Here is a 57,671-nt window from a genome sequence, read left to right as displayed (position 1 = left end):
TCGTAGCCACTTTTGAATACTAATTTTACAGCCTCTTCTTTTCCAAAATTATCTCCTAATGCTACATATATATCTCTATTTAAATAGTTCTTTAGCAACTCTTTAGATATACCCCTACCATTTATATATATCTGTGAATTATATCCTAAGTCTATTACTTTATCTTGAGATGTTTTACTCCATGATGCATTATTATAGTAGTATGGATCTTTAATTATTATTTGATTCTTACTTGGATTATAGTGCGTTACAGTTCCTTTATATATATTAGTAATTTCTCTTTCTGGCTCTAGTACATGAACTTTCATAGGAATATTTCCTTGATATTGATCAAATTCTAGTCTTACTGTATCGCCTTCTTTTATGCTGTTTATTTCTATGTTTCTATTTCCCTTTACTATAGGTATAGATGGATCTATTAGAAACTCAGCTTGCTTTTCTCCATCTATAACAGTTAATTTTCCTTTTTCTCTATCTATATAAAGTACTTTTCCCATATCTATTCTCTCTCCTGGATGTATATATCCATCTTCTCCTTGGTCTAAGCTTCCTTCAATAGATACTACTTTTCCGTTTGATACTTTTACTTCTACTTCTTGATCATATAAGAGATTTTTTAGTTCTGTCCACTCTTTATTTATCTTTACATCTACATCTGCTATTATGTCATATTTATGAACTTGTCCATAATAGTCTCTAATTGTTATAGTTTTTTGTTCTGTATTTATATCTTCTATATTTCCTTTAATATTTATATCTTCATTTCTTATAGTTTCAACGTAAACTACTTTTCCCTGATTATTTATATAGTATTTTACATAGTCTCCTGGTCTTAGAGAGTTTGCTAGTCCTATTTGTCCATTTTTATATACTACAAATCCATTATTAGCTCCGTAGGATAGACCAATAGACGAATTGTCATAGTTCTTTATTTTTATCAAATTGTCCTGTGACTTTTGATTTTCTTTAGTTCGAGATAATGCTTCTATAGATTCTATAGTTCCTGTACCTATAATATATCCTTGATTCTTTAAAGTTTTTTCATGAGCATTATCTAATATTCTTGCTGCCTCACTTCTTTTTAACGATGACTTTGGTCTAAATGTACCATCTGTGTTCCCAGATATTATTCCTGCTTGTAAAGCTGCTTCTATCATAGGAACATATCTTCCATCCATATTTGACCAGTCTCTAAAATTATATACTGACTGCTGAGAGTTTCCTTGTACGCTTGCAAGTCCTGCTCCTTTAGCTACCCAAGCAGCTACTCTTTCTCTTTCAGCTGGTTTTTTCCAAGTAAGTGTTATCTTTACTTTTTCATTAAGTTGTGTTTTTATATTTTCTAACTGTTCTTGACTTAAATTTTTATTATTATATGTTCCTAGTTTTTGTTCGGCTTGTTTAGCTATATCTTCTATTTGATTTTCTGATAAGCTTTCTATTTCCTTCACTTCATCATCTGTTAGTATTCCTGATTTCTTTGCTACTTCTATATATCCTCTTAGCCAGTAGTCACTAGGTTCTAATATATTATATTGTCCTGTGTCTACATTTTGTGCCATTTCATTTCCTAATGCTTGTCCTTGTCCTTCCAGCCCTGCGAGGCGAATAACAAGGGTCAAAGCCTCTTGTCTTGTTAATGTTCCTTCAGGACTAAACAAGCTTTGACCCAATCCTCTTATTATTGATAATGCACTCATCTTATATACTGAATCTTTTGACCAATGATTTGATATATCTCTAAAGTTCACATTGTTATATAGTTGATTATAAGATTCTATACCATCATAAATTTTTAACTGATCTAGATTTTGTGCATTAATAGGGCTTTGGATAAGGGTAGTGAAGATCATTGCTATAGCTAGTGCTATTGATAGTTGTTTTTTAACCTTTCCAATTTTCAAACACCCCTACTTTTTATATATTATAGTGTACTTTCCTGCGGCATTTATATTGCCGTATATTGCATATATTCTTTTATTTGTCATATAGTCTACATATTGAGATACTGTTGCCGTGTTTCTTAATAAGTTGTTACTCTCTGGTGAGTATCTTCCCATATATACACTATTTGTATTTGGTATTGCTTTGTCTGTATAGACTGTAAGTGAAGCTGATCCTCTTACTGCAATAGGTGTTACTTCTCTTTCATTTTGCACTTCAAATTTTATTTCATATCCATCTTCAAGTACTGCTTCATTTCTTTCTATTCCTTTAGTTATTCGTCCTTTTTCTTGACTATCTAATTTTGATAAAGTAACTATTACATTTGCATCATCATTTTGCTTATAGTAAGCGATATCACTGAATATACCTAATGGTATATCAAATAATATATCTTGTGTTTTCACTTGGACATTACCATATAGCGATTTTGCGACATTTATCGGTATACTTATTCTCATATTTTTATAGTTACTATATTTAGCATCTGATAAATCTTGATAATATTGACCATAGTTATATCTATCTGCTAGATTTATTGATAATTCCCCATTTGTATAATTTATGACTGTATCTTTTCTACTCTCAGTGTCGTTATCATATTTATTTCTTCCATCATCATCTTTATTTCTGAAAGTTCTTGCATCATCATAATCATAACTTATAGATTCTCCATATTTATTTAGACTCCATAGTCTAAAGTAATATCTTGTGTCTGGTTCTAAGTCTTTTACTATATATTCTAAGTCTGTAGTCTCTCCTAAGAATTCATAATCGCTTCTTCTACCTGACTTTGAAGCAAATATCTTATATCTTCCTGCATCCTCTACTTTATCCCATGTCAATGTTATTGATCTCTCATGTCCAGCAGTTGCTCTAAATCCTGAAGGTGTATCTGGTATAGGATGTGTAATTTCAAGTCCATTCCTTGATGTGTATTTCCCTCCATCTGGATTTTCTATTGTCACATCTCTAAATACACTTTCTTCTCTTGAATTTATTTCTACTTTCGGAGAAATTGTCATTTCTATAGTTTGACTGTCTTTAAATTCTAATTCACTTATTGCTACGTCCCCTAAGTCTCCTATAGTTACTTTTATGCCTTCCATAAATCCTGATCCTTTTATAGTTACTTTATGTTCTCCATCATTTTTGACCCTATCTGGATCTATGCTTGTTATAATTGGAGATGAGATATATGTGTAACCATCTTTTACTACTATTTCACCTAGTGCTTTTGTATTTTTAATATGAACATCTACTTTTCCAACCATATCTCCTTGTGGTGTTATTACTACTAATCTATCGTATCTTGATTCACTTTGTACAACTGTTGCCAATCTTCCTCCAAATTTTACTTCTACTTGTTCTGGTCTAAAATCATTTCCAGTTATAACTACTCTTTCTCCACCTTTTATACTTCCTATGTTTGGATCTATCTTCGTTACTTTTGGAGAACTATCTGCATTTCTATATATATAGTATGCTTGCTTTCCCTGAGCTCCTATTTTTACTTTTTCTGCATCGTTTGATGCCACTACTCCACCATCTTCGTTTAATATTGTTATTATAAGTTTTTTGTCTATATCAGTTGTTCTTGCTCTTGGAGATCTTACTATTAGGTTATCATCATTTGGCCCCTTACTTAATATCTGAGCTTCTTGATCCCCTATTAAAACTTTTACTCCTGTTCTGAAGTCACTTCCGTATATAGTGAATGTAATATTTCCTTCTGCTGTTGATTCTACTGAATAAAAGTCTAAGGCATTACTCGCATCATAGTTTTCTATCTTAGGTTCTATGTTTGTTATCTTAGGATTACTTGCTGGATTTTTTACTGTTACTTTTCCTTTTGCTTCTCCACCATCTTTATTTGTTATTACTATATCCCTTTCTCCCACTCCATCCATTGGTGGTGTCGTGATCTCTAGAGTGTTTCCATCTATCCACTCTACTTTTGTTGCTAATCTCCTAGTAACCGTTAAGTTATTTCCTTCTATTGATACCTTTATTCCTTCAAGATATTCACTATCTTTTGTAGTTTTCATAGCTACTAATAATGGATTGTTTCTACTTATTCTTTCAGTAAATTCTTTTTCTTCAAAATCACTTTTAACTTTTATTGTAGGATTTTGGCTATCTCTTGCATCATATACTACATCTATAGTTCCTACTTTTAGTTCTGCAAATCCACCTATTATTTGTCTTGTACCTTTTTCATTTCCCAATATAGTTTGTAAATCTAATGTGTCTATGTCTATCTTGTTTTCATATTCGCCTTTTATAAATCCTGATCCTTTTATAGTTATTACTGTGCCACCATTTTTATCTATTACTGATGGCGTAATACTAGTTATTGTTGGTTTAGACGTTCCATAGGTGAATCCGCCTTTAGATATTGCTGTCCCTGCATCTGGATTCACTATAACTACGTCTACCCTTCCTGATTGATTATATGATGGTGTAGTCACTATTAATTGACTATTCCCAGCATACCTAACATTTATGGCTTCTTCTCCACCGAAGTATACCCTTGGTATTTCGTCTCCCTCTTCATATCTATCTTTCTTCTCGTTACCCTCAGCCTTTTTATATCTAAAATCTCCACCAGTTATAACGACTGTATCATTTCCCGCCATAGTTCCACTTGCTGGATCTATTTTATTTATAAATGGGAAGCTACCTGGTATTCGATATTCGAATCCATTATCAATTGTGTTCGCTCCTCCATCATAGTTCACTACTGTTAGATGTACCTTTATATTATCCATATTTGTAGAATCTATTGGGTATGATGGTGTTTCCACTATAATTTCTGTCCCATCCCCGTTTACTATAGGCTTTATACCTTTCTTCTCTCCAAAGTATACTTCCACATTATCTGTAAAGCCTTCTCCTTTTATCTTTACCATAGTCCCACCATTTATAGTTCCGTAGTTTGGTTCTATAGAATATATTTGAGGATTTGTTTGAGGCTCTAAGTAATTAAATCCATTTTTAACTGCATCTCTTGCAGTGTCTGGATTTTCTACTATTACATCTTTGAATCCTAGTGGTAATCCACTTGGAAGAGTTAATTCTATAGTCTTTGTATCTATTATTTCTATTTTTCCTTCTGTTTCTTCACCAAATCTATCTTTTCCATAAGATTCGCCATTTTTTATCTCATGGTTTCCAAACCATACCCTTGTACCGGAGTTAGGAATTGGATTATCGTCTTCATCTTTTTCAGGTATTACAAAGTCGCTTCCTTTTATAATAACTTTTGCTCCTGCTCCTCCATAGTTCGGTGCTATAACAGTTATCTTTGGAGCTGATGTTACTCTAGTATAATATAGCTTTCTATTTAATTTTCCTTCCGGTGTTTCTGTATTTGATATGTCTGATGTAGCTGTTCCACCATCTCTATTTATAACTTGAACTATTTTCAGTCCTGCTTTTCCTGGTGGAGTTACCACTGTGATTATTTGTCTATTTTCTTCATTAGTTATTACTCTGTCTATTTTTTCTATTTTAGAAACTTCTCCATCTATAGTTACTATTATGTCGCTTACAAGTGGATCTATATTTTTTCCTTCTATAGTTATCTTTTCTCCACCTTTTGCATTTACTTTCATTGGTTTTATTTCTATTATTTCTGGTTCGGTAGACGGTTTCTTATAAATAAAAGCATCTTTCATTCTTAAATATCCACCATCAGGATTTACTATTACTATATCCTTTGGACCTTCTTTTTCATGTGGATATGCTGGTAATTCTGCAACTATCTTTGTTGCTAATTTATTAAATACTCCATCTGCTTCTACTGTCTCTCCAGATGAATCTAATGAAACTTCCCTTACTTTTGCTCTGTATTTATCTACTCCTACATTTGATTTTATAACGCTATCTGATACATCACTTGGGACTACGAATACTTTAGGTCTTTCCACTTTACGTACTCCATCTGCTCCAACTTTACTTTCAACTAAGAACTTCTCCCCCTTTATTGATACTGTAGGAAAGTTTACTCCCTCATCTCTATTTACTTCTACTTCTGGAGTTTTCACATCGTCTACATCAGATGTAGATCCCAGTGTAGGAGTCACTTTTTCTACCTTTGGAATTTTTACAGTTTCATATATAAATTCTCTAAATTCTCTCTCTACTATTTCTAAATCTTTTAATTCATTATCCGAGTTTTCTGGCTTATCTTTATAGAATTTAGTTATTACTTCAACTGCTAGACTTACTACTGTATCCTCTTGTACTGCCATTGATGGTGTAACTATCTTTAACATCTGTTCTCCAGTCTTTGGATCCATTCTAGTTAAATCCTCTAGACTTTTAATTGGTTCTTCCAACTTATACGTTGCAGACTCCCCGCCTACAGTCACCTTGACTGCTCTTGTTCTATACTTAGCTTCTTCTGTAGGTCTCTTAAATCCTATTTTTTCTTTTGAAACATCTTTCTTAAACATTAATACCTCGTCTCCATCACTAATTTCAACGTCTCCGGTACCTTCGTCTGATATGAATTTTCTACCCTCTTCTTCTCCATCTCCTTTTGTAAGTTGAAAGTTAAATCCTCTTATTTCTACTATATCTCCACCTAATACATTACCTCTGTCAGGAGCTATTCCCGTTACTAAGAGACTATTTCCTGTTGCAATATATGTGAACGTACCTACTCCTTTTCCATTTATAGTAATTGTAACTGGACCAGTTATATCTGATTTTGGGGCTGAAACTACTAATCTTTTTTCTTCACTATTTCCCACTATATCCTCTAATTTTATTATTCTAGCTAGATTATCTCCAAATCTTACTGTGGCTGTATCCGTAAGACCCTTCCCTGTTATTCTTACTTCTGTCCCTCCTGTAGTTGGTCCAGCTGTAGGAGTTATATTACTTACATCTATTATTGTTGACTCTAAGTTTATTTCTACTGCTTCTATAAATGTTACTTTGGCGACAGGTAAGCCAGATTCTGAAACCTGTGCACTTTCTATTACTATATCATTTAGACCTGTTGTTACATTTTTATCCTTGTCTACTTTTCCCGTGATGTTGTTATCTGAGCTTGTAGTATACATAGCCTCAGAAATAGTATTTCCTTTTTTAAATTTTAGTTTAGCATCTTTAAGTCCTGTTCCTACTATACTTATCTCATCACCTATATTCAGCACAGTTTTATTAGGTTCATGTGTAATGTCAGGCTTTCTGTCTACACTAAAAAATTTAGATTCCTCAATCTCTGTTTTCGTTACATTATCTTCTTTATATTCATAAGTTATCTCAACCTTATAATTTAAATTTGACTCTATAGGTGAATCACCATCAAGTGTTACTCTTATCTTACCTCCTCCCACTACATTAAATGTACTTGTAAGTTCCTTCTGTGGTATTGGTGGTTTATCACTACTATATTGTTTTATCTTAACATTCTTTATAGTGACATCCCTAAACCCAAAACCTTCGATATCAACAAAATCTGTTTTTCTAAGGCTGGTTTGCCCATTCGAATTTTGCCTTCTTATTTCCGTATTTATCTGCATATTAGTTATGTCTATTTTTCCATCTGCACTTGCTATTGCTATATCCCCAAAGGGAATATAAGTAAGTAGCATAATGATTGCTAAAAACATTGATATTATTCTTTTCAAGACTTTTCCCCCTTTTCTTATTTTGAGTTAGATCTATGTAAAATGGAGCTTTTCTCCAATTAAATAATTTTTAATTATAGTACTCCATTTATATTATCGACTCACATTCATATAATTTGATTACTTCTATGTTACAATATAGTTACATTTTTATTTTTTTATTAACTTACTGATATAATTAAAGATATCTTGGTAAATAAGATATATACAATTTTCAATACAAAGGAGAGTTTTTATGAGTTTTAAAATTAAAAATTTAGTTTTATCTGGAGTCCTTTTAGGTTTGACTCTTTTGTTTTCATCTATATTTCATATGACTGGAATTGACGGCACTATTTTTTCTCCTATGCACTTACCGGTATTATTAGCGGGATTTATAGTTGGTCCTTTTTGGGGACTTTTAGTTGGAATTCTGGCTCCAGTATTAAATCTTATTGTGTCTGGAATGCCATCTGTTCCTATAGTCTTCGTTATGATGCTTGAGCTTGGAATATATGGTCTTTTAGCAGGAGTATTTTTTAATTTCTTAAAGATCACCATCCTACCTTCTCTTGTTTTTAGTATGATTATTGGCAGACTAGCTGGTGGTGCTTTTAGCTACTTATTAGGTCAATTATTTGGATTTGAGCTTGGATTTACTACTTTTCTAAAAGCTGCCTTTATATATGCTTGGCCTGCTATAATTATACAAATTATATTAGTACCTATATTAGTTAAAGCTTATTATAGAAACAGTAATATATCTGTTAGATACATATAGGTGTCATTAATCAACTCCTTAGTTAATATAATTTACTATATTGACTAAGGAGTTGATTTTTTTGGTTACGGATGCACAAAGACATGAAATGATTTTAAATGAATTAAAAGAATTAAATAGAGTTGAAGACTATGATTGTATTTTGAGTTGTCTAGGGCCTCCTCAAAACATTACTACCATAGCTAATCCAGGTCGATTTAAGGGGGTTAAGGTTGGAATAATTGGTGCTGGTGCTGCTGGTCTTGCCGCTGCTTTTGAGCTTAGAAAATTAGGATTTGATATTAAAATATTTGAGGCCACCAATCGTATAGGTGGTAGAATTCGTACTTACTACTTCGATAAGAGTGGAAAATATTATGGTGAGTTAGGACCTATGAGAATTCCTGTATCTCACGAAACTACTTGGCACTATATTAACATGTTTAAATTAACTACTACTCCTTTTATACAGTCTTCTCCAGAAGCTTTTAAATATGTAAGAGGAGTCAGAGTCAGAAATGATCCAAATGGTGAAGAAGTATCCAAATACATATATCCTCAATTCCCTATGGCTAATTGGGAAACTAAAGTACCTTGGACTGATCTCTTTGACTATGTGGGTGAAGGTCTATTATTAACTATTCCTCCTGAAATTCGTAAGGAGCTTCTACAAACTAAGCCTAAGTATGACTCAATAATAGAATTTTGGGACTATACTAGTACTAGAAAAGCCATGGAAATGCTCAAACTTAGTGATGGTGCTATAGATATGTTATCTAGTGTAGATCCCATGACTTTTGGTTTTTGGTATGACTCTCATATTGAAATTTTAAATGAATATATGGGTTTAGTCTTTTCAAATCTTTATAAAGTAGTGGGAGGATTTTCTAGATTACCTTTTGCTTTTTATAATTCACTAACTAGTCCTAATCCTACCGAATACGGCAATATATCTAATAGTGATTTAGGAAATGTTACTTTTAAGCTAAATCACCCTGTGGAAGGTATTTATCAAGGATCTGATAATAGTGTGATACTAAGATCTAGAAATACAGATTCTAAAAAGCTTAAAGATGAAAGTTTTGACTATGTAATTTGTGCTATACCTTTTAGTGCCCTTAGAACTGTTGATACTTTTCCTTTATTCTCACAAAAGAAATTTCAAGCTATAAGAGAAACATATTATGTTAATGCTCAAAAAACTCTACTTTTATGTAATAAAAGATTTTGGCAAGAGGATAACCCTTCCGGAAGGATTGTAGGTGGTGGGTCTTTTACTGACTTACCTATAGCATCTATATGGTATCCTGACTATGCACCTAATGATACTCCTGGTGTCTTACTTGCTTCTTACAACGTTAGTAAAGATGCAGATCGAATTGGTAATTTACCTATAGAAAGAAGAGTAGACTTAGTAATGAGACAAGTGGAAGAAGTGCATGGCCTTCGTCCTGGATATCTCGATTCTATAGTAGATGGATATGCTTCTATAAACTGGAGAAGTGAACCTTATGAGTTAGGGTGCTTCCTTTACTTCCAACCTGAGCAAAAAAGATTGTTCTCTTACTCTATGATTACACCAGAATATGATAATAGATTATTCTTTGCTGGTGAGCATACTTCTAACTCTCATGGTTGGCAAAACGGAGCTTATCAGACTGGAATGATAGCTGCAAATGATATAGCTACAGAATGTTTAAGGAGATAAACATTCTAGCTCATCCAAAAATCTAGTATTTCATTTGTATACTCTTGCCAATTGCATTTTGACGTATTTATTATTTTAGTATCTAGTACTGATAATTTGCTATGTTCTACAAGCTTTTCTTGCATATTTTTATACTTTTCGCTAGCGTACTCAATTCCTTCAAAAGACATTATATATCTATACCAGCTATTATTTCTTCTTTTAAAGGAATCTTCTAATCTTTTAGATATAATATTTTCATCTATAGTTAATATAACGAGCTTAAAGTTTAGCTCGTTTAATTTTTTGTCTATATCTTTAAATGGTAAAAAGTTTAATTCTTCTACTGAATGTGTTAGATGAAACCTTTCTAATAAGTAACATGGCTTGACTTCCGATTGTTGTATTCTCTTAAACCTTGAATTATAGAAGTTTGAATTTAGATTATCTATTATTTCTACATAATTCTGCAGTAGCTTTATCCTCTCTTCTATTTTAGGTCTAGGATACTCTATTACTCTTTCTGTCATAAATTCGTTCAATTGAATTTTAGTTTCCATTCTTATATATCTTTCATTATTAGATATATACTTTAATATTGTACTTTTTCCTGAAGTACAAACTCCTTCTAATATGAGTCCTGCCAAATAAATCCCTCTATTCTTCTAAATCTATTTTACATTATATCTACAGATAGTTTGTTGTTTACCTCAGACCCCATTATATTTAATTTATATTTTATCTCAATTTTTCCTGTCCCATTTTCGTTTACATCTACATCTATATGATTTGTTACTACATCCATGTCCATATTCCCATATGGAGTTGCATATTCACATGTATGTTTTTTTCCTCTTTCAAATATCATACTTGAATTACTTGTTCCAAATCTTTTCATAAGAACTTTTCTACCTTGGATTTTTAATGTGGTAGTTGCTCCCTCCATACCTGATATTTCACTTTCATCATATACTATAAAATAGCTTCCTAACTTCTCGTAAAACTTCCCTCTAGTAGTCAGTTCCATAGTATCTTCTTCTCCATCTGATGTGGTCTGAATTCCTATTATCTTAAGTGTAACTTCTTTCAACTTTTATCCTCCGATCTATTCTACAAGTTTTCAATCTCTACCATTTCTATATCTACAATATTCTTATTTAAAATATTTCCACCTATTCTTCTAAATTTCTCTGGATCATCACTTACATAAAATTCTTGCTTTGACTTATCCGCTTTATTTGAAAGCATATCCTTCGACTTCAATAATTGCTTTACTTCCTTAGCCGTTTCATATGCAGGATTTACTAAATTTACGTTATCTCCCATAACTTTAGATAACGTGTATCTAAGTATAGGATAATGTGTACATCCTAATACTAAAGTATCTATATTATGTTCTTTTAACTCTATTAGATATTTCTCAGCTGTCATCATAGCTATTTCTGTATCTTCCCATCCATCTTCAACTATCGGAACAAATAGAGGGCAAGCTATCCCTATTACTTCTGCTGATTTGTTTAGCTTTCTTATTCCTTTTTGGTAAGCTTCACTATTTATAGTTCCAGTAGTTCCTATTATTCCTATTTTATTATTCTTAGTTGTAGCTACCGCTGTTTTTACTCCTGGATCTATTACCCCTATTATTGGTACATCAAAGTGCTCTAGTGCAGTTTTTAGCGCTGCTGATGTAGCCGTATTGCATGCTATCACTATCGCCTTTATATTTTTACTTAGTAAAAATTTTATACATTGAAAGGAATATTTTATAACTGTTTCCGTTGATCTTGTTCCATATGGAACTCTTGCAGTATCTCCAAAATATATTATATCTTCATGTGGAAGTTGCTCTGATATTTCTTTTAAAACTGTTAATCCGCCTATGCCTGAGTCAAATATACCTATAGGTCTATTATCCATTTTAGACATCCCTCCCTTTAAATCGTCAATTGAATTTCAAACCATGAAAAACTTTACTATACTCTATCTTAAAACATCGCTCAGGAAATACTGTCTATGAAGCTCTGATAAAACTAAGTATAGATTATAGTAGAGATAAAGACTTCTTTTAACTTCATAAGGATCTACACTATTTATCTCTATAAGCATAATCATTAAGATGTTTCAGAAAAGCTTATCAAAGAAAGTAATTTTTAAATTTTTCATTAAATAATATTTTATTATAACAAGTTTTTTTTTACAACGAAAAAGACATTTTACTTTTAGATAAAGTAAAATGTCTTTAGTGACTACATGGTCACTAAATTTAGAATGTTAGTGTACCATTTTCATCTTTTATTACTCTTAATATTTGTTCTTCTTGTGCTGTATTTGCGTTTATATATACTATGAAATTATCCCCTTCATAGTTACCTTTGAATTCATAACATAATACTTCATCTTTAGTTCCTTTTGGAATTATAGCTAATCTAGTACTAGTTATATCAAAGTCATATCTCACTTTTGCTCTTGCCTGCTCTAGTGTTATAGTTGGTTTTTGAATATTTCTTTCGTGATGCTCTTTTAAATAGTGTAACGCATCAAAACCTACTATTTCGCCATTGTCTAGCGCTACTTTCACTTTTATAAGGTCTGGATATATTGTTACATTGTCTAATGTATATGCAAAGTTAAGTGTTGCTACATTATGATTATTTAGTGAGTAGTTAAGCTCCATATTTTTGAAACCTTTTTCTTCTAAGAATTGTTTTGCTCTCTTATGTGCATCTTCCATAGATATGCTTGCTTTACTTACGTTTCTAGGATTTGACATCCAAACTATGTCTCCTCCTGTTTTACTCACACTTATATATATTGCCTGTTCTTTTTCCTTGTTCTTTGGAGCTACACTAAATGTATATGACGGTATAGTCGCCTCATTATCTAAATCTTTACCTGATTCAAATTTAGTGATCTTTCCTACCTTTTTAGTTCCTATAAATGTTTCTGCTTTCTTTTTAGCTTCTTCTCTATTTACTTTTTTAGTTCCTAATCCTTTTGCTTTTATCTTTCTTGCTTGATCTGAGAAAGGTCCATCATATATTAACTCTGGATATTTTGTCATTTCCTCTTCTAGTTTTACTAAGCTAGTATTTAGCATATTTTCATTAGCTTTCTTTAATTCTCTTTTTTCATTGTGTCTTACTAGATCAAAGTCCAGATCACCCTTCATAAATTTATTATGAAGATTTGACATTTCACCAGATAAGTACGTTGAGTATTTCCCTAATTCTTTTAGAGAATCTCTCTGTTCTTTAGTTATGTCTTTTCCTTCTAAGTGGCCCTTTATTAATGAGTAACAATAATCTGATACTTGAGTTAAATATTTTGTAGTTTTATTTATATCAGTATGATTTACAGGCATTTGTGATAACTTTTCTTGTGCAGACTGTGATTGTTGCACTACTTGTGACAAATGTAATATATTTTGCTCTTTTGAGTCTGAAAGCACAGCTTTTGAAAGAGATACCTCTACATTATTTATGTGTGCTTTAGTATCATAGAAAAGCCTTTGGTAGTCATTGTTTAGTGCTGTTTTATATTCCCCTTTAACTCTTCTTTGATTTATACCAAACAATGCTGTTGCTATTAGTGCTACAGTCAGTAATCCTACTAATATATAGTTATTTCTTCTTCTATGATCGTTGTTATCATTATCCTCATTATTATCTAATTCATCATACATTCTATCGTTTCTTTTGTTATCATCCATCTTCTCACCTCCATTTTATACACCAAACCAGTGTTTACCTATTTTTAACATTACCTTTCTACTCCATATCCACTTACTAGTAGCAGTCTGAGGATTCCAATAGTATGTGCAACCATAAGTTGGATCCCATCCATTTAATGCATCTCTTGCTGCTTTCATAGATTCCTCATCTGGTGTTAAGTTTATTTGACCATCTGCTACTGCTGTAAATGCAAGCGGTTGATATATTACACCTGCTATGGTGTTTGGAAACTCACTAGCTTGAACTCTATTTAATATAACTGCTGCTACTGCTACCTTTCCTATATATGGTTCTCCTCTTGCCTCTCCATGAATTGCTCTTGCTAACAGGTATACATCATCTTCTCTATTTATATTATTACCAGCAGCAGCAGCCCCTCCTAGAGTTATTCCTATTTTTTGTGCTGTTTCTCCACCTACTATTCCATCTTCTGCTATCCCATGATGTCTTTGAAATCTTCTTACTCCTCGGTATGTATCTGCTCCGTACACACCATCAACATCTCCACTGAAAAATCCCCAGTTCAGTAATTTTTGTTGAACAGTTCTTACCTCTTCACCTGAAGATCCCCATGTAAGAACATTTCCATTTGCTGCTGAAGATACTTGCTGTTCTTCTATTTTAGGTTTATTATAGTCTAAGTATAGAGATCCGCCTATAAAAGTTATTAATATAGCTATACTCAGATATATTGATGTTCTTTTCAAGAATTCTTCCTCCTCCTTTTTATAAAAGTTTAAAGCTATGTAACTGTATTTTCTGTAATTTTTCAAAATTTATTCAATAAAATAGAAATTAATTATATTAAATTATAAAAATAAGCTATAACTTTTAAATATAAATAAAAAGAGGGTCACTAGACCCCCTTCTTTATATGTATTTCTCTATTAATTCTGCTATTTTAGACTTTAACTTTATAGTATTTTCTTCTTCTATGACTACTTTACCATCCATAATATTATCTTCAGTATTTTTTATGTCTTCAATATCTTTTATGTCTTCTATATCTTCTTTGTCTTTTTTATCTTTATTAGTAATTATCTTTTCATACTCTTCTTCAGTTAAGTACTTCTTCATATTTTCTTCCGTCTTTGTATCTGTTACTCCGTTTACTACATCTACAAAACATAGCGGTGGAAACATTACACACCACCAATTTTGTCCTTTTGCTTCTCCTATTAAAACTCTTACAGCTTCATATTCTCCTGCTGGCAGTGTAAACTTCCCATATGATTTTGTTGGAAAATTGCTTTTTTCTAGCTTTATATCTACATTATAGTCTTTCCCATTTTTATGTATCTCATTTAATGCTATATTTTTCATGTTTTCTATATTTTCGCTTATTATTTGTCTAGTTTCTTCTATAGATGATGACTTTTCAAACTCACTATTCATATTTTCTATTATACTATCTCTTACTTTTAGCTTTAATTCTTGATCCGCTGGTGAGTCACTATTAGCTAATACGTGAAATCTTATTAGCTTATCTTTATAGCTCTCATTATAGTTTTGATTATTAACTTCAACTCTATTTTGTTTTTGTATATACATTGTACTCATAAGTATTGAAACAGTAATAATTGCTATGGCAATAAAAATCCCCTTTTTGTTCATCATGAAACATCCTCCTATATAATCATCTTAATAAGAGTATTGACAAAAAAGAGGCTTCTATACTATTTTTTAAATATTCTTCTATAGAGTTTTAATAATCAAAGTAATTAATGAAGTTTTTACTTCACAGTCCCTATATCTGTAATAGATGAAGTTACCTTCACATTTATATCTACCGTTGGATATACTTCTCTCCAATCATGTTCTACTTGTTTCCATATCTTAGGTTCATATCTCTTTAGGTGATCTCCTATTCCTATTATATCTACTTCCATTTCTTTTTGAACTTTATTTATAATTCTTTCAGCTTCATCTTTTATTTGTTTCTCTATAATTTCTTCTAATTCTTTTAAAAAATCCACATCAGTAAGTCTAGGTTCCTTCCCTACAATATACTGTTGTATATCACCTTTAGTTGATATCATTATATCTATAACTATTTTTCCATCTTCTATCTTCGCACTTTTTTTAGTTCTTGCTCTCTCTACCATATAAGGTATATTAATTCCATTATAATCAACCTCTAGTATTGCTTTTTTAACGTTATTGGTTAAAAATGCCACTGCCCTTGTTTCTTCTTCTTCTAACCATGCAAAAAATTTCTTCTCTTTTATTACTGCACTACCTGCTACCTTTACTTCTGTATCACTTGCCTGAATCCTTGGTATAACTGCATCTCCTGCTAGCACATCATTTATAACTTCTTCTAATGTTTTTGGAATATACATAGGTGTCCCTCTATATGCTTGCCCCATTCCTTGTAGTTTATATTCTAATGGTTTCAATGTAGATTTTACACTCAGAATATCATTAGATTGCTCATTTGTTACAAATATATGTATTTTGCTACTTATATCAGTGTTTCTTTCTAACCCATCTAATACTTCCATAAAATATTGTTCATTTTCAACTACACCTATTCCAAATACAAATGCTTTCATATGTTGAAAAAACGGTCTACTATCCATTCTGGCTGTGAGTTCTCTAGTTCCTCTATAAGCACTTTTCGCCACTGTCTGGAGTACTATTGCACCTGATTGCTGTTCACTAGAAGGGGCTTCTTTTATTGCTGCAAATCTTGGTAGAACATAAGTTATCTTATATCTATTTTCTTCATTTTTAGGTGGCTTATGCCGTTCTCCACTCGTACTCTTTTCAGGATCATATAAATCTAACCCCATCATGACCACAAATGCTCTGTTATCTATTTCAATTCTATCCCAACATCCTGTTGTGAATAATAATACTGTCATAGCTATAGCTATAATCTTAGTAAATCTACCCATTTAAACTCTCCCTTTTTCTTTACCTTTAACCTTCGATATAACAATGTATAATTACTATAGCTAAAGTAATGAACAATTTCACTTATTATATATTACATAGTGTATTTTTAATAAACAGTGATCCTTAAAATCATAGATAAATCGCTAAATGTAATTCCAATCTACATATAGAACCATTTACAAGTTTAAATAAAACCTTGTAAATTAAAATAATTGGTGATTTTTTTATTCTACAGTACCTACATCTATAATACTTGAGGTTACTTTTACGTTTACATCTACTGTCGGATATACTTCTCTCCAATCACGCTCTACTTGTTTCCATATTTTCGGATTATATCTTTTTAGATGATCTCCTATTCCTATTATATCTACCTTCATTTCTTTTTGAAGTTTGTTTATAACTCTTTCAGCTTCATGCTTTATTTCTTCCTGCACTATTACTTCTAGTTCTTCTATAAAACCTACATCAGTAAGTCTAGGTTCCCTGTCTATAATATATTCTAGTACATCACCTTTAGTTGATATCATTATATCCATAACTATCTTTCCATCTTCTATCCTTGCAACTTTTCTAGTTTCCGCGTCCTGTACCATATATGGTATATTAATGCCCTTATAATCAGCCTGCATTATACCCTTCTTCACATTATTAGTTAAAAATGATACTAGCTTTGTTTCATCTTCTCCTAGCCATGCGAAAAATTTTTTATCTTTTATTATTGCACTACCTGCAACTTTTATTTCTGTACCACTTGCTTGAATTCTTGGTATAATGGCATCACCTTGCTCTACTTCAGTAATAACTTCTTCCAATGTTTTTGGAATATATACGGTTGTTCCTCTATATGCTTCTCCCATACCCTGTAATTTATATGCTAATGGCTTCAGTATAGACTTAACAGTCAAAACATCACTAGCCTGATCATTTGCAACAAACATCTGTATCTTTCCACTTATATCAACTTCTCTTTCTAATCCATCTAATGCCTCCATAAAGTATTTTTCGTTTTTAACTACATCCACTCCAAGTATAGATGCTTTCATATGTTGAAAGAATGGTCTACTATCCATTCTAGCTGTAAGCTCCCTAGTTCCTTTATAAGCACTTTTTGCCACTGTTTGAAACACTACGCTACTTGCACCACCGGAAATAGACTCTTTTATTGCTGCAAATCTTGGTAGTACATAAGTTATCTTATATCTATTTTCTTCATTTTTAGGTGGCTTATATCTTTCTCCACTCGTACTCTTTTCAGGATCATATAAATCTAATCCTGTCATGACTACAAATGCTCTGTCATTTATTTCAACCCTATCCCAACATCCTGTCGTTAATAGTAATATAATCATGGATATAGTTATAATTTTAGTAAATCTATTCATTTAAACTCTCCTTCTTTTATCTCTAACCTTTTATATTAGAAAGTATAGATAGTATAAGTATAATTAACTATATTAGAACTTATCCATTGTTTTCTGGTTCTATAAATAGCTTTGGTCAATTTTGAAGAAATAACTGACAACTACATAATATTTAATATAGATAAAGTTAAGAAGTATTTTTTATTTTCCACAAATAAAGAATACCTATATTAACTTTAAAACATTCTTTCATAAACCTTTATATCTTAAAGTACTTAGCAAAAACTCTATTTTACAGTGCCTATATCTGTAATACTTGAAGTCACTTTCACATTTATATCTACTGTTGGATATATATCTCTCCAATCATGATCTACTTCCTTCCATATTTCCGGATTATATCTTCTTAGATGATCTTCTATCCCTATTATATCTACCTTCATTTCTTTTTGAAGTTTGTTTATAACTCTTTCAGCTTCATGTTTTATTTTTTCCTGTATTGTTACTTCTATGTCTTCTAGAAAGTCTACATCTGTAAGCCTAGGTTCTCTACCTATAATGTACTCTTGTATATCTCCTCGAGTTGATATCATTATATCTATAACTATCTTTCCATCTTCAACCCTTGCACTCTTCCTAGTTTTTGTGTTCTCTATCATATATGGTATATTAATTCCCTTATGATCAGCCTCCATTATACCTTTCTTTATATTATTAGTTAAAAATGATACTATCTTTGTTTCCTCTTCTCCTAACCATGAGAAAAACTTTTTATCTTTTATTATTGCACTACCTGCAACCTTTACTTCTGTATCACTTGCTTGAATTCTTGGTATAATGGCATCTCCTTGCTTTACTTCAGTAATAACTTCTTCCAATGTTTTTGGAATATATATAGGTGTTCCTCTATATCCTTGTCCCATGCCTTGTAATTTATATGATAATGGCTTAAGTATGGACTTAACATTCAAGACATCACTAGCCTGATCACTTGCAATGAATATATGTATCTTTTTACTTATTTCATCTTGCCTTTCTAATCCATCTAGTGCCTCCATAAAATATTGTTCATTTTTAATTACATCTACTCCAAGTATAGATGCTTTCATATGTTGAAAGAATGGTCTACTATCCATTCTAGCTGTAAGCTCCCTAGTTCCTTTATAAGAGCTTTTTGCTACTGTCTGAAGCACTATTCTATTTTCTCCACTAGGAGATGTCTGCTTTATTGCCGCAAAACTTGGTAGTACATAAGTTATTTTATATCTGTTTTCTTCATTTTTAGGTGGCTTATGTCTTTCTTCACCCGCACTCTTTTCAGGATCATATAAATCCAATCCCGTCAGGACTACAAATGCCCTTTCGTTTATTTCAACCCTATCCCAACATCCTGTTGTTGATAACAGTATTATCATAACTATAGCTATAGTTTTAATAAACCTACCCATTTAGACTCTCCTTCTTTTTATCTTTAACTTTAGATATTATGAAGTATATAACTGGTACTGTAAATATAGTTACTGCACTAAACTTAGGCATAACTGTCTTAGCAAATAAGTATGTTTGAGATAAATTTGAAGGAATAACTGATAAGTACATCATAATTAGTACAGCCGGAATAGCAAAGGGTTTTATTTGTCGTGTATTACATAATCTGCTTGCAATAAATGAAGCACCAAATAATACTGATGATAGCGTGGTAAATACAGTTATTATCCATATAGATAGAACTAATGCATCTATATTTTCTACAAACGCTGATGGTATCTGAATACTCCTCATAAGAGACATAGGTGGCCAAATTTGAGATTTCATTTTATCCACACCATATTTACCTAAGGTAGCGAAAAACGTTAGTAAATAAAATACTATTAAGAATATTACAGACATTACATTGTATTTTATAGTTTTATCCTTATCTTCTTTTACAAAGAGCACTAGTAAAAATGCAATCTGAAATCCTGAATAACTACTTATAGTGCTTGTTACAGACTTTGCTAAAGTTTTTGTATCAAACTGAAACAAAGGTAGAAAGTTTTTTAGCTTTATATCAGTTAATAAAGTTAATCCTGCAAACAATACAATTGGAATAAGTAACATTGTTGCTACAATAAAAAGTCTTCCCATAGGTTCTATACCACTTCTAACCATATATACGGCTAACATAGCTATAGTTATATTAATTATGACGTATGGTGTATTTACAAGTAGGAATATACCTACAACTTCGTTAAACAGTCTTATGACTAGCGACCCAATGATCAAAAATTCAACCATATATATAAAACTTATAGTATTTGCTATAGCAGGTGGCAGAAGCTCTCTTGAAAATTCAACCATTGACTTTCCAGGGTACTTTAAAGCCACGCTAGTTATCATAGCCATTATAGCAGCACTTAATAATCCACCTAGTATTATACTTATCCAACCACTTGTTCCTATTTCGTCTGCTAATCTATTAGGAAGTGATAGAACTTCTACACCCATCATAGTATTAAATAAAATCATAGATAATTGTGTTTTATTTATTTTACTGTTGTCATCCATCATTTTTTATTCACACCTTTTATTTTATATAATTATTTAGACTTATCATCAGGTAGCCTAGTCTGGTCAGTAATATGTCCAAAACGAGCTCTCTTTCTCATTTTATTTAGCGGTATTCTAATAAAGCTATCTTGTAAATCATCTAAGTACTTGCCTAAGATTCCAAATGGTGAAAGATATGGCGTCCCAAAGCTTACCAATTTAGATAAATGTATTCCTGTAGCTATAGCGCCTAGCATCATTCCATAAAAACCTAATATAGATGCTAGAAATATCATTGTGAAGCACAAAAGTCTAATACTCCCACTAAAGTTATAGTTTGGTATCATAAATATCGATACTGTGGTTAATGCTGTTATAATTACCATTAGTGGTGATACGAGACCCGCTTCTACTGCCGATTGTCCCATAACTAGTCCTCCTACAACCCCTATTGTAGTTCCTATCGGTCCTGATATTCTAGTCCCTGACTCTCTTAAAAACTCTACAACTAAAATCATCATAAACGTTTCTAAAAACGCTGGAAAAGGTGTTGTAGCTCTACTAGCCGCTATATGAAGTGCTAGTCTAGTTGGTAGTAACCCAGGATGGTATGAAGTTACTGCAATATAAAATGCCGGAGCAAATACTGCTATCATAGCTGCAAGATATCTTATTGGTCTCAGTATAAATGTTACAGTCCATCTTTCATAATAATCTTCCGATGACTGGAAAAGACTATTTATATTTATTGGTACCATTAAACCAAATGGTGTATTATCTACCAATATAGCTACTCTACCTTCATAAAGTCCAGACGCTATAGCATCAGGTCTTTCTGTATTCTCAGTCTGTGGAAATATCGTATAGTTATCATCCTCTATAAATCCTTCTATATATGAACTCTCTAATACAGCATCTATATCTATTTGTTCAAGCCTAGATTTAACCTCATTTACTATTCTTTCATCTGCTATGTCTGATATGTAAAGCACTGCTACATCTGTTTTTGATCTTCTACCTATTTGCATAGTTTTTACTTTTAACTTTGTATCTCTTATCCTTCTTCTAACCAGAGTTATATTTGTCTTTAATGTTTCATTAAATCCATCTCTTGGTCCTCTTACTAATGCCTCTGACTGTGGTTCTGAAATGCTTCTAGTTGGCCACCCTTTAGAACCTATTACCATTGCTTTTTGATATCCATCTATTATAAGTACAGTATCTCCTCCAAGTATACTGTTAGTCATATCATCTATAGTTTTTATGTCTTCCATTTCCGGTGCAGAAACATTTCCTTCTTCTATAACTTTATATAAATTTGCCTTTACATCTTCTGGTTTCCTTCCTCTAGCTTGTTGCATTAATGCCTGAGTGACATTATCAGCAATCAAAGTTTTATCCACTAGACCGTCTATATATACCATAACCAGCTTAGTATCTAGCTTTGGTCCTATTACAAAGTTTTTAAATACAATATCATCACAATCTTTAAATAGTTCTTTTAAAATCTTTATATTGTCATCTATGTTTATTAATATATTTGATCCATCTTCTTTTAAATATGAATCATCTGAGCTTTCTTCTTTATTTACAGCTTTTTTTTCATTATCATATTTTTGCTTATTTTTTTTCGTTTTAGTTCTTCTGAAGAAGTTCTTTAAAAATTTCAACTTATGACCTCCTTAAAAAATCCTTGGGATTGCAAATATAATTATTCCTATTATAATACCGCCAATATACATACCTTTTGCTATCTTTTTCTCTCTATCTAATCCCTCTTTATTAAATAGTTTTAAATCTATTATAAGTCCGTACATACATGCTAATATAGTAAATGCTAAATTATATGCATTAAACATATATCTTAGTGCTTGTTGAATTTCAAATGACAAATTGTATCACCCCTTAGTAATTTAATATTTCCACTTTAAAAGAAGTTATACAATAAATGAGATTTTTAGATACTAATTTCAACTATATTTTTAAGCAAAATATTTATGTTTTTATGCATAAAAAAAGAAGGTTAATATTAACCTTCTTTTTTCTGCGTTATTTGATTTAATAAGTAATTACCTATATTTCCTATATGTTCTTGAGCTACCTCGTCAGCTTTTTCTGAATCCCTTTTTGATATAGCATCTACTATTCTGCTATGCTCTATTTTTATATTTTCATCATTTTTATACTCCGTAAAGTATATAACCCTAAATCTTTGAACTTGATCTCCAAGGCCCTCCACTATATTTACAAGCTTATCGTTTCTAGATGCATTCAATAGTACATTATGGAACTCTGTATCTTTTTGTATCATTCCTTCTTTATTATTTTCCTTTGACATTTGTTCAAATTCTTTTGCTTTTTCTTTTAGTTCTTTTATTTCATCATCTGTTATTCTTTCTGCAGCTAATGATGCAGCTAATCCTTCAAGAGATGCTCTTATTTCTAATACATTTAATACATCTTTTATAGATACATCCGCTACATAAGCACCTTTTCTTGGTATCATTACTAGCAGTCCTTCTAACTCTAGTTTTCTTATAGCTTCTCTTACTGGAGTTCTACTTACTCCTAACTTCTCAGCAAGTTGAACTTCCATAACTCTCTCTCCTGGTTTCAACTTTCCACTTAATATAGCTTCTCTTAATGTTTCAAATACTATATCTCTTAGAGGTTTGTATTGCTCTATCTCTATTCTTCCTATGTCTTTCAATATATCTCCGTTGCCAAAACCTTATAAAACTCCATAAAGCTTGTTTAATTCCCTGTTCATTATGTCCGATTTTGTAGTTCTAAGAACATACTACTTTCGTTTGATATAACACTCCAAGGGCTTAACTTCGGATACAACGATTCCTACACCTCAAGCACAACTGTTTTAGTAGTTATGCTGAATATCTGCTTAAATTAATTGAAGCATTAAAATCTCTATCTATTACTGCTCCACATTCTTCACAGATATAGGTTCTCTCTGACAGTGATAATTTACCTTTTATATGCCTACACTCACTACATGTCTTTGATGAAGGATACCATTTATCTGCTTCTATAAATTCAATTCCATAGAATTCACATTTATATTGAAGTTGTCTTTTAAACTCGTATAATCCTTGTTTGGCTATAGCTTTTGATAAATGTTTATTTTTCATCATGCCTTTTATATTAAGTGTTTCCATTACTACTCTTGATGGCTTGGTTTTCACTATCTTAGTAGTTGCTTGGTGTAAGTGATTGTTCCTAATATTAAATAACTTTCTATGAAGTAATCTAATTTGCTTTTCAAGTTTTATAATGTTGCTTGTTTTGACGAACTTCCTCCCTTCTTTATTCACTTTATATTTTCTTGATACTTTACGTTGCAACCTACGTAATCTTTTTTCTAATTTTTTAACCAACCTTGTTTTATTAATATTTTTAAAAATCATTCCATTAGAGCATATAGCGAGGTCTTTAATTCCAACATCTATGCCCATGCTTTTATCAGTTAATTCCACTTTCAAGTTTTCTTTCTCAGTACCTACGGATATATACCAATACTTCCCATCAAAACTTACTCTTGGATTAGTATACTTAACACCAATTGGTATTTGTTCTGATGTTTTAATCCAACCTACTTTTTCTATAATAATCTGCTTATGTTTAACTTTTAGCTTTACATTGTCATTATAAAACGATGGCTTGCTTTTTCTTTTGCTTTTAAACTTTGGCCTATTTGCTAATCCTTTAAAAAATCTTTTATAAGCACTACAGGCATCTTTTACAGCCTGTTTTGCTATATTGTTAGACACTTCTTTAAGCCATTTGTATTCTTCTGTTTGTTTCATTAAAGTGATTTTTTTTCTTAAATCCCCATCACTTATAAATTTACCACCATTTTTATAATTCCCTTCTTGTTTTGCGAGTGTCCAGTTATATATAAACCTTGCAGTTCCAACAGATTTCCAAAGTTGTTGTTCTTGTTCTATATTAGGAATAATTCTAACTTTCTTAGCCAGTATCATTCTCTAACAACTCCTTAACCATTTTCTTTGCTTTATTTGCTCTCTTACCTTGCAACCTACAAAATACTGTAATAATTTTAATTAAGTCCTCAATTAGCCCCTACTCTTCTGTATTTTCACCATTATCTATAATTTCAAAGCCGAATCTTAATAATATATATTTATATAGAATTACTATCTTTTTAACTTCTGAATTAATCATCATATTTATTAGTTGATTTAATCCTTTTTTATTGTAGTTAATTCAACTTCCTATATCTTGTATTATTTCAAACTGATAACCCCTTGTTACATATATGTTTTAATATTTTCAATTTGACGTTCCATATCATCTTTTTGCTTGTTGGAACTATCTCTACAATATCCTATTTTCTTTTTATTAGTTGCCTGTTGTTATTACAATTTCTTAAAGTCTCTACTGTCTTTTCAATTAACTCTGAAAACTCACCTATTCGATAATCTTTTCTTTGTATCATCACCTATATAAATATCATACTATAAACCTATAATATTTATATAGTCTTATATATTTATTTTAACTGTTGTTTGCCTCCTATTAAATTGTCTTTGTGCATATAACTGTATCTATTTTTTTCTCTAGTATTTTTTTACAATTTTCAAGCTTTTCTTCACTATCGAATATTCCAAATACAGTTGCACCACTTCCACTCATTAAACTACCTACTGCTCCATTTGAAATCATACTCTGCTTTATTTCATCTATTATGGGATTTTCTTTTATAGTTACACTCTCTAGTACATTTGACATTTCTTTAGAAAGTGAATATATATCAGATTGTTCTATATATCTTATTATGTTATTTATATCTGGTCTTTTCTCTATTGTTTTTAAATTCAAGTTTTTATATACATGTGAAGTTGAAACTTCTATCCCTGGATTAGCTAGTAGTATGTACTTATTCGAAAATGATTTTATTTTTGTTAGTTTTTCTCCTATTCCTTCTGCCAGTGCTGTTCCACCTATTATACAAAACGGTACATCAGCTCCTACTTTTAAACCTATGTCCATAAGTTCAGCATCTGTAAGATTTAGTGACCACAGTTTATTTAATCCCTTTAATACTGCCGCAGCATCTGTACTTCCTCCGGCTAATCCTGCCGATATAGGTATATTTTTCTCTATACTTACACGTACTCCTTTATTTCCACTATATTTCTTTGATATCTCTTCCCATGCCCTATATACTATATTTGAGTTATCTAATGGTACTTTAGAGCTATTTGAGTTTATCTCTATACTATTTTGTATTCCGTTTACTTCCTCGATAGTTATTATATCTTTTAAGTCTATTTGTTGCATTATCATGGAAAGCTCATGATACCCATTTTCTCTTTTTCCTAGAACATCTAGTGATAGATTTATTTTTGCATAAGCATTCAATTTTACTTTTCTCATTCATTCAGCTCCTTGTGCAAAATCATATATCAATAAAACTCCGCTCCATACGTCGCCGAGTAAGCGACTCATACAATTTTAGCATATTCTTAAAATTGGTTCGCTGCCTATATTATATAATATCTCATAACGAATACAAAATCCATTTGTTAATTTTTTTATTTTTTTCTTAAAAACACAAAAAAGCCCCTGATAACAAGGGCTATTACTCTTTTACTTATAGCTGGTAAACTGTATCTACATGCTTTTCTATTATTATTTTTTCTCCTGGCATTATATTTTCCTGATTTACTATATCGTTTGTTCTTATTATCTCATCTACCGTAGTATTGTACCTTTTAGCTATATCCCATATTGTATCTTCTTTTTGAACCATATATATCGTTATGCTTGGTCTTGACTTCTTATCTAATTCCTCATCTAATTCTATAGCTTCTTTTACTATATTTATGTTTTTTACTCTATTTATATATACTTGATTTTTTAGTGTTATTTCTAATTCTACTTCTTTATCGCTAGTCTTATTATAGTCTATATTATCTAATATATTTACTATATCTACATCTATATCGCTCTTTGTATCTTCAATATCTATATATGACTTGAAAGGAATTTCTTGTTTAACACTATTTAAGCTACTATTGGTATCGGATAAATAAAGCATATCTACTTCTATAAGCCCTTCTATTATCACTTTTCCTTCTAATATTCTGTAATCACTTAATACTGGTTTTGCGCTTATGTTACAGATATCTTCTACTTTATCTCCATGTCCTACTTCTACTACTCCTTTTAACGTTTCATCTACTGAATGCTTCCCTATGTTTTCTGTAATTACTATCTGTTCATTTTTAACATCAAACTTTTTAACCGTAGAGTATGTATCTGTTGTAACTTCTTTTTCTGATTGAGTATATACTTTTGCCTCTATTCTTACAGAAGTTTCTACATCTATTATTCTTAGATCTCCGTTTATGTCCCCTCTTACGTCATAATTAATATCACCAGATTGTAGTGACAACGTATAGTCCATATCCTTATATGCCCCTGGTATTTCTACAAAATGTGTAAATGGAATCTCTTGACTTATGTAGTTTATTTTCTTCTCTTCATCGTCTGAGAAATACATTATAAAGCACTCTAATGCTCCACCTACTATTACTTTTCCCTCTACTACCCTAGTCTCTTTTTCATACACTTTTGCATTCACTCTTAATACATCTAGTACATTTGGCATTTCTTCTTCTAGTTCAAATGTTTCTTTTACTACACTTCTAGTAGTATTAGACCCTATTGTATCATTATATTTTATAGTTTCTTTTAATATTTGTATTCCTTCCCCACCTTGTATATCTCTAACTATATCTATAGTATTATCTAATTGTAGCTTACTTCTTATATCGATTACTGTCTTTACTGCTACTTTATAGTCTGTAATTTTTGTATATTCTAAATGCTCTATATCTGCTGTTACTACAGGTATTGCCCCTGGATATTCTTCCTCTAAGAGTATCTCTTCTCTAAAATCTGTTTTGGACTCTAAACTGTGTATAGATTGCTCTTCATCTTCTTCTGTAGTATAAAGAGTCTTAAAGTTAACTATTCCTGTTACTATAAGTCTATCTTCTCGTACCAGTTTATTAGTTATTTCTACTGATCCGTCTAGTGTTATTACATTTTCTATCTTAGGCTTATTTTCTGGTAATGTGATTTCCCCTTCTACTAGTGACTGTATTTCTTCTTTTCCGACTAACTGGTCTATCTTAAGTCTATCTTTAATTAACTCAACTGCCATAAATACTCCCCCTTCAAAATATAAAAAATCCACAATTCATACTATTTAATAATATGAGTTACAAGGTAGGAATATTCTTATTTATTATAATTTTTTTAATCGGATCTATAAAATTAAGTTAGTGTCATATATTATTATAGGAAAACCTTACTTTTTATACCAAAATATTATTAGGAATATATAAACTTCTCTCACTATATCTGTATAGAAACTCAGCTTCCATCAGTCATTCAGTACTTACACAGTTCAGAAAAAACTTATATAAGCTAGTTGCTTATAGCTAATACTAATTCTCTTAATACTTTACATGCTACTGCTGTTGATGCTCCACTTTGATCATAGTGGGGTGATAATTCCACTACATCTGCTCCTACTATATTTAGTCTTTGCAATTTTTCTATTATAACCATCATATCGTTAAAACTTATTCCTCCAGGTTCTGGTGTTCCTGTCCCTGACATTACTGATGGATCTAATATGTCTAAGTCTATAGTCACATACACAGGGCTATCACCTATAGATGTTACCGTTTCATCAAGCCCCTCGTATGTAAACTTAGTTAAATTTGTATGCTTTTCCGCCCACTTAAACTCTTCTCTCTCTCCTGATCTGATTCCGAACTGATGTATTCTATTATCTCCAACTAGATCCCAAGCCCTTCTTATAACTGTTGCATGAGATAGCTTTTCTCCAAATAATTCATCTCTTAAATCTGTATGTGCATCAAAGTGTAATATGTGAAGATTTTCATATTTTTCATATACAGACTTTATTACAGGATAGCTTACTAGATGCTCTCCGCCTATCATGACAGGTATCTTGTTACTGTTTAATACATCTTTTGAGAACTCCTCTATAACCATCATTGTCTTTTCTGTATTCCCTAAAGGCAATTCTAAGTCTCCAACATCACATATTTTCGTATCTTCTAAATCCTTATCTAAATAAGGACTATATGTTTCTAAACCATACGATTCATTTCTCATAATGCTCGGAGCAAATCTAGCTCCCGGTCTAAATGATGTTGTGCCATCAAATGGTGCTCCAAATACTATTATTTCAGAATCCTCATACTCACTGTCAAAGCCTATGAAAGTTAAAACATTCTTATGCTTTTGCACCGTCTATCATCTCCTTGACATAAGTAGGAAGGGCAAATGCGCCTTTATGAATATCTGTGTTATAGTATTTAGTTTTTATTTCTAAGCTTTCCCACTTTTTCGGATCAAAATCATTTATTGGATGAAGCTCTTTTGATGAAAATCCAAATAACCAATGTCCTGATGGATAAGTTGGCATATGGTATTGATACACTTCGAATATAGGGAATATTTCTGAAAGCTTATTAACTGCTCTAGCCATTTCTTTAGCATTGCCTTCGTAATATGGACTTTCATTTTGATTTATTAATATACCCTTATCTGTTAATGCTTTGTAGCAGTTTCTGTAAAATTCCCTAGTAAATAGTCCTTCACCAGGTCCTATTGGATCTGTTGAATCCACTATTATTAAGTCATATTCATTAATTTTGTCTTCTACAAATTTTATACCATCTTCAAAATACAGGTTTACTCTAGGATCATCTAGCTTAGAAGCAGTTATTGGTAAAAATTCTTTAGATACTTTAACTACAAGTTCATCTATTTCCACCATGTCTATATGATCTATGTTTTTGTACCTTGTAAGCTCTCTTACAGTTCCACCATCTCCTGCTCCTATTACTAGTACTCTTTTAATTTCAGGGTTAGTAGACATAGCAACATGTGTTATCATATCGTGATATATAAACTCATCCTTTTCTGTAACCATTACTAGTCCATCTATAGTAAGCACTTTTCCAAAGTCATAAGTGTCTATTACATCTACTTTTTGAAAATCACTTTGACCTGTAAATAAGTGTTCTTTTACCTTCATTGAAAATCTAACGTTATCTGTCTGCTCTTCTGTATACCACAATTCCATCTAATTTCTTTTCTCCTTCCATTTCTTTATAATTCCAATAAAAACTTTAATAGCTTCATGTCTAAAATACCTTTTGTCCTAAAATAACAGACGAACTATTGTATATTTTTTAAAATTGCACTGTTCTGATTGTAGCTCATTTACCAGTATTTATTTATAATGTTTACAACTTAGTCTGCTTTTAAGAAAAGATAATTTAATTTAAGATATTAAAACTTTCTATATAACTTTCGCTTTAAAATCCTCTATCTCTATATCATCTTCTGAAAATCTCTCTATTTTATCTACAAGTCCCCTAGGTACTTCTAGAGTTTCAGTTCTATTTGATTTCAACATTTTCTTTAAGTGTGCAAAGCCAGTCCAAGGATCTACTTCTTCTCCACATGTAAATAGATCTACTGCTGCATATCCATATTCTGGCCATGTGTGTATAGTTAAATGTGATTCTTGAATTACTACTACACCACTAACTCCCCAAGGATTAAAATGATGAAAAACACTCTTAACTATTGTTGCTTTAGCATTCACTGCTGCCTCATTCATATATTGTTCTATTAATTCATGATTATTTAATATATCATTGTCGCAGTTATAAAACTCAACTAAGATATGTCTCCCTAACTGTTCTATTTTCAATGTTTACATCCCCTTCCTGTCATTTAAAAGTTTGTTCAAAGTACACTTTTGCTATATATTTTGTTTATTTTTACTAAACTTTTTCGCCAAAAAAATTTGATTACTTTAAGTAAACTTTATGTTTACATTTATTATACTATAGATAATATACTTTCATTTTTTTAAAATGTCAATAATTTTTTTATGATTTTTTTATGATTTTTTATTTTTCCCCTTTAATTTTAGTAATGTGCAATGCTCATGTTTTTTATACAAATCGACAAAAAATTAAAATGGTTCATCTTAAAATTTAAGATGAACCATTTTAACCAGATCATTTAACTTATTAGTATTTCATTTTCACTTTCTTTATCAAATACTGTCAACTCAACTGTTGATGTTAGTATATCTGAATAGCAGTAGGATACTCTTCTTGTGGAATTATATCCTCCATCGATTTTTACTACAAATAAACTAGGGTACGCTCCTTCGATTACTCCTTCTCTAACGGTAGTTCTCTTTCTCCCTTTATTAGCTTTAAGTCTCACTTTCTGACCTATATAGTTCTCTACATTTGATCTTATTTCAGCTAAAGGATTTTTTTGCACAAAGCAGCACCTCTTTCTTTGTTCAATAAATAAATTTCCCACGACTATATACTATCATAGTAAAATTTCGTTGTCAAGTTTAATCTATCATTTTACTATATACACATATATATTGTCAATTATATTTTGGATTTATTTTATCTTTTCCCTAAAAAAGATTTTTATTCAATTTATTTAAATTTGTCGTATTATGAAAAGATCATTTAAGGAAAAGAAGGAGTTTCTGTTATATATATCTAACTATATTAATATATATCTTTGTTATATGGGCTTATTATTTAATTATATATTGCTATTTTATTTGAAAAGGAGTGCTTAAAATGAAAGGTACAATGGTATCGGTTTGGGTTAAAACGTCTAGAAAGCTATATGGAGACGATTTAATCGATGAAGCTCTAAATTCAGTTAATATTTCTTCTGACAAAGTTTTTAAGCCTACAGAAGATATTGATGACAGTTCAGCTAAAGGTATAGTAACTTATATATCTAAGAAAATAGGAAAATCTGAGTATGACACTTGGAAAGAGATCGGTATAGACAACGTAATTACTTTTGCTGAAGACTATCCTGCTTTCTTTAAACAGAAAAATCTTTATTCATTCTTAAAATCTATGTACGATGTTCATATGGTAATAGCTAGTAGAATTCCAGGTGCTCGTCCACCTATTTTACATGTAAATCCTGTAAGTGATCATGTTGCAGAAATGTCTTATGAATCCAAGCGTGGCATGTTTGCTTACTTCCATGGAATGTTAGAAGGTGCTGCGAGGTATTTTAAAGAGAATATAAACATTGAAACTGTTGAAAAAACAGATAGCTTTACTAAAATATTGATTACTTTCTCTAATCAAATATATTTTCATAAATCGTATTCTGTCAACAAATTCTTCTCTTTAGGTTTCATTAAAAGTCTAGAAACTAAAGTAGCTATCATGAGCTTAGTCTTTTTAGGGGTACCCTCTATTATAATATCTAAAGTTTTGGATAATGGAATTGGGAGTCTAATTACAATAATCTTAAGTATAATAGTTCCTTTCCTAGCTACTAAAGTTCTAAACTCGCCACTTGACATCATCTTTAGTCAACTAAATGACTTAAAGGAAAGGAAATTCTCTGTAGACACTGAAATATCTACCAATGACGAATTCGAAGATTTGAATAAACTTATAAGTAAATATAAAGATGTGGTAAAAAGTGACTTTGTAGGATTTAAGGGACTTACTGATGAGTTAAATGTATTTAGTGATAGATTTAATGAGACTTCTTTGAACATGAGTCATATATCCAAAGATATCTCAAGCGTCGTAGAAGAAGTCGCTCATGTAGCTGTAAATCAAGCAGAAGAAACCGAAGGATCTGCTTATTTACTTAATAATAATATATCTACTCTAAATAAAATTGTCGAAGATGAGAATAAAAGTAAAGATGATCTTGAATCTACTGTAGAAAGAATAAATAAGGATTATGAAAATCTTAAGTTTACATCTGCTAATTTGGATAATATATTAACAGAATTCTCTGAAGTTAAAGAAAACAGTATAGATCTGCAACAAAAAGCTCAAGATGTTACTAAAATTGTTGAGGCAGTTGAACGTATAGCTGATCAGACTAATCTTCTAGCCCTCAATGCTGCTATAGAAGCTGCCAGAGCTGGTGAGTTTGGAAAAGGCTTTGCCGTTGTTGCAGAAGAAATTAGAGATTTAGCTGAAGAGTCTAAGTCTGCTGTTAAGAATATAAATGACAATTTAGTTTCTTTTATAAACGATATTGACTCCATGGTTAAACAAATAGAATCTCAGTATGTAGTTCTAGAAGATGAAAATGGTAAGCTTTCAGATGTTGCTGACAGTAACTATGAAACTGTTAAGTCTATTAAAAATGTTTCTAATTCTATAATTGACATGATAAACCAGTTAACTCATGAAACTGATTCTATTAATAAAGTTTCTTTAAGTATAGAATCATTAGCTGCAATAGCCGAAGAAAACTCGGCTTCATCTGAGGAAGTTAGTTCAAGTGTATCCACGTTTACTCATGAATTAGGAAAAATGATGGAGGATATTTCAGAATTTAAAAGAGTCTCTGAGACATTTAAAGGCGATTTAGAAAAATATAATTTATAAACTTAAAAATAAGAACCCCAGAAATAAAGCCTGATATCAGCTTAATTCTTGGGGTTTTGCATTTTATCCTAAAATTAAATCACCTATTAGAAGCCCAACTGGCTCTCCTTTTTTGTTGTTAACAGGAACTGTTATCGCTATACAGTAGTTATATGTATCATCAGAAATATAAGGTTGTGACTGATAGTCAAGTCCTTCGTGAACACTAGCTTTAAAGTAAGGACGGTGTGAGAAGTTCACATATGTTTCTTGTTCGGTATAGTCAAGAGTTATAGCCTTTCTAAGTCCATCTTTTTGCATGAGAGTAAAGAGATCAAACTCGGGATGTTTTTTTATACTATCCCTAAGAAGACTTGTGCATTTGTGGTAATCCATAGTAAGAAACATTTCATTTTTAGAAAGTTCTTTTAGTGCTTTAAGTCCATTTTCTATATATCTTTTTGTGCTATCTGTAATTTCATAGTTCTTAGCAAATGATGCTATAGATATTTTAAGACTTTTATTCATTTCATTTAAATTATTTATTGAACCTAATGTTCGTCGTATAGTATCTAGCTGTGATTTAGAAGATATATTTACTTTATCAGTCTCATATACTGTATGTTCTGAAAGTGAACATACTTTATTTATCAATTGTCTAATTCCATTTATTTTGTCATTTTGTAAATGTATTATTTTATTTATATCTCTTACTGATGATAAAGTATTATTACTTTCAGTAGATATCTTATCAAGGTTTTCTTTAGTTATATCTGAGAACTTTATATTTTCATTTATTATTTCAACCTCTTCTTTCATCCACATTGATATCTCTGAAATCTCAGAGTTAATATCATTTATTATACTTTGAATTTCATTTGCCTGTTCTGATGATATCTTAGCTAACTTTCCAATTTCAGCTGCTACGACAGAAAATCCATGACCACTAACGTTCGATCTTGCAGCTTCAATTGCAGCATTTAGTGAAAGTAGGTTAGTATTTTCACTTATCTCTCTTACTCCATCTGCAATTTTTTGAATCTTATATGCCTTATCATTTAGGGTAGATACTTTAGCTGACAGATTTAAATTAGATGTAGCAGAGCTCTCAAGCTTTATCTTAAGTTGTTTATATACTTCATTTCCCTCATCCACGGATTTCATCATAGAACTTGCCATCTCGTCTATTGTTTTTGAGTTTTCAAGTACTTTATCATGATCAGTCACTATTTCACTTATAAGGGACTCTGCATGGGAAGTGTCTTTTAACTGAACCTCCGTCTCTGCAGATATTTCCTCTATGGCTTTACAGTTCTCATGTGAAGCAGTTTTAATTGTAGTAGCATCATTTTCTAATTCATAACAATAGTCTATAAGTTTATCTGTCATATTTGTAGACTGATTTATGAGTTCCCTTATTTTTAAAATTAGAAAGTTCATATTCTTACATAAATGTTTTATGCTATTCTCCCTTATTTCAAGCTTTTGTGTCAAATCTCCGTGTGCCATTTGATAAATCTTATTACTTATAAAATTAATGTCTCTTTTCATTTTTAAAATAATCACTATAGGTATTACTATTATAAATAACACTATAGCTACAAGCATTACTATTAAAGTTGGACTTATATACATGAAAACCCCTCCCAATCTATATAATTCATATAGGTTTAGTATATTATATGATAAATTTTCAAATTGTACAATAAAATTTAATAAATAAAGAATTTTTTTCAAAAATAAAAAAATGCTGTTAGTATCATTAAATTTGTTTGATACTAACAGCATTTTTAATAGATTTTTATATATCTAGAACTCTTATAAAGTCTATATCCTCATCTTGTGGTCCCTGAATTAAGGTCTTTTGTCTTTTTAATACTTTTACATACTCTATCATATGTTTAGTAAATCTTTCTCCAGGTGTTACTATTGGAATCCCAGGTGGATAAGCCATTATAAATTCTCCACTAACTAACCCCTCAGCATCTTCAAGTGATACTGATTTCTTATTACTATAGTATGCCTCCCTTGGTAAAAGGACTACTTCTGGATTTTCCAGTACCGGAGTCTTATCAAATTCTATCTTAGTTCCTCTAAATTTCTCACTTATATCCTTGAGTGCATTTATTAATTGATTTATACTTTCAATGTCATCGCCTATGCTTATTATCGCTAGTATATTATATACATCTCCAAGCTCCACTTGAATATTATATTCATCTCTCAATCTATCATATACTTCAAATCCTGTAAGCCCAAGCTTTGATACATTTACTCCTAACTTTGTTTCATCAAAATCAAATACACCATCTGTCCCAATTAGTTCTTTTCCAAATGCATAAAGTCCACTTATCTTATTTATCTCTTCACGGGCATATCTACTTAGATCTAAAGCTCCTTGTAGCAACTTTTCTCCACTTACTGCTAGAGCTTTTCTAGATACATCTAAGCTAGTCATTAAAAGATATGACGCGCTAGTAGTCTGTGTAAGTTCTATTGCAGTTCTAACTTCCTCGGGTTTTATTAACCCTTCATTTAGCAATAACATAGAACTTTGGGTAAGAGATCCCCCTGTCTTATGTGAGCTTACAGATACAATGTCTGCCCCTAATGAAATTGCACTTTTCGGAAATTCTTTATGAAATGCAAAATGAGCTCCATGAGCTTCATCCACCAATACTCTTATATTATGATCATGTGAAAGTTTCACTATATTCCCTATATCAGAAGTAGCTCCATAGTACGTTGGGTTAATTATAAGAATAGCTTTTGCATCTGGGTTTTCATCTATAGCTTTCTCCACACTTTTAGTAGAAATACCCATAGCAATTCCTAACTCTCCATCTATCTCTGGTTGAATATATACAGGTTTACTTCCTGTTAAAATTATTGCATTTATTACTGATTTGTGAACATTTCTTGGTAATATTATCTTATCTCCTGGTTTGCATACGCTCATGACCATACCTTGTACTGCTGATGTAGTACCATTAACTAGAAAATAAGCATAGTCTGCACCATATGCTTTAGCTGCTAAATCTTCAGCATCTTTTATCACACCTGTAGGTTTGTTTAAGTTATCTAAGCATTTCATGGAGTTAACATCTACCTCTAGTACTTTTTGTCCTAAAAACTCTGCTAATTCGCTTAATCCTTTCCCATGCTTATGTCCAGGTACATCAAAAGGAATAACTTTTCTCTCATGATACTCCCTTAGAGCATCTAGTAGTGGAGTTTTATTTTGATCTATATTCATATATTCACCCCTATCATCTATTTACATATGGTTGAAATTCTATAATTTTTGTTTTTTAATTGTCAAAGCCTATTTAGGGTTATATTTCTTTTTTATAGGTTTCAATCATAATGTTTTCTTTTAATTACTAGTTATTATATTTTATTATATGTTACGAGGTGCTCTTTTAACCCAATAAAACCATATAAGCTCAAAAAATCCCTGATAAATCATATGATTTATCAGGGATTTTTTTATATAAATAATTTATTAATTTTATAATTTTTCTTAATTGTGAATGACAAAAATACTTTAAGTTTTACTCTAATTACATTGTTAATTTTAAAACATTCTTTTCTTAGCTAAAATCGCAGCCACAATTCCACATATTGTAGTAGTAATAATTATTACTGTTGCAAATGCCATCGGATATCCATTAAGTGGTATACCTTCAACGTTCATTCCAAAGAACCCTGACACTATATTAGGGATTGCCATTACGATAGTTATTGTGGTTAAAAATTTCATCACTATGTTTTGATTATTAGATATTATTGATGCAAAAGCATCCATGGTTCCACTTAGTATATTACTATATATAGTTGTCATTTCTATAGCTTGCTTATTTTCTATAATTACGTCTTCTAGTAGTTCTTGATCTTCTGGATATAGTTTTATTGCCTCCATTTTTAGTATTTTTTGCATCACTACATCATTTGATTTTAGTGAAGTTGAAAAATAAACTAAACTTTTTTGAAGTTCTAACATTTGTATAAGTTCTTTATTCCTAGTTGATTTATGAAGTCTATATTCTATATCATCACTTATTTTATCTATTTGTTTAAGATATAACAAATATCTTGTTGCTATTTTAAATAATATTTGAAGTAAAAATCTATTTTTCTTAAATGTAAAAAATGATTTAACTTTATGTTGTATAAATTGGTCTATCAAATAACTTGATTTTAAGCATGTAGTTATAATATTTCTTTCAGTTATAATTATTCCTAATGGTAGTGTATAGTATGTTATTGAATTCTCATCTTCATCCACCATAGGCATATCTACAATTATTAACTCTTGATTGTTTTCTATCTCAAGTCTTGGACTTTCCTCATCATCTAGTGGTGCCTTTATAAAGTCTATATCTATGCCTAACTCTGAACTAACTTTTTGTATTTCACTTTCAGTAGGGTTTGTTAGGTTTATCCAACTGCCTTTTTCAAAATCCTCTACTTCTTGCAGTTCTCCCGTTAACGATGATTTGTATATATTTAACATAATCATTCTCCTTCCTTGTCAAATGTTTATTTCATACATATGACAAGGAAGTCGTTTTCTGTGACTATCTATGTCATATGTAATGAATCTGGACTGAATCTGACTTTGTCAAACTAGGCCCTTCGTCCACTTTCATCACTCCTATCTTCTTTTTAATACAATATAAAAAACCTTTCTAACATTAGAAAGGTTTTTATACTCTTATATTATTCTATCTTATTTTTTTTTATTTAACAACTATTTAAAATACTTATCTAATATACTTAGTATTTCATCTATCTTTTCATCGCCTTCGCCTTTTACTATTGCATCTTTTACACAACTCTTTATGTGTTGTTCTAGGATTTTCAAATTTGCTTTTTCAAGAAGTCCTTTTGCTGCGAGTATTTGATTTGCTATATCTACGCAGTATCTATCATCTTCTATCATTTTTATGACTGCTTCTATCTGTCCTTTAGAGGTTTTTAATAGTGTTACTGCTTTCTTTTTCTCTTCATTCATATTACTCAATTCCTACTACATCAAATCCTATATTTTCTATACTATCTTTTATATCTTTGTCATCTACATTTTCACATTCTATTACTGCCTTTTTTCCTTCTAAGTTAACATCTACTGAAGTTACTCGTGATAATTTACTTAAAGCCTCTGTTACTGCGCTAGTACAGTGTCCACAGCTCATTCCTTCAATTAATATTGTTTTTTTCATATTTATTCCTCCTCTTATATTTATCTTTTTGCTTTAAATCTTTTTAATCTAAGTGAGTTACTTAAAACTGATACCGAGCTAAATGCCATAGCCCCACCTGCTATCATAGGGTTCAATAGTCCTAATGCTGCTAGTGGAATACCTGCCGTATTATATGCAAATGCCCAGAATAAGTTTTGTTTTATAGTTCTCATAGTTTTTCTACTTAAACGTATTGATGTAGGAATATCTCTTAGATCTCCTTTTATAAGTGTTATATCTGCAGCTTCCATTGCTATATCTGTACCTGTTCCTATTGCAAATCCTATATCTGCTGCTACTAGTGCTGGAGCATCATTAATTCCGTCTCCTACCATTCCCACTTTTTTACCCTTTGCTTTTATCTTTTCTACTTCTTCAGCTTTATGCTCTGGAAGTACTTCTGCTAGTATATTTTCTATACCTACTTGTTTTCCTATAGCATTTGCTGTTCTTTTATTATCTCCTGTTATCATATAAATTTCAATTCCCATTTCTTTCAGTCTATCTATGGCTTGCTTTGATGTATCTTTTACTGTATCCGCTACTGCTATTATTCCACCTGCTTTTCCATCTATAGACATTAACATAGCTGTTTTTCCCTCGTCCTCTAGTCTTTCTAATTGGGCTAACATTGAATCTATATCTATATTTTTATCTCTCATAAGCTTTCTATTACCTATATATATATCTTTACCATCTATAAGTGAGTAAATTCCATGTCCAGGTATTGCTTCGAACTTTTCTGGATCTGATAATTCTATTTTTCTATTTTTAGCTTCTTCTACTATTGACTCACCTAATGGATGTTCTGATGATTTCTCCGCTATAGCTGCATATCTTAGTATATTTTCTTCACTTTCTGTAATAGCTATGATATCTGTAACTTCTGGTTCTCCCTTAGTTATAGTACCTGTCTTATCTAGTACTACTACATCTAATTGATGAGTTTTTTCTAAGTGTTCTCCACCTTTTATTAATATTCCATTTTCAGCACCTTTTCCTGTTCCTACCATTATAGCTGTAGGTGTCGCAAGTCCTAATGCACAAGGACACGCTATTACTAGAACTGATACTGCACTTATCAATGCCTGATTAAAGTCTCCAAATACAAAGTACCATACAGCAAATGTTATAAATGCTATAACAACTACCGCCGGAACAAATATTCCAGAGATTTTATCTGCTAGTCTCTGTACTGGTGCTTTTGAAACTTGAGCATCTTCTACTAATTTTATAATTTGTGCAAGTGCCGTGTCTTTTCCAATTTTAGTAGCCTTAAATTTAAATACTCCATGCTTGTTAATAGTGGCACCTATTACTTCATCTCCTGCACTTTTATCTACTGGAACGCTTTCTCCAGTAAGCATAGACTCATCTACTGATGAATGTCCCTCTACAACTACTCCGTCTACTGGTATCTTTTCTCCAGGACGAACTACTATTATCTCATCTAATAATACTTCTTCTATTGGTATATCTATTTCTTTACCATCTCTTACTACTCTTGCGGTTTTAGCTTGTAGTCCCATAAGCTTTTTTATAGCTTCTGAAGTTCTTCCTTTTGCTATTGCCTCTAAATATTTTCCTAGCAGTATCAAAGTTATTATAACTGCTGATGATTCATAGTAATATTCATGAATTCCTACTATAGTGTTGTATAGACTATAAAAGTAGGCTGCTGATGTACCCATAGCAATTAGTACATCCATATTTGCTCCCCCACCTCTTAGTGAGTTATATGCACCCTTGTAAAATCTATATCCAACTATAAACTGAACCGGTGTAGCTAATGCAAGTTGAAAGTATCCATTAGATAGTATATTGTTTATTCCTGCCATGTGGAAAAACATAGCTGAAAAAAGTGGCACTGATAATATTGTAGAAACTATTAGTAAGTTTCTCAGTGATTTTATCTCACTCTCTCTAGCTTTTCTTTCCCTATCTTCATCTTCTTCTATTTCTTCATGAGCTTTAAATCCTGCCTTTTTAACTGCTTCTATAATTTGTTGTAATGTAACTTCTCCTTCTATAAACTCTACCGTTCCTTTATTTAACGTTAAGTTTACACTAGCTTGCTTTACCCCATCAAGTTTGGATATTACTTTCTCCACTCTATTTGAGCATGCTGCACAAGTCATTCCCTGTATACTTAAATTAACTTTTCTCATTGGCACTTTAAAGCCTGCTTTTTCTATTGCTTTTATTAAATCTTCTACCTTTAGCCTTTCTTCATCATACTCTATATTGGCTTTCTTAGACATTAAATTTACTGATGCTGAGGTTACTCCATCTAGTTTTGAGAGTACTTTTTCTACTCTAGATGAACACGCAGCACAAGTCATGCCTTCTACATTTAGAATAGTTTTCATTGATATCACTCCTTTTTTATACCCCTCCCCTATAGGGGGTGTACCTTCATTATAATACTATTATTTGTATTTGTAAATAGTGATATGCAATAATTTTATAATATCCTAGTTTAGCCCTTCCAAATACTCTAAATCTTTTATGATTATTGTCTTGTTTCCTACAAGTTCTAGTATTCCATCTTCCTGCATACTATTTAACTTTCTACTTATGGTCTCCCTAGTGACTCCTATATAATTAGCCATATCTTCTCTGCTTAATGGTATTTCTAATTTCACATCATTATCTTGTGGAACTCCAAAATCTTTTATAAAGCTAAGTAAAAGTCCTGATATTCTAGATTCTATATCTTTTGTACTTAAACTTTGTATTAGGTTTTCTAACTTATAAATCCTTTCATACAATACTTCTAATATTTTTAAAGCTATCTCCGGATTTTTCATAACTATATCATCAAAGTCATCTTTAGTTAATTGACATAGACTTACATCTTCTAATGCTTCTGCATTAAATTTAAATTCATCTTTCTTGAGAAGACTTAAATCTCCTAAAAAATCTCCATTAGATAATATATATAGTATTTGTTCTTTTCCCTCTTTTGTATATTTAAATATTTTAATTTTTCCATGATTTATAACATGCAGCTTGTCTGATATATCACCTTCAAAAAAAATAATTTCACCCTTTTTATAAGTCTTTCTGGTTATATTATCTGTTATTTCTTTTAATTGTGGTTCTTCTAGTATTGAGAATATTGATGCTTTACCTGCACAGTATCTTCCCTTACATTTCTTACATGCCTCTTCAGTTCCACACATTTTAATCATATTTTCACCTCTTTTTATATTTGTGATATTTATCACATCTTCGATTGATTGTACTCATATTTTTTCTTCTCATTTTCAATTAGAATTTAATTAGTGGATAGTGAAATATTTACTGTCTATGAATAAAAAAGTTAAACAAATTTATACTATATAGAAGAAGTGACATTTGTTACATTATAACATAAGGAGGTCTTTTTATGAGTAGATTTTTAGCTCCAATACATTCTTGGCTTTTTAATAAAATAAAGCTTCATGAGGAACTTGAAAGTGAAGTTATATCAAGATTTGTATCTAAATACGGGGACGATGTATATGAGATTGAGAGATCAAGTATAAATAAATATGGGGAAAGAATACCACAAGCTCCACTAGAAGATATAATAGATCAAAATAATATACATGGATGGTTACAAAATAAGATAAGCATTGCTGAAACTAGGCAAGCAGGAATATTGGCTGATTTATTTAATATTTATAAAAATGATGCAGTTGAACTTGTCAAAGATGTATATATAGAAAATGCTATAAAGAACGCAAACTTAGCAAGAGAAAGTGTTCAAGCTTTTACTCCAGAAGATATATTTAAAGTTATAAATAATTTTATACTTGATGGTATGCCTTGCGATAGTGTAAATAAGATAATTGAATCTAATGATGATTTATTAGAATATGAAAAAGTTAGCTGTCTTCATATAGATTATTGGAGATCTGTTGGTGTAGATGCTAATATTATGTATGATTTAAGACATGCTTGGATAGGTGCTTTTGTAAGTACACTAAATCCTGATTTTGAATATAAAATTGAGGGATCTTTACACAAAATTATAAAAAACAATAGAATAAAAAATGTCATCCTGAGTGCATGCGAAGGATTTAAGTGTAGGGTTTTCAATTTCCTACTTCTCGAGTAAGCGACTAGTAAAATTTATAACTTTTAACTATCTCTATACTTAATATTCTTCACTGTATTCAGAATGACAAAACTGGTTATATTAAAACCGTCGTATTCATCCGTATTCGATAATCTTTTTTATTTTTCATAATTTACGTTACATTTTTTATGATCTTATTATAATTCTACTTTCTGTTATAACATAGTCCAGAGGCACATCGTGACTTTCCATTTCTAAGAAGCTTTCTATTATCTGAAAATCATAAGCAACCCCTATAGTAGGAATCCCAAAGTTTAGTTCTCCAAGGAATCTATCATAATAGCCTGCTCCAAATCCTATTCTATAACATTTCTTATCAAAGGCTATTCCAGGAAGTATTATAAGATCTATTTCATCTGCACTTACTGGATCTACAAATTCTTCTTCAATCTCCATATAACCCATATCATGGGTTCTAAGTGGTATGTCTAGGCTTTTTATTTCGGTTGGTATTATTTTCATATCCTTCTTTACACAAAATGGTACTACTACTTTTTTTCCACTCTCAAGACAAGCTTTTATTAGCTCATAGCTATCTACTTCGTTACCAAAGCTTAAGTAAAGCATTATAGTTTTACTTTTTTGATATATAGGTAATTTCATTAGTTTGAGTTTTATCTCTTTACTTAGACTTTCAACTTTATCCCTATTCATTTGTTGTCTTATATTTAACATTCTTTTTCTTATGGCCTTCTTGTCTAAAAACGACATATTTACCCGCAACAAAGCCTACTTAATTGTTAAGTATGGCCTCTGTAGCGGAATCACTCCCTTCAACATATAAATTTAGACATACTACCTTAATATATATCCAAATTTTTTGTGTGTAAACAATTTTTTTATTATTTTTTATAATTTTATTTAAGTATAATATTAAATCCTCTTTTTAAACCTTCTTCTTCATAGTCTATAGAAACATTATCTATTATTTCCTCTAGATTTTTTTGAACAAGTATTTTTATACCTTCAACATCTACTACTATATCATCTTCCTTTTCTTTATCTACTGATAAAGAAAATTGAGGTTCTCCAGTACTACACTTACTTCCTGTTAGTATTATTCTACCACCTTTTTCATTATCTTGATTTATACCTTTAAGTTCCTTTTTTGCACTTTCTGTTATACTAATTTTCATTTTAATCTTCCTTTCTTGTTTATTTATATTTTACACATACCTAGCAATCCTATCGATATCATCGTAGATTATCTATATTTAATGTTTACCTATATTTTTTATTTTAAACATGTAAAAAGGACCTTAATTCTCCAAGGTCCTTTTAAATATGGTTAAACTTAAAGTGCAGATTTTCCAGGTATAATTGCATCTATTACACCTATAATTAACGCTCCTATTATAGCTCCCCATACTGAAATATCAAATCCTGCTACTAAGTACTTAGTAGCGTAAAGTATCAACGCTGATACTACAAATCCTACAATTCCTCTTCCAAATGGTGTAGCATCCACCCCTGTAAGTTTAGCTATAATGTAATCTACTAATGCTATTACTATACTCGCTACTATTAAACTCCATATGTTTCTTATTGAAAATCCAGGAGTTAAAAAAGCAGCTATACCTACAACTACTATAGTTGTTATAACCCTTATTAATATCGCCTTTATGTCAAAACCCATGTCATCATCTCTTTCTCTATCAGACACTTTTCTTCACCTCCATATACTTATTATCAGTTTTTTTCCTAATTTTATTCACAAATATTTTATTTTTTTAAATAGTATAGGTCATTCAGTTTTTGTCAAAACTAAAAGATAATAAAATGTTTTTTAATTTCTATCTTTTAAGGAGGTATTGCTTTGACTTTAAAAAAGTTTTTTACTATTACTTTATTTATAACTTTAACTTTAATAATGGTTTACTGCACTACTTTTACTTATAAATTAGCTCTAGTAATTAAAGATATTGCTAATTTGTCTCCACTTATAGCATTCTCTATTTTTCTTATATTATTTATGAATATATCATTTTTGTTTAATAATTTTAAAAATATAATAAAAAATACAGAAAAACTTAGCTAGATAGTTCGGCAAGAATCATATATTATATAATTATGTGATTTTAATCATTTTATTTTTCTTTAAATATGGTATGATTATATTGAATTATTAAGTTTTACTTTTAAAAGGAGGAATTTACTCATGATAACTAAAGACATGTTAATAGGTGAAATCTTAAGAACTAAACCTGAGGCTGCACAAATCTTAATGGGATTTGGTATGGGATGTATAGGATGCCCTTCTTCTCAAATGGAATCTTTAGAGCAAGCTGCTGCAGTTCATGGAATTAATGTAGATGATCTTATAGAAGCTCTAAATAAATAATAAAAAGGACTGTACCTAAGAATTTCTTAGAACAGTCCTTTTCATTATAAAGTTTTTTCTAATTTATCTTTGTCAAATCCTTGTATTTCTTCTTCTCCTACAACAATTACTGGAACTCCCATATAACCTTTTTGAATAAGTTCTTTTCTTGCTTCAGGATCTGTTTGAACATTCTTTTCTGTATATTCTACGCCCTTTTCTTTAAGATACTCTTTCGCCGTTACGCAGTGTGGACAAGTGTTACTTGTATATATAGTTACTTTTGACATAATATATCCCTCCTAAATTTATATCGTTAATATGCTTTTTACTAATTTTATGATACCCTACTATATAATTTTTAATCTAGTTTTAAATTAAAAATTTATTTTATTCATGATTTATATGTTCAAGTCCCTGGCTAAATAATCCTAGTACATGATCATCATCTAATGAATATACTGCTGATTTTCCTTCTTTTCTATACTTTACTAACCTTAAGTTTCTGAGTACTCTTAATTGATGTGATATAGCAGATTGATTCATTTCTAAAAGTAGTGCTATGTCACATACACAGAGCTCTCTTTTTGATAAACTGTATATTATCTTTAATCTAGTAGGATCACCAAGTGCTTTAAATATTTTAGATAATTCTATCACTGTTTCTTCCGATAAGTTTTCCTTTTTCATGGTATTAACTATCTCTTCATTTTGAAGTTTTTCTTCACAGATATCATCTTTCATATTTAATCTCCTTTTATCATTATAGTAAAAAAGACCTCATCTTTAAAGAGGTCTCACTATATTTCCTGTTAGAGCATCTATATATATAATCCAATATCCTAGGTTGTCATCATCCTCTTCTTTCTCAAACCATGTTACAAATCCTGTTTTACCTCCATATGGCTGATCTTCTTCTGTAAACTTCCCAGGTATTCCATATACATAGTGTCTTATTTTTTGGTTTTCTTGTACCACACCAAATATATAGTGTTCATGCTTCTTTATTTGACTCTGACTAGTTGCATATTTAGTTATGCAGTTATAAGGATAGTACATATTTACAAGATAATTATAGTATGGCAAGAATCCTCTGTTTATATTTCTCTTGTCATATTCTATTTCCCACCATGTATATCCTTCAAATTCCTGTTTAAAAGGACTTACTTTCTTAAAGAATTTAAGTATATTCAATGTATAATTAGCTATTTGCTGGCTATAGTTGGCAAAGCTATCATTTGTATATTTATTATTAGCATAACTTTCGTTATATAGATAGTTCTGGTCATTCATAAATGCACTTGCACCTTGAGCATTTCTTACGTCATATAATAAGTCTTCTTCACCTTTTATATAGTCATCTTCTAAATAATCATCTTCAGTATAATACTCTGAATTATCTTCTATATCTTCTTCTACATGAGTATCTTCGGAGTCATCTTCTAAATCTTCCGCATTTATTATCTCTTTATCTATGAGATATTCTTGTAAATCTTGTATAAATCCATGTTCACCTTTTTTAAACATTGGTCTTACTGATTTATATTCCTCTTCATCTTCAATATATTCATCAGTATCAGCACTGATTTCTTCAATTTCCTCTTGAATTATCGTATCTTCTAAATTATCTTGTATAATTCTTTCTATCTCTTCTACTTCATCTTCTTCTACTTCATCTATTTCTTTTGGATCTTCTGTATATTCTATATCTTCTTCAACTTCACCTATATCTTCAATCCCATCTGTTTCTTCTATTTCTTCTAAATTTTCTATTTCTTCAGGATCTTGTTCTAAACTTTCTTCTAATTCAATATCTTTTTCTTCAATATTTTCTTCTTCTGCTTCTTGTGTTTCTTCTATTTTTTCGGTATCTAATATCTCTGTCTCTTTTATCTTTGTTTCTTTTAGTCTAACTTTCTTTACTTCCTTTTCTAGTTTATTCATAACTATCTGTATTGTTCTATCATCTGTATGAATATATCCGCCTAAAGGTATTTCTAATTTGCTACTATGATTAGTTTCTAGCTTTATAAGTACAATGTTGAAATTTGCTATGTCTATTCCTGTACCTCCAACTGAACTTGAATTAAATTCCCAGTCAAGAGTACCTCTACCGTCTTTTGTAAGATCCACAATGCCTATATCTACGCTTTTAAAGTTGTTTTTTTCATTAGATACTAAATACCCTTTATATATATCATCTTCATCTAATTGTGTATCTAATCCCTCTAAGTTTAAAGAAACTTTTCCCTTGCCACTTCTTACTTCTAGTTTGGCATGTCCTTTAGCATTTTGGTCACTTTTTTTATTTAATATGATGAATTTTCTTAAAAACACTACTCCCCCTCCTTTAGTCATTATTACTTAGTATATGTATGACAATGGGAATAGTGAACTGTTTTTAAAAAGATAAACAAAATATATAAATTACTTTTTTAAAGAGCATATTTTATCTGATATATTAACAAAATCTTCTATAGCTAATACTTCCCCTCTCTTTTTAGGATCTATATTTGCTTCTTCTAGTACTTTACTTACTTCTTCTTTAGTCAAGTTTAAATTTCCTCCACTTAATGCATTTAAAAGTGTTTTTCTTCTTTGGCCAAATGCTGACTTTACTACGTTAAACATTAGCTTTTCATCTTTAACTTTAACTTTAGGTTCATCATATACACTTAACATTATTACTGCTGAATCCACATTAGGTCTTGGTATAAATACTGATGCAGGAACATTAGCTATTATTTCTGGTTGTGAATAATACTGTACTGCTATTGATAGTGCTCCATAATCTTTATTTCCTGGATTTGCTTGCATTCTTAAGGCTACTTCTTTCTGAATCATTACTACTATTTGTTGTATATCTAACTTACTTTCAAGAAGTTTCATTATAATAGGAGTGGTTATATAATAAGGAAGATTTGCCACCACTTTTACATTCAATCCTTTAAATTCTTCTTCTATTAATCTTTCTAAATCTACTTTAAGTACATCTTCATTTATTACCTTAACGTTTTCACACTCACTTAAAGTTTCCTCTAAAATTGGTAATAGCTTTTTATCTAATTCTATAGCTACTACTTTTTTTGCATATTTAGATAATTGTTGAGTAAGAGTTCCTATCCCAGGTCCTATCTCTATTATTCCATCTTCTTCAGTTATATTTGCACCTTCACATATGTTTCTTATGATATTTCCATCCACCAAAAAATTTTGTCCTAAGCTTTTAGAGAACTTAAATCCATACTTACTCACTATTTCCTTAGTGACACTTGGTATATACAGTTCATTACTCATGTTCTACTAACACACTCCTTATAGCTTCTTCAAATTCTTCTCTACCTATGCTGTAATTATTCAATCTTTTCAAAAACTGTTTTGAATTACAGTATCCTATACCTAATATTCTTCCCAATAAGTCTCTTTTCTTACTTGAATCTTCAGTCCCTATTAAACCGTACTTTAAAAGATCAGACTTTGAAAATTCATTATTTGGTCTTATAGTCTCTACTCTAGCTTTATTTAATGCTTGTATTATATCCTCCGGCTTTGCATTTTCTATTCCTATATCTCCGTCTTTTAAAGCTTTATCTTTTGGTAAGAAAGCATGCTTACAGTTCTTAACCCCTTCTGAAACTATTTTTCTAATTTTTTCTCCAGGATAATCTGGATCTGTGAATATTATAACGCCTCGTCTTTCTCCCGCTATCCTTATTTGCTTTAAGGTTTCCTCTGTTATCCCAAGTCCATGAGTTGCTATTACTTCAGCTTCTACGGCCTTTTTCACCGCTGATATATCATCTCTTCCTTCAACTACTATTATTTCCTTTATCATAAGTTCACTTCCTTTAGATAAATATCTACTTGGCTACTTTACCTATCTTACAGTTCAAATTAGTCTTTCTTATACTATATTATATCACTACAAGTCTAGTTTCTATTAGTTTTTTAATTTCCAATAAAAAAGGTTGCTAAAAAGCAACCTGTATATTATCTATTTTTATTTAATCTAATATATAAACTTTTACTTGTCTTCTTCCGAATTCTTTAGTTCCACTTTGAAGGAATACATCTATCTTGTTTCCTTTTATAGCTCCACCTGTATCCTCAGCTACTGCATACCCATACGATGGATATCCGTCCATAGACTCTACATATAGTTTTGTTCCAAGTGGAATAACTTTAGGGTCTACTGCAACTACTCCAGGTCTTACTTGAGTTCCTGAAGCTGTAAGTCCATACCCCCTATCCCCAGGATTTTTTCCTGTACTTTGGAATGATAAGTCGTATGCTGTTGCTGTCATAACTATACTTCTCTTGCCTGCTAGTGAAACGTTTGAGCTCTGTCCACTGGGAGTGCTTTTTCCTCCCCTAGATGCAACCATAACAGCTTTAGTTCCCTTTTGAACTATTTCATCCACTGGTTCTCTAACCACATTTGATTCTACGATTTCTTTAGATATAAGTGAGCCATCTTGATATATTTCTTTTATTTTATTTTCCCTTAAACCTTTTATACCTTCTTGAACTTTTAGTGTTCTCCCGCTGTCTAAATTTCCATTATTATTTGTTACAACTTTGTAGTCCATTTCTTCTGCTACTGTTTGTATTTTCTCTTCAACTTCTACTACTGAGATTTCTGTATTTGGCTTTATTTTTTCATCTAGCGCCGGTGTTATTACATCGTCCTTATCATAGTAGATTGCTAATGATTTTAAAACATCTTTTACTGTTTCTTCTGTAGTTTTAACCTCAACTACATTGTTCTTTAATTTTATTGATATTGGCATAGCTTTTCTTATTTTTATATCAAATTTATCTTTTAATTTCTCATCCATTGAGACATTTATGCTATCTTCATCTTTTACTTTTATCTTTTGTTCTTCTAGTAACTCTGAAACAGTACTTTTTTTAGTTTTTAGTTCGACTTTCTTATCGTCAATAGTTAAGGACCCCTCTTTAGTATTGAAGTCATATACTCCAATTGCAGCTGTTGTTGTCACTAACATTATGGCTATAGCATATATAACCGTGACAAGCCTTTTGTTCCTAGTTATCCTTTTCATAAAATTACCTCCTAGTTTTTTGGCTCTTTTGTATTCTATTCTACTTTGATACATTTGTCAAACATTTTTTATTATTATGTAACTTTTTTGTAATAACTTCAATAAAGAAAAAGCTAAAGCAGAATATCAATCATTCAGCTCTAGCCATATATATATGTTTACTCACTTTTTATTAAATTATTCATAATATTTTAATTCTTTTTAATTTTCTTCCTCTGAGTCTGTACTTTCTATAAATTCTTCTAATTCTTCGCTGTAGTAATCATATTCTTCAAAATTATGTTCTATTCCTTCATATAAATCATAGGCCTCCGGGTATCTATCCTCATTTTCTACTTCTACTTCATCCATTCTATAATATCCTCTTTCCCATGGCATATGATGATCCATATGTGGCCTTTGTGGTGCCATTCTTGGCATAGGTACACATCCATGTTGTCTAAGGCAATTTAATACACATCTTCTGATCATTGGATTCATCATAAGATGGTTTAAATCCATGCCTGGCATTATCATATGTGGACGGTGATGAGGACGGTGGCATGGATTGTGATGTGGACGATGGTGAGGATTGTGGCATGGATTGTGGTGCGGATATGGACAAGGATACATACTTTCTGGATGTTTTGGACGTGTTGGTAACATTGGATAATCACAATCTGGATAACTTGGTTTTGGTCTAACTGGATATTCACAGTCCGGATGGCTTGGTCTCGATGGTTTAGTTGGCATTGGCTTTTCCGGTGGTGTTGGCTTAACTACTGGCTTGTGTTCTGGTTTCTTAGCTGGTTTTCTATCATCTCTACGTACTCCCTTAGGTCGTAACATTTAACAATCACTCCTTATATATTAATTTTCTATATTAGTATATGGGTATATATTCATGTATGTTACTATTTTGTATAAGTATATATTTTTCAAGTAGGAAGTGCTTATAAATTGCAAAGATATTTACCTAAAAAACGGTCAAAACATTCCATTATATTTTTATTTCCCAGGAAATTCGACTTTTAAATTATACTTTTATATCAAAAAAAGAATTCTTATAGAAAATTATTTTCTATAAGAATTCTTTTCAGTGTTGACAATAAAATTTTATATCTATATATTCAAATATTCATAATTTTAATACTATAACAGTTTCTTTTAAGCTTGTTAATTAATCCCGAACAGTTTTTTTGCATTTTTATTTGTAACTTCTACTATTTCCTCATATGAAATATCTTTTAACTTAGCTATAGTTTCAGCTACATACCTTACATAAGTCGGATCATTTCTCTTTCCTCTATATGGTTCTGGTGTTAAATATGGAGAGTCTGTTTCTATCAACAGTTTATCTAAAGGTATTTCACTTGCTACCTCTTTAGGTTTTTTTGCATTTTTAAAAGTTACAGGTCCAGCAAATGAAATATAGAATCCCATCTTGATATATTCTCTTGCCATTTCTAAACTTCCAGAAAAGCAGTGAATAACACCTGTTAAGTTTTCGTTGGACTCTTCTTTCAGTATATTATATACATCTTCACTTGCTTCTCTTTCATGAACTACTATAGGTAGTTTAAGCTCTTTTGCTAGCTTTATCTGTTCTCTAAACCATTTTCTTTGCACATCTCTAGGAGAATTATCATAATGATAATCTAATCCTATCTCTCCTATTCCTACTACCTTATCCTTTTTAGCTAAAGCCCTCAGTAGTTCTATGGTAGTTTCATCTACATCTTTTGAATCATGAGGATGAACTCCTACTGTAGCATATATATTTTCATATTCTTCTGATAATGACACTCCTTTTACTGATGATGGTATATCTGCTCCTATATTTATAACTAATTCTACTCCATTACTGTTTAGATTTTTTATTATATTTTCTCTATCATCATCAAATCTTTTATCATCTAAATGTGCATGACTATCTAATAACATCTTTTCATTTCTCCTCTTTATTACTCTTCTTAGCAAACTTTGTTCTCTTGATGAGTAAGTGGCTCGCACAAAGTCAAAAACTTGATTTTGGTTTATTACTTAACTTTAGCTCCGCTTGCTATATCTTCTAGTGTACTTGCTAAAGTAAGTTTTTTCCTTTATCTGCTGCTAAAATCATTCCATGAGACTCTATTCCTCTTAGTTTTACTGGCTTTAAGTTATATACGAGTATTACCTTTTTGCCTATTAAATCTTCTGGGCTGTAGTATTTAGCTATTCCTGATACTACTTGCCTTGTTTCTTCTCCTAGTTTTAATTGTAATACTAAAAGTCTATCAGCATCAGGATGTTTCTCTGCCTTTATTACTTCCGCTACTCTTAAATCTATCTTATCAAAATCGTCTATAGTTATACTATCATCCTCAACTATCTCTTCTTCTTGATTTTGTCCTCTTCTTTTTGCTATAAATTCTTGATTAGTTTTTACTAAGTTTTCTAACTCTTTTTTAATATCTAGTCGTGGGAACATTGGCTCACCTTTTTGTACTTGTAATCCTGATTGTAATTTTCCCCACTCTTTTATATCTTCCCAGTTAGCTTTACTTTCACCTAGTCCTAATTGTCTTAAGATATTGTCTGAAGTTTTCTCCATAAATGGTCTTATAAGAATTGACACAACTCTTATAGTTTCTGCTAAATTGTATAATACTGTGTTTAATCTTTCTTTATTTTCTTCTTCTTTTGCTAGTATCCAAGGTGCTGTTTCATCTACATATTTGTTTGCTCTACTTATAACCTTCCATATCTCTTCTAGTGCATTACTGAAGCTAACCTTTTCCATATGATCTTCAACTTTAGCATAAGCATTTACAACCAATTCTTTAAGTGAATCATCAAACTCACCATCTTTTGTAGGCTGTGGTATTATTCCATCATTATACTTTTCTATCATAGCTATAGTTCTACTAACTAAGTTTCCTAAATCATTTGCAAGATCTGCATTAAGTCTTTGTAAAAACTTCTCATTAGTATAAGAGCCATCATTTCCAAATGAGAATTCTCTTAGTAAGAAATATTTTAAAGCATCCACTCCATACAGCTCAATTAGTGGTTCTGGATATATTACATTTCCTTTTGATTTTGACATCTTATCATCGTCAAATAGTATCCAACCGTGACCAAATACTTTCTTAGGAAGCTCTATATCTAAAGCCATTAAAATTGCAGGCCATATAATAGTGTGGAATCTAACTATCTCTTTTCCTACAAATTGAATATCTGCTGGCCAATATTTTTTAAATTCTTCATCATTACCAGTTAAATATCCAAGCGCTGTTATATAGTTGCTTAGTGCATCTATCCAAACATATATTACATGTTTATCGTCAAATGGCACCTTTATTCCCCAATCAAATGACGATCTAGTCACACTTAAATCTTCTAGTCCTGGCTTTATGAAGTTATTTATCATTTCATTTCTTCTTGATTCTGGTTGTAAAAAATCATCTCTTTGTAATAATTCTAATAATCTATCTTGATATTTTGATAATCTGAAAAAATAAGTCTCTTCTTTTGCAAACTTCACTTCTCTTTTACAATCTGGACACTTTCCATCTTCTAGTTGGGTTTCTGTCCAAAATGATTCACAAGGAGTACAATAGTGTCCTTCATAGAATCCTTTATATATATCACCTTTATCATATAATTTTTGAAATATCTTTTGTACTATTTCTTTATGATCTTCATCTGTAGTTCTTATAAATCTGTCATATGATATATCTAAAGCTTTCCATAATTCTTTTATATTACCTACTATTCCATCTAGAAATTCCTTTGGCTTAAGTCCTTTTTCTTTAGCCACTGTTTGAATTTTCTGACCATGCTCATCTGTTCCTGTTAAAAATTTAACATCATATCCTTGTAATCTTTTAAATCTAGCCATTGTATCTGTTGCAACAGTACAGTAAGTATGACCTATATGTAAATTATCACTTGGATAATAGATAGGTGTTGTTACGTAAAAACTTTTTTTACTCATTTTCTCATCCTCCATCGTTTATATTTTTATATAAAAAAACCTTCTATCTCTTTATCAAGAAATAATACAATTTTTCAGAATTATATTATTCTTTGATAAGTTCAACTAAAATTCAGCCAGATATAAAATCTAACTAAATTAAGTATCACTTTATAGAGACGAAGGCTTAGTCTTCGCGGTACCACTCTAATTTATCTAAACTTCACAATTTAGAACTCACTAGGTCTTTAACCCATCAATATAACGGTTGATTTCCGATATAGCCTACTTAATTTCAACTATATAACTCAGGGGCCATATTCAGAATAACTTTTAACGCCAACTTTCACCTATCTTGGCTCTCTTTCAGATAAAAATTAATCCTACTCTTCCCTTCATAGTTTCTATTTATCTTAAACTATTTAACTAAAGCTATATAAAAAATATATTTAGTCGTATAAAATTTCAATCATATTTAGATAGTACTTATAATTAGCTTGATACTATTATAACCGATTATATCACAAGGTAAAAGATACTTCTATATAATTAATTTACTCTAACTACATTTATATATTTTTGTAGCTTAAATACTATTTATTATTTCAATATGTGTAATTGATTATACTTAATATAACACCATAATATATTTTTATTTATTCCAGCATATGATACTACGTTTTTTATCAAAACAGAAAATAATTAAGATTTCAATTAAATAAGAAATAAGATACCAGAAAATTCATATATTTATCTGGTATCTTATTTCTCTCCATTTATAAATTAAAACACAATACTACATACCACGACCGATGCTATTGTACCAGCTAAATGTGACACTAAAGCTGCTCCTAATGTATGTCTAGAATCTTTTATTCCTACAGCTCCAAAATAAACCGCCATAGTATATATAATAGTTTCTGCAGAACCCATCATTGTCGATGATACTCTTCCTATAAATGAATCTGGTCCATATGTAGTTATTATATCCTTTAAGACTCCAAGTGACGCACTTCCTGATATAGGTCTTATAATGAATAATGGCATAGTTTCTTGTGGTATACCCGCCAGTCTTCCTAATGGACTTAGTATCTTAGTGAGTATTTCCATTGATCCTGATTTTCTAAATAGTCCTATAGCTATAAAGATCGCTATAAGATATGGTATTATCCTTATTGCTGACTTGAATCCTTCTTTAGCTCCTTCTACAAAACAGTCATAAAGATCGACTTTATTTATGTATCCATGTATGAGTATTATACTCATTATTATTGGTATTATTGCTACAGATGCTATATTTATTATATCTACCATAATATCACCTTCCCCTCTGTAATATCTTTGCAGTGAGAACCCCTATTACAGTAGATACAAGTGTAGCTATCAAAGTAGTTCCTATAATCTCTGTTGGATTAGCAGATCCTGCATCTGCTCTTAATTTTAATACTGTAATGGGAATTAGTTGTATAGATGACATGTTTATAACAAGAAACATACACATGTCATTAGTTGCTTTCCTTTTATCCCTATTTAAAGTATTCATTTCTTCCATTGCTTTGATACCTATGGCTGTTGCTGAATTCCCTGCTCCAAACATATTAGTAACCATATTCATAACTATAGAACTCATTGCCGGATGATTCTTGGGTATATTAGGAAATAAGAAAGATGTTATTGGAGTTATAATCTTACCTATAGTTCTTAATAATCCTGATTTTTCTGCTATCTTTATAAGTCCCATCCACATAGCCATTATTCCTATTAAACTTATTCCAAAAGTTACTCCCTCTTGTGCATCTGTCATTATTGATTGATTTATAACATCTAATTTGCCATTCAATGCAGATACTACTATACTTATAAGTATTAGAAAAAACCAAATATAATTTATCATTTTAATTCTCCCGACTTAGTTAATTTTTATCTAGTAAATATATATGTTAAGAGAATTATTTTAATTACCTTGAGTAGATTTTTTGTAACGTTATATCTTTAGATACTTGGCTTTAATTATAAATGTCCTTAATTCCATATAATTGTCGAATAAACAGTTAATAAAACCCGTGAAAATGCTTTCCTTTTTACATAATACAAGAATTATTTTTATAATTTTCTATCATTCGACATCTTTTTTATTTTTTTGCGGTTTTTGTGTTGACTGTTATTGTAATATATGGTACTATTTAAAGTGAATAAAGCAGTCGAATTTTGACGCATTTAAACTTAGGAGGATTGTAATTATGAAATCAACAGGTATAGTGAGAAAAGTAGACGAATTAGGTAGAGTTGTTATTCCTATAGAACTTAGAAGAACTCTAGACATCGCAGAAAAGGATTCTTTAGAAATTTATGTAGATGGCGAACAAATAATACTTAAAAAATATGCTCCAGCGTGTCTTTTCTGTGGACAAGCTAAAGATATAACAAACTTTAAAGGAAAAAATATTTGTCCTGCTTGTATGGACGAACTTCAAAAATAATTTAAATAAATTTTGTACTTAAAGTGGCGATCTATTTTTCGCCACTCCTTTTTTTATAGATCTAAACCTTCTTTATATACTTCATTTTTGTGAAGCTTTCTATCTTTTGCTACCTTTTTAATAGCATCTTTTTTACTTAGATTCTGACTCATATATAAGGTGATGTGATCTCTTATACTTAAGTTTTCCCACTTATCACGTTCTTCTCTTTCTATTTCTTGAATAGATACTCCTTGTATCACTACTACGAATTCACCTCTCGGGTCTTCTCTATTAAATCTATCTAAAGCCTCCTCTATATTTCCTCTAAATATTTCTTCATATTTCTTAGTGAGTTCTCTAGATACAGATATATTCCTATTACCCATTATTTCCTTCATGTCTTCTAAAAGGTCCTTTATTCTATGTGGAGATTCATATAATATAATAGTTCTTGTTTCTTTTTCAAGCTTTCTCAATTCTTCTTTTCTTTCTTTTTTATTTGATGAGAGAAACCCTTCATATACAAATTTCCTAGTATTAAGCCCAGAAAGAACTAGTCCAAGTACAAATGCTGTAGGCCCTGGAAGTGCTGTTACTTCTATACCATTCTCTATAGCTAATTTAACTAAATCTTCGCCTGGATCTGATATTCCTGGCATTCCAGCGTCTGAAACTACAGCTATATTTTCACCTTGTATCATTCTGTCTATTAATACTTTTCCCTTTTCTTTTTTATTATGCTCATGATAGCTTGTAAGGGGTTTTTTTATTTCAAAGTGGTTTAATAGCTTTATGGTATGTCTAGTATCTTCAGCAGCTATTAAATCCACCTCATTTAATGTTTTTATTACTCTAAATGTAATATCCTCTAAATTTCCTATAGGGGTAGGGCATATAAATAAGCGTCCCATATTTTTTGTTTTATCCATTTTTATCTTCCTTTACTTCCTTATCCATCCCGTATATCTTTAATATTTCATCTGTATAGTTTCCTCTATCATCATAAACATACAGTGGTTCTTCAAACTTCAAATCTGGCTTCGAAGCTTTTATACTCTTTATAAGGACTAGATTCGGTCTTTCTCCTACTTTTGGATAGATAAATCTTATATTTTTAGGTTCCAGCTTATATTGTCTAAGTAAAGTAAATATATCTACTATTCTATTAGGTCTGTGAACTAAAAAAAACTTTCCATTGTGTTTTAAAAGTCTGCTTGCTACTTTTATGACATCTTCCAAGTCACATTTCACTTCGTGTCTTGAAATAGTCTTTTTATCTTGTTTATTTTGAAGTCCACTTCCACAGTTCATATATGGCGGATTCGATGTCACTACATCAAATTTATTTACTCCTAATTTTTCTACTGCTTCTTTTAAATCTATATTAACTATTTCTATTTTTTCTTCAAGGTTATTTAGTAATACTGTTCTATTAGCCATTTCTGCAACTTCTTCTTGGATTTCAACTGCATAT

The 57,671-nt window shown here is 30.7% G+C and carries 52 protein-coding genes, 1 pseudogene and 1 other annotated feature (2 of these 54 cut by a window edge); of the genes and pseudogenes, 7 read left to right on the top strand and 46 right to left on the bottom strand.

Features of this window, described 5'->3' with window-relative positions; all coding sequences use genetic code 11:
- Positions 1–1,904 carry the 5' portion of an S-layer homology domain-containing protein gene (locus CURI_RS00830; protein WP_014966384.1) on the bottom strand. The gene continues 781 nt to the left of window position 1, outside the view, so 1,904 of the gene's 2,685 nt are visible here — the first part of the coding sequence; its start codon is at positions 1,902–1,904; the stop codon falls past the left edge of the window.
- 6 nt (positions 1,905–1,910) lie between these two features.
- Positions 1,911–7,589, bottom strand: a complete 5,679-nt coding sequence (locus tag CURI_RS00825; protein ID WP_014966383.1) for an IPT/TIG domain-containing protein — start codon at positions 7,587–7,589, stop codon at positions 1,911–1,913.
- Between the two features lie 235 nt (positions 7,590–7,824).
- On the opposite strand from CURI_RS00825, the gene CURI_RS00820 reads away from it, so the two are divergent.
- Entirely contained in the window at positions 7,825–8,349 is a 525-nt protein-coding gene (locus CURI_RS00820; protein WP_014966382.1) for an ECF transporter S component, read from the top strand.
- A 61-nt stretch (positions 8,350–8,410) separates the two neighbouring features.
- A complete protein-coding gene (locus CURI_RS00815; RefSeq protein ID WP_014966381.1) occupies positions 8,411–10,036 on the top strand; it encodes a flavin monoamine oxidase family protein in 1,626 nt (541 codons plus the stop codon).
- Between the two features lie 5 nt (positions 10,037–10,041).
- Here the strand turns inward: CURI_RS00815 and CURI_RS00810 are convergent, their stop codons facing one another.
- The 21 genes and pseudogenes from CURI_RS00810 to CURI_RS00710 form a co-directional block, all read right to left on the bottom strand.
- On the bottom strand, positions 10,042–10,662 hold the full coding sequence (locus CURI_RS00810; RefSeq protein ID WP_014966380.1) for a hypothetical protein: 621 nt from the start codon (positions 10,660–10,662) through the stop codon (positions 10,042–10,044).
- Positions 10,663–10,691: 29 nt separating this feature from the next.
- The gene (locus tag CURI_RS00805; protein ID WP_014966379.1) at positions 10,692–11,105 is read right to left on the bottom strand and encodes a YwiB family protein; all 414 of its coding nucleotides are present in this window, start codon (positions 11,103–11,105) and stop codon (positions 10,692–10,694) included.
- Between the two features lie 20 nt (positions 11,106–11,125).
- Positions 11,126–11,932 carry a glutamate racemase gene (gene murI, locus CURI_RS00800; protein WP_041701326.1) on the bottom strand — a complete coding sequence of 269 codons (807 nt, stop codon included), beginning with the start codon at positions 11,930–11,932 and terminating at the stop codon, positions 11,126–11,128.
- A gap of 346 nt (positions 11,933–12,278) precedes the next feature.
- Entirely contained in the window at positions 12,279–13,724 is a 1,446-nt protein-coding gene (gene ypeB, locus CURI_RS00795) for a germination protein YpeB (RefSeq protein ID WP_014966377.1), read from the bottom strand.
- Between the two features lie 15 nt (positions 13,725–13,739).
- A complete protein-coding gene (sleB, locus tag CURI_RS00790; RefSeq protein ID WP_041701324.1) occupies positions 13,740–14,453 on the bottom strand; it encodes a spore cortex-lytic enzyme in 714 nt (237 codons plus the stop codon).
- Between the two features lie 163 nt (positions 14,454–14,616).
- Positions 14,617–15,363: a stage II sporulation protein R gene (gene spoIIR / locus CURI_RS00785; protein ID WP_014966375.1), complete on the bottom strand. Its 747-nt coding sequence runs from the start codon at positions 15,361–15,363 to the stop codon at positions 14,617–14,619.
- Between the two features lie 116 nt (positions 15,364–15,479).
- The gene (locus CURI_RS00780; RefSeq protein ID WP_014966374.1) at positions 15,480–16,646 is read right to left on the bottom strand and encodes a Ger(x)C family spore germination protein; all 1,167 of its coding nucleotides are present in this window, start codon (positions 16,644–16,646) and stop codon (positions 15,480–15,482) included.
- 225 nt (positions 16,647–16,871) lie between these two features.
- Positions 16,872–18,032, bottom strand: coding sequence for a Ger(x)C family spore germination protein (locus CURI_RS00775; protein ID WP_014966373.1), 1,161 nt, complete (start codon positions 18,030–18,032; stop codon positions 16,872–16,874).
- Between the two features lie 266 nt (positions 18,033–18,298).
- Positions 18,299–19,459, bottom strand: coding sequence for a Ger(x)C family spore germination protein (locus tag CURI_RS00770; RefSeq protein WP_014966372.1), 1,161 nt, complete (start codon positions 19,457–19,459; stop codon positions 18,299–18,301).
- Positions 19,452–20,561, bottom strand: coding sequence for a GerAB/ArcD/ProY family transporter (locus CURI_RS00765; protein WP_041701321.1), 1,110 nt, complete (start codon positions 20,559–20,561; stop codon positions 19,452–19,454). Before CURI_RS00765 ends, CURI_RS00770 begins: the two co-directional genes overlap by 8 nt.
- Before the next feature lie 29 nt (positions 20,562–20,590).
- Positions 20,591–22,210 carry a spore germination protein gene (locus CURI_RS00760; protein WP_014966370.1) on the bottom strand — a complete coding sequence of 540 codons (1,620 nt, stop codon included), beginning with the start codon at positions 22,208–22,210 and terminating at the stop codon, positions 20,591–20,593.
- A 12-nt stretch (positions 22,211–22,222) separates the two neighbouring features.
- Positions 22,223–22,432, bottom strand: coding sequence for a CLC_0170 family protein (locus tag CURI_RS00755; RefSeq protein WP_014966369.1), 210 nt, complete (start codon positions 22,430–22,432; stop codon positions 22,223–22,225).
- A gap of 137 nt (positions 22,433–22,569) precedes the next feature.
- Entirely contained in the window at positions 22,570–23,250 is a 681-nt protein-coding gene (locus tag CURI_RS00750) for a GntR family transcriptional regulator (protein ID WP_014966368.1), read from the bottom strand.
- Between the two features lie 172 nt (positions 23,251–23,422).
- Positions 23,423–24,538: an RNA-guided endonuclease InsQ/TnpB family protein gene (locus CURI_RS00745; RefSeq protein ID WP_014966367.1), complete on the bottom strand. Its 1,116-nt coding sequence runs from the start codon at positions 24,536–24,538 to the stop codon at positions 23,423–23,425.
- Positions 24,525–25,014 (bottom strand): annotated as a pseudogene (locus CURI_RS00740) (IS607 family transposase). Before CURI_RS00740 ends, CURI_RS00745 begins: the two are co-directional and overlap by 14 nt.
- Positions 25,015–25,094: 80 nt before the next feature.
- Entirely contained in the window at positions 25,095–25,955 is an 861-nt protein-coding gene (gene ispE / locus CURI_RS00735) for a 4-(cytidine 5'-diphospho)-2-C-methyl-D-erythritol kinase (protein WP_014966366.1), read from the bottom strand.
- 217 nt (positions 25,956–26,172) lie between these two features.
- Positions 26,173–27,750 carry a DUF3794 and LysM peptidoglycan-binding domain-containing protein gene (locus tag CURI_RS00730; protein WP_144275976.1) on the bottom strand — a complete coding sequence of 526 codons (1,578 nt, stop codon included), beginning with the start codon at positions 27,748–27,750 and terminating at the stop codon, positions 26,173–26,175.
- Between the two features lie 266 nt (positions 27,751–28,016).
- Complete coding sequence (gene speB, locus CURI_RS00725; RefSeq protein WP_014966364.1) at positions 28,017–28,871, bottom strand: agmatinase; 855 nt, start codon at positions 28,869–28,871, stop codon at positions 28,017–28,019.
- The gene (gene speE, locus CURI_RS00720) at positions 28,858–29,712 is read right to left on the bottom strand and encodes a polyamine aminopropyltransferase (protein WP_014966363.1); all 855 of its coding nucleotides are present in this window, start codon (positions 29,710–29,712) and stop codon (positions 28,858–28,860) included. Before speE ends, speB begins: the two co-directional genes overlap by 14 nt.
- 219 nt (positions 29,713–29,931) lie before the next feature.
- Positions 29,932–30,348 carry an adenosylmethionine decarboxylase gene (gene speD / locus CURI_RS00715; RefSeq protein WP_014966362.1) on the bottom strand — a complete coding sequence of 139 codons (417 nt, stop codon included), beginning with the start codon at positions 30,346–30,348 and terminating at the stop codon, positions 29,932–29,934.
- A 317-nt stretch (positions 30,349–30,665) separates the two neighbouring features.
- Complete coding sequence (locus CURI_RS00710) at positions 30,666–30,935, bottom strand: Veg family protein (RefSeq protein WP_014966361.1); 270 nt, start codon at positions 30,933–30,935, stop codon at positions 30,666–30,668.
- Between the two features lie 320 nt (positions 30,936–31,255).
- On the opposite strand from CURI_RS00710, the gene CURI_RS00705 reads away from it, so the two are divergent.
- The gene (locus CURI_RS00705; protein WP_014966360.1) at positions 31,256–33,058 is read left to right on the top strand and encodes a heme NO-binding domain-containing protein; all 1,803 of its coding nucleotides are present in this window, start codon (positions 31,256–31,258) and stop codon (positions 33,056–33,058) included.
- A 63-nt stretch (positions 33,059–33,121) separates the two neighbouring features.
- Here CURI_RS00705 and CURI_RS00700 read toward each other — a convergent pair whose 3' ends face one another.
- From CURI_RS00700 to CURI_RS00670, 7 genes are all read right to left on the bottom strand, one after another.
- Positions 33,122–34,672: a methyl-accepting chemotaxis protein gene (locus tag CURI_RS00700; protein WP_014966359.1), complete on the bottom strand. Its 1,551-nt coding sequence runs from the start codon at positions 34,670–34,672 to the stop codon at positions 33,122–33,124.
- Between the two features lie 166 nt (positions 34,673–34,838).
- Positions 34,839–36,293 (bottom strand): aminotransferase class I/II-fold pyridoxal phosphate-dependent enzyme, encoded by a 1,455-nt coding sequence (locus CURI_RS00695; protein ID WP_014966358.1) that lies wholly within the window; start codon positions 36,291–36,293, stop codon positions 34,839–34,841.
- Between the two features lie 321 nt (positions 36,294–36,614).
- A complete protein-coding gene (locus tag CURI_RS00690) occupies positions 36,615–37,553 on the bottom strand; it encodes a magnesium transporter CorA family protein (RefSeq protein ID WP_014966357.1) in 939 nt (312 codons plus the stop codon).
- 237 nt (positions 37,554–37,790) lie between these two features.
- Positions 37,791–38,054: a metal-sensing transcriptional repressor gene (locus CURI_RS00685; protein WP_014966356.1), complete on the bottom strand. Its 264-nt coding sequence runs from the start codon at positions 38,052–38,054 to the stop codon at positions 37,791–37,793.
- 1 nt (position 38,055) lies between these two features.
- Positions 38,056–38,262: a heavy-metal-associated domain-containing protein gene (locus CURI_RS00680; RefSeq protein WP_014966355.1), complete on the bottom strand. Its 207-nt coding sequence runs from the start codon at positions 38,260–38,262 to the stop codon at positions 38,056–38,058.
- A 20-nt stretch (positions 38,263–38,282) separates the two neighbouring features.
- The gene (locus tag CURI_RS00675) at positions 38,283–40,652 is read right to left on the bottom strand and encodes a heavy metal translocating P-type ATPase (RefSeq protein ID WP_041701316.1); all 2,370 of its coding nucleotides are present in this window, start codon (positions 40,650–40,652) and stop codon (positions 38,283–38,285) included.
- Positions 40,653–40,757: 105 nt separating this feature from the next.
- A complete protein-coding gene (locus CURI_RS00670) occupies positions 40,758–41,477 on the bottom strand; it encodes a Crp/Fnr family transcriptional regulator (RefSeq protein ID WP_014966353.1) in 720 nt (239 codons plus the stop codon).
- Positions 41,478–41,674: 197 nt separating this feature from the next.
- On the opposite strand from CURI_RS00670, the gene CURI_RS00665 reads away from it, so the two are divergent.
- A complete protein-coding gene (locus tag CURI_RS00665; RefSeq protein WP_014966352.1) occupies positions 41,675–42,388 on the top strand; it encodes a hypothetical protein in 714 nt (237 codons plus the stop codon).
- A 147-nt stretch (positions 42,389–42,535) separates the two neighbouring features.
- Here the strand turns inward: CURI_RS00665 and CURI_RS00660 are convergent, their stop codons facing one another.
- The 3 genes from CURI_RS00660 to CURI_RS00650 form a co-directional block, all read right to left on the bottom strand.
- Positions 42,536–43,120, bottom strand: coding sequence for a 5-formyltetrahydrofolate cyclo-ligase (locus tag CURI_RS00660; RefSeq protein ID WP_014966351.1), 585 nt, complete (start codon positions 43,118–43,120; stop codon positions 42,536–42,538).
- 146 nt (positions 43,121–43,266) lie between these two features.
- Positions 43,267–43,545 (bottom strand): HesB/IscA family protein, encoded by a 279-nt coding sequence (locus tag CURI_RS00655; protein WP_014966350.1) that lies wholly within the window; start codon positions 43,543–43,545, stop codon positions 43,267–43,269.
- A gap of 158 nt (positions 43,546–43,703) precedes the next feature.
- Positions 43,704–44,072 (bottom strand): phage holin family protein, encoded by a 369-nt coding sequence (locus CURI_RS00650; protein ID WP_014966349.1) that lies wholly within the window; start codon positions 44,070–44,072, stop codon positions 43,704–43,706.
- A gap of 153 nt (positions 44,073–44,225) precedes the next feature.
- Between CURI_RS00650 and CURI_RS00645 the strand changes: the two genes are divergently transcribed.
- Together CURI_RS00645 and CURI_RS00640 are read left to right on the top strand one after the other, a co-directional pair.
- The gene (locus tag CURI_RS00645; RefSeq protein WP_041701314.1) at positions 44,226–44,447 is read left to right on the top strand and encodes a hypothetical protein; all 222 of its coding nucleotides are present in this window, start codon (positions 44,226–44,228) and stop codon (positions 44,445–44,447) included.
- Between the two features lie 120 nt (positions 44,448–44,567).
- On the top strand, positions 44,568–44,750 hold the full coding sequence (locus CURI_RS00640) for a DUF1858 domain-containing protein (protein ID WP_014966348.1): 183 nt from the start codon (positions 44,568–44,570) through the stop codon (positions 44,748–44,750).
- Positions 44,751–44,794: 44 nt separating this feature from the next.
- Here CURI_RS00640 and CURI_RS00635 read toward each other — a convergent pair whose 3' ends face one another.
- The 11 genes from CURI_RS00635 to CURI_RS00585 all read right to left on the bottom strand — a co-directional run bounded on the left by CURI_RS00635 (position 44,795) and on the right by CURI_RS00585 (position 55,629).
- Complete coding sequence (locus CURI_RS00635; RefSeq protein WP_014966347.1) at positions 44,795–45,019, bottom strand: glutaredoxin family protein; 225 nt, start codon at positions 45,017–45,019, stop codon at positions 44,795–44,797.
- A gap of 100 nt (positions 45,020–45,119) precedes the next feature.
- Positions 45,120–45,473: an ArsR/SmtB family transcription factor gene (locus CURI_RS00630; RefSeq protein ID WP_014966346.1), complete on the bottom strand. Its 354-nt coding sequence runs from the start codon at positions 45,471–45,473 to the stop codon at positions 45,120–45,122.
- A 42-nt stretch (positions 45,474–45,515) separates the two neighbouring features.
- Positions 45,516–47,066 (bottom strand): hypothetical protein, encoded by a 1,551-nt coding sequence (locus CURI_RS00625; RefSeq protein WP_041701311.1) that lies wholly within the window; start codon positions 47,064–47,066, stop codon positions 45,516–45,518.
- Positions 47,067–47,156: 90 nt separating this feature from the next.
- Entirely contained in the window at positions 47,157–48,026 is an 870-nt protein-coding gene (rsmA, locus tag CURI_RS00620; RefSeq protein WP_014966344.1) for a 16S rRNA (adenine(1518)-N(6)/adenine(1519)-N(6))-dimethyltransferase RsmA, read from the bottom strand.
- The gene (rnmV, locus tag CURI_RS00615) at positions 48,019–48,564 is read right to left on the bottom strand and encodes a ribonuclease M5 (protein WP_014966343.1); all 546 of its coding nucleotides are present in this window, start codon (positions 48,562–48,564) and stop codon (positions 48,019–48,021) included. Before rnmV ends, rsmA begins: the two co-directional genes overlap by 8 nt.
- Before the next feature lie 169 nt (positions 48,565–48,733).
- Positions 48,734–49,795, bottom strand: a complete 1,062-nt coding sequence (locus CURI_RS00610; RefSeq protein ID WP_041701309.1) for a 3D domain-containing protein — start codon at positions 49,793–49,795, stop codon at positions 48,734–48,736.
- Positions 49,796–49,996: 201 nt separating this feature from the next.
- Positions 49,997–50,623, bottom strand: a complete 627-nt coding sequence (locus tag CURI_RS00605; protein WP_014966341.1) for a hypothetical protein — start codon at positions 50,621–50,623, stop codon at positions 49,997–49,999.
- Between the two features lie 327 nt (positions 50,624–50,950).
- Positions 50,951–51,718 carry a TatD family hydrolase gene (locus tag CURI_RS00600; RefSeq protein WP_014966340.1) on the bottom strand — a complete coding sequence of 256 codons (768 nt, stop codon included), beginning with the start codon at positions 51,716–51,718 and terminating at the stop codon, positions 50,951–50,953.
- Between the two features lie 139 nt (positions 51,719–51,857).
- A complete protein-coding gene (metG, locus tag CURI_RS00595; RefSeq protein ID WP_051003927.1) occupies positions 51,858–53,756 on the bottom strand; it encodes a methionine--tRNA ligase in 1,899 nt (632 codons plus the stop codon).
- Positions 53,757–53,907: 151 nt separating this feature from the next.
- Positions 53,908–54,143: a binding site (T-box leader), on the bottom strand.
- Between the two features lie 375 nt (positions 54,144–54,518).
- Positions 54,519–55,049 (bottom strand): spore maturation protein, encoded by a 531-nt coding sequence (locus tag CURI_RS00590; protein ID WP_014966338.1) that lies wholly within the window; start codon positions 55,047–55,049, stop codon positions 54,519–54,521.
- 4 nt (positions 55,050–55,053) lie between these two features.
- Positions 55,054–55,629, bottom strand: a complete 576-nt coding sequence (locus CURI_RS00585; RefSeq protein ID WP_014966337.1) for a nucleoside recognition domain-containing protein — start codon at positions 55,627–55,629, stop codon at positions 55,054–55,056.
- A 346-nt stretch (positions 55,630–55,975) separates the two neighbouring features.
- On the opposite strand from CURI_RS00585, the gene CURI_RS16245 reads away from it, so the two are divergent.
- A complete protein-coding gene (locus CURI_RS16245) occupies positions 55,976–56,215 on the top strand; it encodes an AbrB/MazE/SpoVT family DNA-binding domain-containing protein (RefSeq protein WP_014966336.1) in 240 nt (79 codons plus the stop codon).
- A 53-nt stretch (positions 56,216–56,268) separates the two neighbouring features.
- On the opposite strand, the gene rsmI is transcribed toward CURI_RS16245, so the two are convergent.
- Together rsmI and CURI_RS00570 are read right to left on the bottom strand one after the other, a co-directional pair.
- Complete coding sequence (gene rsmI / locus CURI_RS00575; RefSeq protein ID WP_014966335.1) at positions 56,269–57,126, bottom strand: 16S rRNA (cytidine(1402)-2'-O)-methyltransferase; 858 nt, start codon at positions 57,124–57,126, stop codon at positions 56,269–56,271.
- Positions 57,119–57,671 carry the 3' portion of a tRNA1(Val) (adenine(37)-N6)-methyltransferase gene (locus tag CURI_RS00570; RefSeq protein WP_014966334.1) on the bottom strand. The gene runs 218 nt beyond the window's last position, so only the last 553 of its 771 coding nucleotides appear in the window; its start codon lies off the right edge, out of view; it ends in the stop codon at positions 57,119–57,121. Before CURI_RS00570 ends, rsmI begins: the two co-directional genes overlap by 8 nt.

The sequence above is a fragment of the Gottschalkia acidurici 9a genome (genome assembly GCF_000299355.1).
Lineage (GTDB): Bacteria > Bacillota > Clostridia > Tissierellales > Gottschalkiaceae > Gottschalkia > Gottschalkia acidurici.
This window is presented reverse-complemented; position numbering and strand designations above follow the sequence as displayed.

What these genes read in the sequence shown, in the direction of transcription:
- metG (WP_051003927.1), bottom strand. Translation starts at nt 53,756, where the DNA reads ATGAGTAAAAAAAGTTTTTACGTAACAACACCTATCTATTATCCAAGT.
- CURI_RS00635 (WP_014966347.1), bottom strand. Translation starts at nt 45,019, where the DNA reads ATGTCAAAAGTAACTATATATACAAGTAACACTTGTCCACACTGCGTA.
- ypeB (WP_014966377.1), bottom strand. Translation starts at nt 13,724, where the DNA reads ATGGATGATAACAAAAGAAACGATAGAATGTATGATGAATTAGATAAT.
- CURI_RS00640 (WP_014966348.1), top strand. Translation starts at nt 44,568, where the DNA reads ATGATAACTAAAGACATGTTAATAGGTGAAATCTTAAGAACTAAACCT.
- CURI_RS00675 (WP_041701316.1), bottom strand. Translation starts at nt 40,652, where the DNA reads ATGAAAACTATTCTAAATGTAGAAGGCATGACTTGTGCTGCGTGTTCA.
- CURI_RS00670 (WP_014966353.1), bottom strand. Translation starts at nt 41,477, where the DNA reads ATGATTAAAATGTGTGGAACTGAAGAGGCATGTAAGAAATGTAAGGGA.
- CURI_RS16245 (WP_014966336.1), top strand. Translation starts at nt 55,976, where the DNA reads ATGAAATCAACAGGTATAGTGAGAAAAGTAGACGAATTAGGTAGAGTT.
- CURI_RS00700 (WP_014966359.1), bottom strand. Translation starts at nt 34,672, where the DNA reads ATGTATATAAGTCCAACTTTAATAGTAATGCTTGTAGCTATAGTGTTA.
- rnmV (WP_014966343.1), bottom strand. Translation starts at nt 48,564, where the DNA reads ATGATAAAGGAAATAATAGTAGTTGAAGGAAGAGATGATATATCAGCG.
- CURI_RS00765 (WP_041701321.1), bottom strand. Translation starts at nt 20,561, where the DNA reads ATGATGGATGACAACAGTAAAATAAATAAAACACAATTATCTATGATT.
- CURI_RS00665 (WP_014966352.1), top strand. Translation starts at nt 41,675, where the DNA reads ATGAGTAGATTTTTAGCTCCAATACATTCTTGGCTTTTTAATAAAATA.
- CURI_RS00585 (WP_014966337.1), bottom strand. Translation starts at nt 55,629, where the DNA reads ATGATAAATTATATTTGGTTTTTTCTAATACTTATAAGTATAGTAGTA.
- rsmI (WP_014966335.1), bottom strand. Translation starts at nt 57,126, where the DNA reads ATGGATAAAACAAAAAATATGGGACGCTTATTTATATGCCCTACCCCT.
- rsmA (WP_014966344.1), bottom strand. Translation starts at nt 48,026, where the DNA reads ATGAGTAATGAACTGTATATACCAAGTGTCACTAAGGAAATAGTGAGT.
- CURI_RS00770 (WP_014966372.1), bottom strand. Translation starts at nt 19,459, where the DNA reads ATGGGTAGGTTTATTAAAACTATAGCTATAGTTATGATAATACTGTTA.
- CURI_RS00690 (WP_014966357.1), bottom strand. Translation starts at nt 37,553, where the DNA reads ATGTTAAATATATACAAATCATCGTTAACGGGAGAACTGCAAGAAGTA.
- CURI_RS00705 (WP_014966360.1), top strand. Translation starts at nt 31,256, where the DNA reads ATGAAAGGTACAATGGTATCGGTTTGGGTTAAAACGTCTAGAAAGCTA.
- CURI_RS00745 (WP_014966367.1), bottom strand. Translation starts at nt 24,538, where the DNA reads ATGATACTGGCTAAGAAAGTTAGAATTATTCCTAATATAGAACAAGAA.
- spoIIR (WP_014966375.1), bottom strand. Translation starts at nt 15,363, where the DNA reads ATGATGAACAAAAAGGGGATTTTTATTGCCATAGCAATTATTACTGTT.
- CURI_RS00610 (WP_041701309.1), bottom strand. Translation starts at nt 49,795, where the DNA reads ATGAAAAGGATAACTAGGAACAAAAGGCTTGTCACGGTTATATATGCT.
- CURI_RS00590 (WP_014966338.1), bottom strand. Translation starts at nt 55,049, where the DNA reads ATGGTAGATATAATAAATATAGCATCTGTAGCAATAATACCAATAATA.
- speE (WP_014966363.1), bottom strand. Translation starts at nt 29,712, where the DNA reads ATGGAATTGTGGTATACAGAAGAGCAGACAGATAACGTTAGATTTTCA.
- CURI_RS00660 (WP_014966351.1), bottom strand. Translation starts at nt 43,120, where the DNA reads ATGTCGTTTTTAGACAAGAAGGCCATAAGAAAAAGAATGTTAAATATA.
- CURI_RS00775 (WP_014966373.1), bottom strand. Translation starts at nt 18,032, where the DNA reads ATGAATAGATTTACTAAAATTATAACTATATCCATGATTATATTACTA.
- CURI_RS00605 (WP_014966341.1), bottom strand. Translation starts at nt 50,623, where the DNA reads ATGTTACGACCTAAGGGAGTACGTAGAGATGATAGAAAACCAGCTAAG.
- CURI_RS00630 (WP_014966346.1), bottom strand. Translation starts at nt 45,473, where the DNA reads ATGAAAGATGATATCTGTGAAGAAAAACTTCAAAATGAAGAGATAGTT.
- murI (WP_041701326.1), bottom strand. Translation starts at nt 11,932, where the DNA reads ATGGATAATAGACCTATAGGTATATTTGACTCAGGCATAGGCGGATTA.
- CURI_RS00685 (WP_014966356.1), bottom strand. Translation starts at nt 38,054, where the DNA reads ATGAATGAAGAGAAAAAGAAAGCAGTAACACTATTAAAAACCTCTAAA.
- CURI_RS00780 (WP_014966374.1), bottom strand. Translation starts at nt 16,646, where the DNA reads ATGGGTAGATTTACTAAGATTATAGCTATAGCTATGACAGTATTATTA.
- CURI_RS00680 (WP_014966355.1), bottom strand. Translation starts at nt 38,262, where the DNA reads ATGAAAAAAACAATATTAATTGAAGGAATGAGCTGTGGACACTGTACT.
- CURI_RS00695 (WP_014966358.1), bottom strand. Translation starts at nt 36,293, where the DNA reads ATGAATATAGATCAAAATAAAACTCCACTACTAGATGCTCTAAGGGAG.
- CURI_RS00820 (WP_014966382.1), top strand. Translation starts at nt 7,825, where the DNA reads ATGAGTTTTAAAATTAAAAATTTAGTTTTATCTGGAGTCCTTTTAGGT.
- CURI_RS00600 (WP_014966340.1), bottom strand. Translation starts at nt 51,718, where the DNA reads ATGTTATTAGATAGTCATGCACATTTAGATGATAAAAGATTTGATGAT.
- CURI_RS00730 (WP_144275976.1), bottom strand. Translation starts at nt 27,750, where the DNA reads ATGGCAGTTGAGTTAATTAAAGATAGACTTAAGATAGACCAGTTAGTC.
- CURI_RS00655 (WP_014966350.1), bottom strand. Translation starts at nt 43,545, where the DNA reads ATGAAAATTAGTATAACAGAAAGTGCAAAAAAGGAACTTAAAGGTATA.
- ispE (WP_014966366.1), bottom strand. Translation starts at nt 25,955, where the DNA reads ATGAGAAAAGTAAAATTGAATGCTTATGCAAAAATAAATCTATCACTA.